Source organism: Thioalkalivibrio thiocyanoxidans ARh2 (assembly GCF_000385215.1).
Lineage (GTDB): Bacteria > Pseudomonadota > Gammaproteobacteria > Ectothiorhodospirales > Ectothiorhodospiraceae > Thioalkalivibrio > Thioalkalivibrio thiocyanoxidans.
This window is the reverse complement of sequence record NZ_ARQK01000051.1, coordinates 1-57,101: the sequence shown is the minus strand read 5'-3', so window position 1 is coordinate 57,101 and position 57,101 is coordinate 1. Positions and strand designations below refer to the sequence as shown.

Annotated in this window: 54 protein-coding genes (1 of these 54 running past the window's edge); 12 read left to right on the top strand and 42 right to left on the bottom strand. The window is 66.3% G+C overall.

Annotation, left to right across the window (positions count from 1 at the left end):
• The 15 genes from G372_RS0107645 to G372_RS0107575 form a co-directional block, all read right to left on the bottom strand.
• Positions 1-390 carry the beginning of a uroporphyrinogen-III synthase gene (locus G372_RS0107645; RefSeq protein ID WP_019623608.1) on the bottom strand. The gene continues 465 nt to the left of window position 1, outside the view, so only the first 390 of its 855 coding nucleotides appear in the window; the start codon lies at positions 388-390; its stop codon lies off the left edge, out of view.
• A complete protein-coding gene (gene cysG / locus G372_RS0107640; RefSeq protein ID WP_019623609.1) occupies positions 387-1,853 on the bottom strand; it encodes a siroheme synthase CysG in 1,467 nt (488 codons plus the stop codon). The genes G372_RS0107645 and cysG overlap by 4 nt, the downstream gene beginning before the upstream one ends.
• Before the next feature lie 2 nt (positions 1,854-1,855).
• Entirely contained in the window at positions 1,856-4,546 is a 2,691-nt protein-coding gene (locus G372_RS0107635) for a nitrate reductase (protein ID WP_019623610.1), read from the bottom strand.
• Between the two features lies 1 nt (position 4,547).
• A complete protein-coding gene (nirD, locus tag G372_RS0107630; protein ID WP_019623611.1) occupies positions 4,548-4,919 on the bottom strand; it encodes a nitrite reductase small subunit NirD in 372 nt (123 codons plus the stop codon).
• Positions 4,916-7,396, bottom strand: coding sequence for a nitrite reductase large subunit NirB (gene nirB, locus G372_RS0107625; protein ID WP_019623612.1), 2,481 nt, complete (start codon positions 7,394-7,396; stop codon positions 4,916-4,918). The genes nirD and nirB overlap by 4 nt, the downstream gene beginning before the upstream one ends.
• Positions 7,396-8,196: an ABC transporter ATP-binding protein gene (locus tag G372_RS0107620; protein ID WP_019623613.1), complete on the bottom strand. Its 801-nt coding sequence runs from the start codon at positions 8,194-8,196 to the stop codon at positions 7,396-7,398. The genes nirB and G372_RS0107620 overlap by 1 nt, the downstream gene beginning before the upstream one ends.
• Positions 8,197-8,222: 26 nt before the next feature.
• A complete protein-coding gene (ntrB, locus tag G372_RS0107615) occupies positions 8,223-9,155 on the bottom strand; it encodes a nitrate ABC transporter permease (RefSeq protein ID WP_019623614.1) in 933 nt (310 codons plus the stop codon).
• Between the two features lie 47 nt (positions 9,156-9,202).
• Positions 9,203-10,507 carry a CmpA/NrtA family ABC transporter substrate-binding protein gene (locus tag G372_RS0107610; protein WP_019623615.1) on the bottom strand — a complete coding sequence of 435 codons (1,305 nt, stop codon included), beginning with the start codon at positions 10,505-10,507 and terminating at the stop codon, positions 9,203-9,205.
• A gap of 484 nt (positions 10,508-10,991) precedes the next feature.
• Positions 10,992-12,326: a nitrate regulatory protein gene (locus G372_RS0107605; protein WP_019623616.1), complete on the bottom strand. Its 1,335-nt coding sequence runs from the start codon at positions 12,324-12,326 to the stop codon at positions 10,992-10,994.
• 127 nt (positions 12,327-12,453) lie between these two features.
• Positions 12,454-12,810 carry a DsrE family protein gene (locus G372_RS0107600; protein ID WP_018174707.1) on the bottom strand — a complete coding sequence of 119 codons (357 nt, stop codon included), beginning with the start codon at positions 12,808-12,810 and terminating at the stop codon, positions 12,454-12,456.
• A gap of 91 nt (positions 12,811-12,901) precedes the next feature.
• Positions 12,902-13,144, bottom strand: coding sequence for a hypothetical protein (locus G372_RS0107595; protein ID WP_019623617.1), 243 nt, complete (start codon positions 13,142-13,144; stop codon positions 12,902-12,904).
• A 69-nt stretch (positions 13,145-13,213) separates the two neighbouring features.
• On the bottom strand, positions 13,214-13,852 hold the full coding sequence (locus G372_RS0107590; RefSeq protein ID WP_019623618.1) for a TIGR04282 family arsenosugar biosynthesis glycosyltransferase: 639 nt from the start codon (positions 13,850-13,852) through the stop codon (positions 13,214-13,216).
• Positions 13,845-14,549, bottom strand: a complete 705-nt coding sequence (locus tag G372_RS0107585; RefSeq protein ID WP_019623619.1) for a TIGR04283 family arsenosugar biosynthesis glycosyltransferase — start codon at positions 14,547-14,549, stop codon at positions 13,845-13,847. Before G372_RS0107585 ends, G372_RS0107590 begins: the two co-directional genes overlap by 8 nt.
• Positions 14,550-14,563: 14 nt before the next feature.
• On the bottom strand, positions 14,564-15,256 hold the full coding sequence (locus G372_RS0107580; RefSeq protein WP_018864933.1) for a TVP38/TMEM64 family protein: 693 nt from the start codon (positions 15,254-15,256) through the stop codon (positions 14,564-14,566).
• A gap of 6 nt (positions 15,257-15,262) precedes the next feature.
• Positions 15,263-16,627 (bottom strand): replication-associated recombination protein A, encoded by a 1,365-nt coding sequence (locus G372_RS0107575; protein WP_020008848.1) that lies wholly within the window; start codon positions 16,625-16,627, stop codon positions 15,263-15,265.
• Between the two features lie 133 nt (positions 16,628-16,760).
• Here G372_RS0107575 and G372_RS0107570 point away from each other — a divergent pair, with 133 nt between their 5' ends.
• From G372_RS0107570 to G372_RS0107560, 3 genes are all read left to right on the top strand, one after another.
• Positions 16,761-17,996: a GTPase family protein gene (locus G372_RS0107570; RefSeq protein ID WP_019623621.1), complete on the top strand. Its 1,236-nt coding sequence runs from the start codon at positions 16,761-16,763 to the stop codon at positions 17,994-17,996.
• On the top strand, positions 17,993-19,528 hold the full coding sequence (locus G372_RS0107565) for a GTPase family protein (protein ID WP_019623622.1): 1,536 nt from the start codon (positions 17,993-17,995) through the stop codon (positions 19,526-19,528). The genes G372_RS0107570 and G372_RS0107565 overlap by 4 nt, the downstream gene beginning before the upstream one ends.
• A gap of 70 nt (positions 19,529-19,598) precedes the next feature.
• A complete protein-coding gene (locus G372_RS0107560; RefSeq protein WP_019623623.1) occupies positions 19,599-20,165 on the top strand; it encodes an SRPBCC family protein in 567 nt (188 codons plus the stop codon).
• Between the two features lie 12 nt (positions 20,166-20,177).
• Here the strand turns inward: G372_RS0107560 and G372_RS0107555 are convergent, their stop codons facing one another.
• Genes G372_RS0107555 through G372_RS0107545 form a run of 3 tightly spaced genes read right to left on the bottom strand, consistent with a single transcriptional unit; the run spans position 20,178 to position 24,810 of the window.
• Positions 20,178-21,398, bottom strand: coding sequence for an acetoin utilization protein AcuC (locus G372_RS0107555; protein WP_019623624.1), 1,221 nt, complete (start codon positions 21,396-21,398; stop codon positions 20,178-20,180).
• Positions 21,395-23,953 (bottom strand): nitric oxide reductase activation protein NorD, encoded by a 2,559-nt coding sequence (locus G372_RS0107550; RefSeq protein ID WP_019623625.1) that lies wholly within the window; start codon positions 23,951-23,953, stop codon positions 21,395-21,397. The genes G372_RS0107555 and G372_RS0107550 overlap by 4 nt, the downstream gene beginning before the upstream one ends.
• Positions 23,950-24,810, bottom strand: coding sequence for a CbbQ/NirQ/NorQ/GpvN family protein (locus G372_RS0107545; protein ID WP_012982064.1), 861 nt, complete (start codon positions 24,808-24,810; stop codon positions 23,950-23,952). The genes G372_RS0107550 and G372_RS0107545 overlap by 4 nt, the downstream gene beginning before the upstream one ends.
• Before the next feature lie 245 nt (positions 24,811-25,055).
• Between G372_RS0107545 and G372_RS0107540 the strand changes: the two genes are divergently transcribed.
• Positions 25,056-25,373 carry a hypothetical protein gene (locus tag G372_RS0107540; protein ID WP_019623626.1) on the top strand — a complete coding sequence of 106 codons (318 nt, stop codon included), beginning with the start codon at positions 25,056-25,058 and terminating at the stop codon, positions 25,371-25,373.
• 93 nt (positions 25,374-25,466) lie between these two features.
• Here the strand turns inward: G372_RS0107540 and G372_RS0107535 are convergent, their stop codons facing one another.
• The 20 genes from G372_RS0107535 to G372_RS0107440 form a co-directional block, all read right to left on the bottom strand.
• Positions 25,467-25,853 carry a hypothetical protein gene (locus tag G372_RS0107535; protein WP_019623627.1) on the bottom strand — a complete coding sequence of 129 codons (387 nt, stop codon included), beginning with the start codon at positions 25,851-25,853 and terminating at the stop codon, positions 25,467-25,469.
• 52 nt (positions 25,854-25,905) lie between these two features.
• Complete coding sequence (locus tag G372_RS0107530; protein ID WP_019623628.1) at positions 25,906-26,952, bottom strand: lipoate--protein ligase family protein; 1,047 nt, start codon at positions 26,950-26,952, stop codon at positions 25,906-25,908.
• A gap of 3 nt (positions 26,953-26,955) precedes the next feature.
• Positions 26,956-27,375 carry a hypothetical protein gene (locus tag G372_RS0107525; RefSeq protein ID WP_018864924.1) on the bottom strand — a complete coding sequence of 140 codons (420 nt, stop codon included), beginning with the start codon at positions 27,373-27,375 and terminating at the stop codon, positions 26,956-26,958.
• Between the two features lie 142 nt (positions 27,376-27,517).
• Positions 27,518-28,489, bottom strand: coding sequence for a DUF302 domain-containing protein (locus G372_RS0107520; protein ID WP_019623629.1), 972 nt, complete (start codon positions 28,487-28,489; stop codon positions 27,518-27,520).
• 214 nt (positions 28,490-28,703) lie between these two features.
• Entirely contained in the window at positions 28,704-30,020 is a 1,317-nt protein-coding gene (locus G372_RS0107515; protein WP_019623630.1) for an OmpP1/FadL family transporter, read from the bottom strand.
• Between the two features lie 249 nt (positions 30,021-30,269).
• A complete protein-coding gene (locus G372_RS0107510) occupies positions 30,270-31,442 on the bottom strand; it encodes a radical SAM protein (RefSeq protein ID WP_018862489.1) in 1,173 nt (390 codons plus the stop codon).
• A 50-nt stretch (positions 31,443-31,492) separates the two neighbouring features.
• Complete coding sequence (locus G372_RS0107505) at positions 31,493-32,575, bottom strand: geranylgeranyl reductase family protein (RefSeq protein ID WP_018864920.1); 1,083 nt, start codon at positions 32,573-32,575, stop codon at positions 31,493-31,495.
• Between the two features lie 37 nt (positions 32,576-32,612).
• Positions 32,613-33,704: a lipoate--protein ligase family protein gene (locus G372_RS0107500; RefSeq protein WP_018864919.1), complete on the bottom strand. Its 1,092-nt coding sequence runs from the start codon at positions 33,702-33,704 to the stop codon at positions 32,613-32,615.
• Positions 33,697-34,878, bottom strand: coding sequence for a radical SAM protein (locus G372_RS0107495; protein WP_019623631.1), 1,182 nt, complete (start codon positions 34,876-34,878; stop codon positions 33,697-33,699). The genes G372_RS0107500 and G372_RS0107495 overlap by 8 nt, the downstream gene beginning before the upstream one ends.
• A 76-nt stretch (positions 34,879-34,954) precedes the next feature.
• Positions 34,955-35,392 (bottom strand): glycine cleavage system protein H, encoded by a 438-nt coding sequence (locus G372_RS0107490; RefSeq protein WP_081601199.1) that lies wholly within the window; start codon positions 35,390-35,392, stop codon positions 34,955-34,957.
• Positions 35,393-35,429: 37 nt separating this feature from the next.
• A complete protein-coding gene (locus tag G372_RS0107485; protein WP_018864916.1) occupies positions 35,430-35,837 on the bottom strand; it encodes a DsrE family protein in 408 nt (135 codons plus the stop codon).
• Between the two features lie 8 nt (positions 35,838-35,845).
• A complete protein-coding gene (locus G372_RS0107480; RefSeq protein WP_018864915.1) occupies positions 35,846-36,292 on the bottom strand; it encodes a biotin/lipoyl attachment domain-containing protein in 447 nt (148 codons plus the stop codon).
• 95 nt (positions 36,293-36,387) lie between these two features.
• Positions 36,388-37,299 (bottom strand): CoB--CoM heterodisulfide reductase iron-sulfur subunit B family protein, encoded by a 912-nt coding sequence (locus tag G372_RS0107475; RefSeq protein WP_018864914.1) that lies wholly within the window; start codon positions 37,297-37,299, stop codon positions 36,388-36,390.
• The gene (locus G372_RS0107470; protein WP_018864913.1) at positions 37,292-38,008 is read right to left on the bottom strand and encodes a 4Fe-4S dicluster domain-containing protein; all 717 of its coding nucleotides are present in this window, start codon (positions 38,006-38,008) and stop codon (positions 37,292-37,294) included. The genes G372_RS0107475 and G372_RS0107470 overlap by 8 nt, the downstream gene beginning before the upstream one ends.
• Before the next feature lie 49 nt (positions 38,009-38,057).
• Positions 38,058-38,930: a hypothetical protein gene (locus tag G372_RS0107465; protein WP_020008846.1), complete on the bottom strand. Its 873-nt coding sequence runs from the start codon at positions 38,928-38,930 to the stop codon at positions 38,058-38,060.
• The gene (locus G372_RS0107460) at positions 38,869-39,897 is read right to left on the bottom strand and encodes an FAD-dependent oxidoreductase (RefSeq protein ID WP_018864911.1); all 1,029 of its coding nucleotides are present in this window, start codon (positions 39,895-39,897) and stop codon (positions 38,869-38,871) included. The genes G372_RS0107465 and G372_RS0107460 overlap by 62 nt, the downstream gene beginning before the upstream one ends.
• A gap of 23 nt (positions 39,898-39,920) precedes the next feature.
• Positions 39,921-41,327: a heterodisulfide reductase-related iron-sulfur binding cluster gene (locus G372_RS0107455; RefSeq protein WP_018864910.1), complete on the bottom strand. Its 1,407-nt coding sequence runs from the start codon at positions 41,325-41,327 to the stop codon at positions 39,921-39,923.
• 45 nt (positions 41,328-41,372) lie between these two features.
• Positions 41,373-42,047 carry a 4Fe-4S dicluster domain-containing protein gene (locus G372_RS0107450; protein WP_017941141.1) on the bottom strand — a complete coding sequence of 225 codons (675 nt, stop codon included), beginning with the start codon at positions 42,045-42,047 and terminating at the stop codon, positions 41,373-41,375.
• Positions 42,048-42,234: 187 nt separating this feature from the next.
• On the bottom strand, positions 42,235-42,465 hold the full coding sequence (locus tag G372_RS0107445; protein ID WP_017941140.1) for a sulfurtransferase TusA family protein: 231 nt from the start codon (positions 42,463-42,465) through the stop codon (positions 42,235-42,237).
• Between the two features lie 140 nt (positions 42,466-42,605).
• Entirely contained in the window at positions 42,606-42,935 is a 330-nt protein-coding gene (locus G372_RS0107440; RefSeq protein ID WP_018864909.1) for a rhodanese-like domain-containing protein, read from the bottom strand.
• A 264-nt stretch (positions 42,936-43,199) separates the two neighbouring features.
• Here G372_RS0107440 and G372_RS0107435 point away from each other — a divergent pair, with 264 nt between their 5' ends.
• The 3 genes from G372_RS0107435 (at position 43,200) to soxB (ending at position 47,227) form a co-directional block, all read left to right on the top strand.
• The gene (locus G372_RS0107435) at positions 43,200-43,511 is read left to right on the top strand and encodes a hypothetical protein (RefSeq protein ID WP_018864908.1); all 312 of its coding nucleotides are present in this window, start codon (positions 43,200-43,202) and stop codon (positions 43,509-43,511) included.
• 58 nt (positions 43,512-43,569) lie between these two features.
• Entirely contained in the window at positions 43,570-45,012 is a 1,443-nt protein-coding gene (locus tag G372_RS0107430; RefSeq protein ID WP_019623633.1) for a M48 family metalloprotease, read from the top strand.
• Between the two features lie 406 nt (positions 45,013-45,418).
• Positions 45,419-47,227 carry a thiosulfohydrolase SoxB gene (soxB, locus tag G372_RS0107420; protein ID WP_026340319.1) on the top strand — a complete coding sequence of 603 codons (1,809 nt, stop codon included), beginning with the start codon at positions 45,419-45,421 and terminating at the stop codon, positions 47,225-47,227.
• Between the two features lie 112 nt (positions 47,228-47,339).
• Here the strand turns inward: soxB and G372_RS0107415 are convergent, their stop codons facing one another.
• On the bottom strand, positions 47,340-47,795 hold the full coding sequence (locus G372_RS0107415) for an RT0821/Lpp0805 family surface protein (RefSeq protein ID WP_018864904.1): 456 nt from the start codon (positions 47,793-47,795) through the stop codon (positions 47,340-47,342).
• Positions 47,796-48,072: 277 nt separating this feature from the next.
• Between G372_RS0107415 and G372_RS13950 the strand changes: the two genes are divergently transcribed.
• The 4 genes from G372_RS13950 (at position 48,073) to G372_RS0107400 (ending at position 51,961) form a co-directional block, all read left to right on the top strand.
• Positions 48,073-48,381 (top strand): hypothetical protein, encoded by a 309-nt coding sequence (locus G372_RS13950; protein WP_081618894.1) that lies wholly within the window; start codon positions 48,073-48,075, stop codon positions 48,379-48,381.
• A gap of 147 nt (positions 48,382-48,528) precedes the next feature.
• Entirely contained in the window at positions 48,529-49,068 is a 540-nt protein-coding gene (locus tag G372_RS0107410; protein WP_019623635.1) for a YjbF family lipoprotein, read from the top strand.
• Positions 49,069-49,085: 17 nt separating this feature from the next.
• Positions 49,086-49,850 carry a capsule biosynthesis GfcC family protein gene (locus tag G372_RS0107405; protein ID WP_019623636.1) on the top strand — a complete coding sequence of 255 codons (765 nt, stop codon included), beginning with the start codon at positions 49,086-49,088 and terminating at the stop codon, positions 49,848-49,850.
• 17 nt (positions 49,851-49,867) lie between these two features.
• Entirely contained in the window at positions 49,868-51,961 is a 2,094-nt protein-coding gene (locus tag G372_RS0107400) for a YjbH domain-containing protein (RefSeq protein WP_019623637.1), read from the top strand.
• A 686-nt stretch (positions 51,962-52,647) separates the two neighbouring features.
• Here G372_RS0107400 and G372_RS0107395 read toward each other — a convergent pair.
• The 3 genes from G372_RS0107395 to G372_RS0107385 are packed head-to-tail and all read right to left on the bottom strand — an operon-like array spanning position 52,648 to position 56,427.
• Complete coding sequence (locus G372_RS0107395) at positions 52,648-54,828, bottom strand: polysaccharide biosynthesis tyrosine autokinase (RefSeq protein ID WP_019623638.1); 2,181 nt, start codon at positions 54,826-54,828, stop codon at positions 52,648-52,650.
• Positions 54,829-54,850: 22 nt separating this feature from the next.
• Positions 54,851-55,294, bottom strand: a complete 444-nt coding sequence (locus tag G372_RS0107390) for a low molecular weight protein-tyrosine-phosphatase (protein WP_019623639.1) — start codon at positions 55,292-55,294, stop codon at positions 54,851-54,853.
• 2 nt (positions 55,295-55,296) lie between these two features.
• The gene (locus tag G372_RS0107385) at positions 55,297-56,427 is read right to left on the bottom strand and encodes a polysaccharide export protein (RefSeq protein ID WP_019623640.1); all 1,131 of its coding nucleotides are present in this window, start codon (positions 56,425-56,427) and stop codon (positions 55,297-55,299) included.
• A gap of 389 nt (positions 56,428-56,816) precedes the next feature.
• Here G372_RS0107385 and G372_RS13550 point away from each other — a divergent pair.
• The coding region (locus tag G372_RS13550) for a GDP-mannose 4,6-dehydratase (protein ID WP_038095738.1) at positions 56,817-57,101 on the top strand (285 nt) is incomplete at its 3' end.

Here is a 57,101-nt window from a genome sequence, read left to right as displayed (position 1 = left end):
CGCCGCGACCGCATCCGGCCGCACGCCGAAGGGCCTCATCGCCCGCCCGGGCTTGGGGCCGCGCACCAGGGTCGGCGTCCGCGCCACGGCCGCCAGCCAGGCGTCCTCGCGTCCGGCACGCCGGGCAAAGCCGGTCAGGCGGGTGAAGCCCTCGCCGGTCAGGAAGATCAGGCGGTCGAACGGCGCCTCGATGGCCTTGTCCAGCCAGGTCTCGATCGCCGTACGGTCGGGGCTGTCGTGGATCGCGATCAGGGGGCAGCGCCAGACCTCGGCCCCGCGCCGCTCCAGCAGGCCGGCGAAGACCTCCAGCGCCCGGCTCTCCGGCAGAGCCACGCGGCGACCCGCGAGGCCACTGGCCGCCACCTCCGGCAGGACGGATGCGGCCGTCACGCCGCGCTCGCTGCCGCGGCCCGCGCCCCTGCCCCCGACATCGGCATCGGCTGCGGAAACACTGTCGTGGTCCCGGAATCCGGCTGGAACCAGGCCAGACGTGCGTGGCAGGCCGCCACCTCGCCGATCACGATCAAACTGGGCGAACCCACCTGCTCACGCTCGGCACGTGCGGCCAGCGTATCCAGCGTGCCGTTGACCACGCGCTGGCGGGCGGTGGTGCCGTTCTCGATGATCGCCGCCGGAGTCTGCCCGGCGCGGCCGGCACCCTTCAGCCCCCGGCAGATCTCGCCCACCCCCTTGCGGCCCATGTAGAACACCAGGGTCTCGCGGGTACTGGTCAGCTGCGACCAGTCCACATCCAGCCGCCCTTCGCGGGTATGGCCGGTGATGAACCGCACCGACTGGGCATGGTCGCGGTGGGTCAGCGGTATGCCCGCATAGGCCGCGCAGCCGCTGGCCGCGGTAATGCCGGGGACGACCTGGTAGGCCACGCGGTCGCGCGCCAGCACGTCCAGCTCCTCGCCGCCACGGCCGAACACGAACGGGTCGCCGCCCTTCAGCCGCGCCACGCGCTTGCCCTCGCGCGCCAGCCGGGAGAGCAGTGCGCTGATCTCCTCCTGCGGCACGCAGTGGTGGTCGCGTTCCTTGCCGACATAGAAGCGTTCGGCCTCGCGCCGCGCCAGGTTCACCACCTCGGAGGACACCAGCCGGTCGTAGACGACCACATCCGCCTGCTGCAGCAGGCGCAGCGCGCGAAAGGTCAGCAGGTCGGGATCGCCCGGCCCGGCGCCGATCAGGTAGACCTCGCCCGGCGTGCTGGTTGCGGCATCCGCCAGTTCCTGTTCCAGGCGCGCCTCGGCCGCGTCCATGCGCCCGGCCAGGGCGAGCTCGGTGGCCGGCCCGGCAAAGGCCCGCTCCCAGAAGGCGCGGCGGGCATTCACGTGCTCGAAACGGGCACGCACCCGGTCGCGCAGCCGCCCGGCGAGATCGGCCAGCCGGCCATAGCCGGCCGGGATCAGGCTCTCGATCTTCGCGCGCAGCAGGCGCACCAGCACCGGGGCCCGGCCACCGGAGCCGATCGCGATGGTCAGCGGCCCGCGCTCCACGATCGCCGGCAGGATAAAGCTGCAGAGCTCGGGCTGGTCGGCCACGTTCACCGGGATCGAGCGCGCAACGCAATCCTCCGAAACCTGGCGGTTCACCGCCGCATCGTCGGTGGCAGCGATCACGACCGCCACACGATCCAGGCATTCGGTGTCATAGATACCCGGATCGCGGCTGATCGACCCCGGTTGCTCGCGCAGCAGGCGCTCGGCGGCCTCGCTGTACGTCGGGGCCCGCAGGCGCACCCGCGCCCCGGCCTCCAGCAGCAGCGCCGCCTTGCGCGTGGCCACCGGCCCGGCCCCGACGACCAGGGCCTCGCGGCCGTGCAACTGCATATAAATCGGCAGGTGTTCCATGCTTATCCCTCCCGCGCCACGGGGTCCGTGGGCGCCTCGGCTTCCTCGTTCAACAAGGTCTGGATCTCGGGTCGGCAGGAGCCACAGTTGGTCCCGGCCTCGAGGGCCGCACCCACGGCCTCGCAGCTGGCCAGCCCCTGCTCGCGGATCGCGGTGCGGATGCGCGTCTCGTCCACGCCGAAGCAGGCGCAGACCATGCGCCCGCGCGCGGCCTGGCCGTTCGGCGGTCGCCCGGTCAGCAACGCCATGCGCTCGGTATCGCTGATCGTCTCGGCCGCGAACAGGCCGGCCAGCCACTCGCGCTCGGGCAGGCCCCGGTCGGGGCCCGCGAACAGCATGCAGGCGAGCCGGCCCTCGTGGATCCGAGCGGCGCGGTAGCGCCCCCCGGCGGGGTCGGCGAACTCGAGCCATTCACCCGGCCCGTCCAGGCGTTCGCGCCACGCATCCATCGTGGGCGGTGCGCCCCGCCCGGCCAGTTCGGTGCGCAGGTGCCGGGGACCGCGGGCGGTGACCGCGTAGTCCGCCTCCGGCGCGGCGATCGGCTCGCGGCTCAGCACGAAGCCGTGCCAGTCCAGCGCCGCCGGGCGCACGGCCACGGCCGTGTGCTTGAACGCCGGCTGCCCGGAGACCGGGTCGACATGCGCGGGCACCAGCGCATCGACCCGGGCAAGCCGCGCGATCGGCCGGCTCCAGTGCATGGGCACGAACACGCTGCCCGGGCGCTGCTCGCGGCTCACCTGCACCCGTGCCAGCAAGCGACCGTGGCGACTGGTCACCTCGGCGAGGTCGCCGGCCTGCACCCGGAACAGCCCGGCATCCACCGGATGGATCTCGACGAACGGCTCCGGCTGATGCGCGCTCAGGCGCGGGGTGCGTGCGGTGCGGGTCATGCTGTGCCACTGGTCGCGGATGCGGCCGGTGTTCAGGCGCAGCGGATAGTCGGCATCGACCGGGTCGGTCGGGGCCTGCGGGGTCACGGCCGCGAGCCGCGCCCGGCCATTGGCGGTAAAGAAACGGCCATCGGCATAGAGGTGCTCGGCGCCCGTCCGGCTCCCCGCCGGCAGCGGCCACTGCACCGGCTCCAGGGCGTCGTACTCGGCGTCGGACAGCCCGGCCAGCGCGCCGATGTCGAAGTCGCGCGTGCCGTCGTTCTCGAAAGCGGACAGCGCCGCATGTTCGCGGAAGATCTCGGCGGGGCGGGCATAGGGAAAGGCTGCGGCGAACCCCAGCCGCTGCGCGACCCGGGCCAACGCCCACCAGTCGTGCCGGGCCTCGCCCGGGGGCGCGCGGAACGGGCGCTGGCGCGAGATGCGGCGCTCGGAGTTGGTCACCGTGCCGTCCTTCTCGCCCCAGGTGGTCGCTGGCAGCAGCACATCGGCCACCCGCATGGTCTCGGTCTCGCGCACGCAGTCGGAGACCACGACCAGCGGGCATTCGGCCAGGGCCTGCTCGAAGCGCGCGGCCTCGGGCAGGCTGAACAGCGGATTGGTGCCGATGATCCAGATCGCCTTCACCTGCCCCGACTCGACCGCGCGAAACAGGTCCAGCGCCTTCAGCCCCGGCTGGCGGGCGAGGTTCGGTGTGCCCCAGAAACGGCCGACCCGATCCAGGGCCGCGTCGTCGAAGCCCATATGGGCGGCCAGCTGGCTGGCCAACCCGCCGACCTCGCGCCCGCCCATCGCGTTCGGCTGGCCGGTCAGCGAGAACGGGCCCATGCCCGGGCGCCCGATGCGACCGGTGGCCAGGTGCACGTTGAGGATCGTCCCGGCCTTGTCCACGCCGCTGTCGGACTGGTTGATGCCCTGGCAGAAGGCCGTCACGGTGCGTTCGGTACGGGCAAACCACCGGAAGAACGTCGCCACCGCCTCCGGCTCCAGCTCGCAGGCCTCGGCGGTCGCGGCGATCGACGGGCTGGAGGCCCGCGCGGCCGCCAGGGCATCGGCAAATCCGTCGACGTGGCGCTCCAGGAAGCCGGGGTCCAGCGCATCCTCCCGGCGCAGGTGGTCCAGCAGGCCGTTGAACAGCCAGGCATCCGTGCCCGGCGCCAGCGGCAGGTGCAGGTCGGCCGCCTGGGCGGTGGCCGTGCGCCGCGGGTCGATCACCACCAGCTTCATCTCCGGGCGCGCCGCGCGGGCGGCCTGCAGGCGCTGGAACAGAACCGGGTGGGCCCAGGCCATGTTGGAGCCCGTGACCACGACCAGATCGGCCTGCTCGAGGTCGGTATAGCTTCCCGGCACGCCATCCTCGCCGAAGGCGCGGGTATGGGCGGCCACGGCCGTGGACATGCAGAGCCGGGAGTTGGTGTCGATATTGGCCGAGCCGACGAAGCCCTTCATCAGCTTGTTGGCCACATAGTAGTCCTCGGTCAGGATCTGCCCGGAGACGTACAGGGCGACCGCATCCGGCCCGTGCGCCGCGATGGTCTCGCGAAAGCCGTCCGCGACATGATCCAGCGCGGTCTCCCAGTCGACACGCCGCCCGCCGACCTTTGGGTGCAGCAGCCGGCCCTCGTCGTCGAGGGTCTCGGCCAGCGCCGCGCCCTTGGAGCACAGGCGCCCGGCATTGGCGGGATGGGCGGGGTCGCCGCGCACCGCGACCGGAAACTCGCCGCCCGGCGTCGCGGTCACCTCCACGCCGCAGCCCACCCCGCAATAGGGGCAGGTGGTGCGGGTCACCGGCTCGGCCGTGGCCATCTCAGCCCGCCTCGCGACAGGCGGACGGCACCGCCGCGGGATCGTCCGCGGCGTTGGCCGTGGCGCCGGAGAGGTCCAGCCATACCTGACCGTCGGTCACCCGGATCGGGAAGGCATGGGTGCAGCCACTGTCCGCCCCGGTGGCCTCGCCGGACTGCAGGTCGATCACCCAGTTGTGCAGCGGGCAGGTCACGCGCTCGCCGTGGACGATGCCCTGCGACAGCGGTCCGCCCTTGTGCGGGCACTGGTCGCGCAGGGCAAAGACGCGGTCATCCGCGGTGCGGAACACAGCGATGTCGCCGTTCGGGCCCGCCACCACGCGCGCACCCAGCGACGGGATGTCCTCGAGCGGACAGATCGCAAGCCAGCTCATGCCGACACCCCCTGGCGCGGGGCTGCGTCCACCGGCGTGATCGGGATGAACTCGTGCGCCGCATGCCCGGCGGCCCGCTCGGCCCAGGGGTCCACCTGCGCCACCTCCTGCGACTCCAGGAAGCGGGCGTACAGCGCGGCGCGGTTCCCGGCGTCGTCCACCAGGCGTTCCTTCACCCGGGTCAGCCCGACGCGCTCGATCCACGGGGCGGTGCGCTCCAGGTAGCGCGCGTCTTCGCGATAGAACTGCATGAAGGCCCCGGCGTACTCGAGCACCTCGGCCTCGGTCTCCACCTTGCAGAGGAAGTCGGTGGCACGGACCTTCACCCCGCCGTTGCCGCCCACGTGCAGCTCGTAGCCCGAGTCCACGCAGACCACGCCCAGGTCCTTGATCGTCGCCTCGGCGCAGTTACGCGGGCAGCCGGAGACCGCCATCTTGAACTTGTGCGGGGTCCAGGAGCCCCAGGTCATCCGCTCCAGCTGGATGCCAAGCCCGGTCGAGTCCTGGGTGCCGAAGCGGCACCACTCGGAGCCGACACAGGTCTTCACCGTGCGCAGGGCCTTGCCGTAGGCATGGCCGGAGACAAACCCGGCGGCACCAAGATCGCGCCACATCGCCGGCAGGTCGGCCTTCTGCACCCCCAGCAGGTCGATGCGCTGGCCGCCGGTGAACTTGACCGTGGGCACGCGGTAGCGCTCGGCCACCTCGGCGATCGCGCGCAGCTCGGCCGGGGTGGTCACGCCGCCCCAGATGCGCGGTACCACCGAATAGGTCCCGTCCTTCTGGATGTTGCCGTGGGCGCGCTCGTTGATGAAGCGCGACTGGGCATCGTCCTGGTAGTCCTTCGGCCAGGCCGCCAGCAGGTAGTAGTTGAGGGCCGGACGGCAGACATGGCAGCCGTTCGGGGTCTTCCAGTCGAGGGCCTCGAACACCGCGTCCATGGTCTTCAGCCCGTCGCGGGCAATGGCCGCGCGCACCTCGTCGTGGCTGTGGTCGGTGCAGGCGCAGACCGGCTTTTTCGCCGGGGCGTCGGAGTAGTCGCCGCCCAGCGTGGTCGCGAGCACGGACTCCACCAGCCCGGTGCAGGAGCCACAGGAGTTCGACGCCTTGGTGTGGGCGCGCACGTCCTCCAGCGTGAACAGCTTGTGCGCGCTGATCGCCTGGACGATCTCGCCCTTGCACACGCCGTTGCAGCCGCAGATCTCGGCCTCGTCGGGCATGGCCGCAACCCGCGAGGCCTCGTCGCCGTGGCCGGAGTCGCCGACATGCGCCTGGCCGAACAGCAGGTTCTCGCGGACGTCGGCCACCGGCGTGGCGTCCCGCATCAGCTGGAAGTACCAGGAGCCGTCCAGGGTATCGCCGTACAGCACCGCCCCCTGGATGCGGTTGTCCTTCAGCACCAGGCGCTTGTAGACGCCGCGCGCGGCATCCTTGAACACCAGGTCCTCGGTGGTCTCGTCGCCGGTGAAGTCGCCGGCGGAGAACAGGTCGATCCCGGTCACCTTCAGCTTGGTGGAGGTCATCGAGCCCTCGTAGCGCCCGATGCCGTACTCGGCCAGGTGGTTGGCGCAGACCTTCGCCTGCTCCCACAGGGGTGCGACCAGGCCGTAGGTGGCGCCGCGGTGCTGCACGCACTCGCCGACCGCGTAGATCGACGGGTCATAGGTCTGCATGGTGTCGTTCACCACCACGCCGCGCTCGCAGTGCAGCCCGGCGGACTCGGCCAGCGCGGTGTTCGGGCGGATGCCGACCGCCATCACCACCAGATCGGCTGCGATCTCGCTGCCGTCGGTGAAGCGCACGCCGGTGACGCGGTCCTCGCCCAGGATCGCCTCGGTCTGGTGCGCCATGCGAAAACGCATGCCGCGCTCCTCCAGCGAGCCGCGCAGCATCCCGGCGGCCTCGGCATCCAGCTGGCGCTCCATCAGGTGATCCATCAGGTGCACCACGGTGACCTCCATGCCCTGGCGCATCAGGCCGTTGGCGGCCTCCAGTCCCAGCAGCCCGCCGCCGATCACGACCGCATGCCGGTATGCGCGGCTGGCCGCGAGCATCGCGTCCACATCGTGGATGTCGCGGAAGGCGGCTACGCCCTCCAGTTCGTGCCCCGGCACCGGGATCATCACCGGGTCGGAGCCGGTCGCCAGCAGCAGGCGGTCATAGGGCGCCTCGGTGCCGTCCTCGGCGATCACCCGCCGGTTCACGCGGTCGATCCGCTCGATGCGCCTGCCCTTGTGCAGGGTGATGCCGCGCTCGGCATACCAGGCATCGTCGTTCAGCATGATCTCGTCGACGGTCTTCTCCGAGGCCAGCACCGGCGAGAGCATGATGCGGTTGTAGTTGCCCCAGGGCTCGGCACCGAACACGGTGATGTCGTACATGTCCGGCTTGAGCTTCAAAAGCTCCTCGACCGTGCGCATCCCGGCCATGCCGTTGCCGATCAGGACCAGCCGCGGCCTGTTGTTCGCGGTATCCATCAGGCGGCCTCCGATTCGGGATTCTTGTGGCGCTCGTGGAGGAAGCGCAGCACCTCGGCCCGGTAGTGGTTGTACTGGGGGTTGTCGGCCATCGCCAGGCGCTCGCGCGGCTTCGGCAGGTCGATCTCCAGGATCTCGCCGATGGTCGCGGCCGGGCCGTTGGTCATCATCACGATGCGATCGGACAGCAGCACCGCCTCGTCCACGTCGTGGGTGACCATCAGCACGGTATTGCCCAGCTCCGACTGGATGCGCATCACCTCGTCCTGGAGATGGGCCCGGGTCAGCGCGTCCAGCGCGCCGAAGGGTTCGTCCATCAGCAGGACCTTCGGCTCCATCGCCAGCGCCCGGGCGATGCCCACGCGCTGCTTCATGCCGCCGGAGATCTCGTCCGGGCGCTTGTCCAGCGCGTGGCTCATGCCGACCATGTCCAGCGTCTGCAGGATCCACTCGCGGCGCTCGGCGGCGGACTTGGTGCCCTTGAAGGTCTTGTCCACCGCCAGCGCCACGTTGTCGCGCACGGTCAGCCAGGGCAGCAGGGAGTGGTTTTGGAACACGACACTGCGATCCGGACCCGGCTTGCTGACCTCCTTGCCATCCAGGATCACCGCGCCGGTGCTGGTCTCCAGCAGCCCGGCGACGATGTTGAGCACCGTCGACTTGCCGCAGCCGGAGTGGCCGATGATGGAGATGAACTCGCCGCGGTCCACGTGCAGGTCGACGTCGCGCAGCACCTCGCTGGCCGAAGGGCCTTCGCCAAAGGTCTTGTGGACGTGTTCGATGGAGAGATAACTGGTCATGATGTTTCTCCTGTGAGGGGGCCGGCTCAGCCGGCCTGCGTGCCGCGGGTGACCCAGTTGCCGACGATCGCGACCAGGCGGTCGAGGAAGAACCCGACCAGGCCGACGTAGACCAGGGCCAGCACGATGTCGCTGAGCATGGAGGCGTTCCAGGCATCCCAGATGAAGAAGCCGATGCCGACCCCGCCGATCAGCATCTCGGCGGCGACGATCGCCAGCCAGGCGAGGCCGATGCCGATGCGCAGACCGGAGAAGACATACGGCGCGGCGGCCGGGAGCATGATCTTGGTGAAGTACTCGAAGCCGTTCAGGCGCAACACGCGGGCCACGTTGACGTAGTCCTGCGAGATGTTCCGGATGCCGACCGAGGTGTTGATGATGATCGGCCAGATCGCGGTGATGAAGATCACGAAGATGGCCGACGGGTTGCTGGCCTGGAACGCGGCCAGGGAGATCGGCAGCCAGGCCAGCGGCGGCACGGTGCGCAGCACCTGGAACAGCGGGTCCAGCCCGCGCATCGCCCAGGTGGACTGGCCAACCAGCACCCCGAGACCGATCCCGGCGACTACCGCCAGGGCGTAGCCGTAGGCCACCCGCTCGAGACTCGCGAGCAGTTGCCAGGCCATGCCCACATCGTTGCCGCCGTAGTCATAGAACGGATTGACGATCAGCTCCCAGGTGTCGGTAATCACCTGACTTGGGGCGGGCAACACGGCTCCCTGGGAAGACGACATCATCTCCCAGATGAGCAAAAAAACGGCGGTCACGATCATCGGCGGCAGGACCACCGTGGCGGCGTTGCGCAGGCGCCGCGACCAGACGCCGGGATCGGCGGGTGCCCCGCCGGACCGGGCCGGAGGCGCTGTCTGTCGGGCCACCGGGGCCGTGGAGGTTTCCCTCGCCGCCGGGCGTTCGCGCCCGGCGCCGAAGGTCATATTGCGATCGAGAATGGCACTCATCTTCGAATCCTCTTGAATCGTCTGTGCAGGGACGTCGGGCCGTCGCGTCAGGACGCGAGCGCCTTGATCTCCAGGCTGTCGAGATAGGCCTGCGGGTCTTCCGGGTCGAAGACCTTGCCGTCGAAGAACTCTTCCTTGCCGCGCGAGGTGGACTCGGGGATGTCGGCCGAGTCGATGCCGAGCGTGTCGGCCGCCTCGCGCCAGATGTCCTCGCGGTTGACCTCGTCCACCAACGCCTGCATGTCGAGATCCGGCGGCATATAGCCCCAGCGGATGTTTTCGGTGAGGAACCACAGATCGTGGCTCTTGAAGGGATAGGAGGCCTGGTCGCTCCAGAAGCGCATGCGGTCGGGGTGGTCCTCGACCACGCGGCCGGTGCCGTAGTCGAAGTGCCCCTGCATGCGGTCGATGATGTCGCCGTACGGGGCATGGATGTAGCGCCGGCGCGAGCAGATCTCGGCGACCTCCTCGATGTTCGCCGGGTCCTCGCAGTACATCTGCGCCTCCATCACCGCCATGGTCAGGGCGCGGGCCGCGTTCGGGTTGGCCTCCACCCAGTCCGCGCGCATGCCCAGCGCCTTCTCCGGGTGGTTGTGCCAGAGCTCGCCGGTGGTGTTCGCGGTGTAGCCAATGCCCTGGTTGATCAGCTGCATGTTCCAGGGCTCGCAGACACAGAAGGTGTCCATGGAGCCGACCCGCATGTTGGCGACCATCTGCGCCGGCGGCACGACGATGGTGGAGATGTCGCGGTTCGGGTCGATCCCGCCGGCCGCCATCCAATAGCGAATCCACAGGTCATGGGTGCCGCCGGGGAAGGTCATCGCCGCGCGGACCTCGTCGCCGCCGGCGCGCTTCTCCGCCAGCGCCTCCTTGAACTCCCCGGTATCCAGGCCGACCTTCAGATCGGCGTACTCATCGCCCACCGAGATGCACTGCCCGGCCAGGTTCAGCCGCGCGAGGATGCTCATCGGCGTACCGCGGCGATGGATCAGGTAGGGCATCGGCGTCAGGATGTGGGAGCCATCGATGCCGCCGCGGCGCGAGCCCAGTTCCAGGTTGTCGCGCACCGTGCCCCAGGAGGACTGCTTCAGCACCTGCACATCCGGCATGCCGTGATCGGCGAAGAAGCCCTTCTCCAGCGCGACGAAAAGCGGTGCGGCATCGGTCAAGGCAATAAAGCCCAGCTTCGCCTCGGTGGTCTCCGGCTTGCCGTTTCCGGCCTTCGCATAGCCCCAGGGCGCGGCCCCGGAAACGCCCAGCGCGGTCGCTCCAATCCCGGCGGCCATGCCGCCCAGGAAACGCCGGCGCGACAGGCCGGAGGTCTTTTTCGTGTCATTCGTGTAATCGGTCATTTCGGGTTCACTCCCCTCGTCAGATTTCCGCCCAGAAACGAAAAAAGGCGTCGCATCAGCCCGGCCGCGTTTGCAGCCGGGTGATGGACGCCTTTGTCCAGTCCCATCGGAGGCCCGGTCACCGGGTCTCCCTGTTGTCAGGCGACGAACCGCCGTTGGCTCGTCTTACCGATACTCTTGCAGGAGGTGTGCCAATTCGCCGTTACGAATCGACCCCGCGAGGCACAATCGCGCCATGGCACGGGAAAATCGGATGGTTTCGAACATCGGGTCGAACGTTTGCGGGAAGCCCGAAGTCCCGAAGCCGATCCCGGAGGCACCAACCTGGGGCGCGCTGGCGGTGCAGATGAACCGGGCTGGTGCACTACCTGTAGGAGCCGCCTTGGCGGCGAAGCCCCTGCCAGTGTCCGCCACTGGCAGGGGCTTCGCGGGCAAGCCCGCTCCCCCAGGGGCACCCCCACCGGCATCCCTTTCCCAAGGCTGGCTACAGGCCGCCCTTGCCCAGCAGGTCGGACATCGCGACGGTCGCCTCGGCGACCTCGGCCAGGCGCCGGTTCTGGTTCATCGCCGTCTGGCGCAGGAGCTTGTACGCCTGGTCCTCGCTGAGGCCGCGGTGCTGGATCAGCAGGGCCTTGGCGCGCTCGATGGTCTTGCGCTCGGCCAGGGCCTGACGTGCCGCATGCAGCTCGTCCTCCACCGACTGCAGCCGGGCCGCCTGGCGCTGCACCAGGTCCATCACCGAATGCCCGACGATCGGGACGTTGAGCACGGTCTCGCCATCCTCCTCGTGATCCAAGCCCTCCGGCGCGCCGAAGAACACGGCATACGGAACGCTGTCATGCAGCTCGGATTCCGCCAGCTGGGCGATGCGGTCACGCACCGCGCCCAGGTCCGCGCGATCCGCCGTGATGCGTGCCGAGCAACGCTCGTTCAGGTGCATCTCCAGCAGGTCCTCTATCTCCTTCATCGCGTCGATGCGCGCGGTTGTGCAGGCAAACCAGGTCTCGGCGCGGGCCGGGTCCGGCAGGGGATCGTCCCGGGAATCGCCCCGGGAATCGCCTTGGGTGCAGGCCTGACGACGCAGCCGCTCGACCTCCGCCGCGAAGCCCGCCCCCTGCAGTCCCTGCCAGGCCGCACAAGCCGACTCCGGCGCAAATTCCGAGAAGATCCGAAACGAGCGTTCCTGCGTATCGATCCGGTGCAGCAGGGACTGGCGCAGTTCGCCATCAAACGCGCCCCGGCCAAAGCCGGCGGCCCCGATCGCGCGTTCCTGGCCCGCCAGCTCCTTGCCCTGCATGAAGTTCAGCAGGGCCACCAGGGCCCGCGAGACCTCCGGGTCCGTGGCCGAATCGGCGGCCTCGAACACCACCGCCAGCAGCGACCGGATCAGCTCGCTGAAGCCGCGCATCGCCTCCATCGGCGAGAGCGTGCGTTCGCTGACCTCCGCCCGCAGGCTGGGCAGACCCGACAGGCCATGCAGCGCCAGCGCCATGCGCCCCAGCAGACGGTTGCGCGCGTAGGCACAGGCCCCGGGCTCCAGCCAGCCATCGAGGTGTTCGCGAAACACTTGGGCGGTAGTGTCGGATTGGGCCCGGTACTGTGCCAGCTCGTCCGCATAGCGCTGGCCACCGGAGCCGATCCAGAGGCTGGAGGCACCGCGTTCGCGCTGGAGCTGATGCACCAGCGCGCGGATGCGCCCGACCAGCTGCACCGCCTCCAGCAGACGCTCCAGGCTCACCACCTCGCACTTGCGCGAGGCGACCAGGAAATCGCCAATGGCCTCTTCGAAGGAAAAACTCGGGGATGTGTTCTGGGTCATGCTCGTCGTCCGTGGATCATTCCCGGAACAAACAAGCATGCGATGTGCCAGTTCGAGGGACTGGCACAGGAAGTGCGGGTAAAAACGGGCGGGGGATCACACCCCGCCCGCGGACCGGCCCGCTCGATCAGAAGCTCATGGAGCGGTCGAAATCGGCAACGGCCTGGACGTACTGACCCATGCCGGCCATCTCGGCGTTCGGCAGGAAGTTGTGCTCGCCGACGTCGCGGCCCTTGGCGCAGGCCTCGCAGGCCCAGAACGGGACGCCTTCCTCGACCAGCGAATCCACGATGTCCTTCATCGCCGGCATGTTGTGGCCGACGATCTTGTCGTAGACATTGCGGTTGGCGATGTTCACGGCCTCGCCCTGCAGCCAGACGGTCACGTCATGGCCCTGCTGCTTGGCCACGTTGGCGGCGATCATGCCGAGGGTGGCGCGGGTCGGGTCGTCGGTACCGGCGGTGACAGAAACAATAAAGCGCATGGGACTCTCCTTGGTCACGTCAAAGTGGCAGGCACCGTAGCGACCCAGGCCGGGACCGTCGAGTTCCCACAAGCCTCAAGGAGACGCCGATTCAAGGCGCGCCTTTCGACACAATGCTCATGCGATAGAGTTTGAAGGCCATCAGCAGCCAGGGGATGGCGTGCATGATCAGATCGAGGATATCGATCGGGCGGGTCAGCTCGCCCTGGAAGAGCCAGCGAATCTTCTCGACGATGTGCGGTTCGGGGACATACGGTGACAGCCCCAGGGTGGCCACGAACAGAACGAACAACCACAATGGGGCACGGTCGACCCAGGCAACAAAGGCTTTCATGGCGCGCATCCTACCCGAAGCCTGACCCGCCTTGCGACTGCCCGGCACCCAGGTCCGGGTGAACCACTCTCAGGACGTCGCGATACCGCGCAGGAGCGCTGGCGGGCAGTGCCCCAGATCGTCCGGACAGTCGATATCGACACGCGCCTCGAGCTCCGTCCATACAAGACCCTGCGCCCGGGCCCGCTCACGGGTCTGTTCCAGCACCCGATCGCTGCCCCACTCGACGGCCTCGAACAGCCCGGGGACGGGCCGCGCGGCGGCCAGCAGCACGTAACCACCATCCAGCGCCGGCACCAGTGCCACATCCTGCCCTCCGGCCAGCGCGTCACGTGCGGCGACCAGGTCCGCGACACCCAGCGTCGGGGCATCGGACCCCATCACCAGTGCCGGAAACGGCCCCGCCTCCAGTGCATGGCGCATGCGGGCCCCGAGGTCATCACCCACCTGGCTGTGCAGGGAACAGCCAAAGCGTTCGGCACAACGCTCGAGGAACGGATGATCGGTATCCGGGGTGCACCACAGCTCCACATGGTCCGGTGCCACCTGACGGGCCACGCCCAGCGCGTGCTCCAGCAGCCGCTCGTGCAGCCGTGCGGCACCCTTGGCACCCAGTGCGGGAATCAGCCGGGTCTTGGTCCGGCCCGGTTCGGGCGCGCGGGCAAAGACCAGCACGCGCAGCGCATCCGACGGCCGACGCTCAGGCATCGCCGCGATACAGTCGCGCCAGCCCGTCCGGGTTTGCACCCAGCCAGTAGGCCAGGCGCAACCGCCACATCAGCCAGATCGTGCGCCATGCGCCCTTCTGTTCCCAGCGCCGGGACGACGTGACCAGCCGGGTGCGCAGGCACCTTGGGCGCCCCACCGAGCGCTTCAGCCGCCGCGAGAGCTCGATGTCCTCCATCAGCGGCTGATCCGGCCAGCCGCCTACGGCATCGAACGCCGAGCGTGTAATGAATATGCCCTGATCCCCGGTCGCGATCCCGCTCAGACGCGAGCGCAGATTCATCATCGCGGCGATCAGCACGAATATCCCGCGACCGCCCGACAGGCGGACATCGAAACGTCCCCAGGCGCGATCGACCCGGGCCACCGCGGCGCGCAGGGCATGCACCGCCACCCCGGCTCCGTCCGGAAACGTGGTGTCGGCATGCAGGAACCAGAGTATCTCGCCGCGGGCGCGCTCGGCACCGACATTCATCTGCCGTGCGCGCCCCGGTGCACTGGACAGCACACTCACGCCGCGTTGCTCGGCCTGCTGGACACTCCCGTCCGAACTCCCCCCGTCGACCACGATCACCTCACAGTCGAGGATCTCGCCCAGCGGGTCCACCAAGGACGGGAGGGATTCGGCCTCGTTCAGCACCGGTATGATCACGGACAGGAAGGGGGACTCCCGCGACATGGTTGCCGTGGGACTCAGGCCGGCGACTCGACGGATTTCTGCCCCTGCCAGATCCGGCGCAGCAGCCGAGGCAGCAACAGCAGCAGGGCCAGCACGGCAAGAATCGCCAGCCCCAGCTGGACCCGGTTGTCCGCATCGCCCGCCACCATCTCTCGCGTGGCGTGCCCCAGCCAGGAATAGGCGAACAGGCTGGGGATCAGTGCGACCAGGGTCGTGACCGTGAACACGGTCAGCGGCATGCGCACCAGGCCCAGGGCGTAGTTGGTCGGGGCGAACGGGAATACCGGCACCAGACGCGTCAGTGCGACCACGCGCCAGCCCTCGGCCTCCACATCCTCGCGCAGCCGTGCACTGCGCGGACCCAGGCGCGGTTCCAGCCAGGGTTGCAGCAGGGTGCGCGCCAGCATGAACGCGATGATCGCGGCGATGGTTGCTGCCAGCAGGCTCAGGGCCCCACCGGTGAACGGCCCGAACAGCGCCCCTCCCAGCAGGATCCAGAAGGTACTGGGTAACGGAAACAACGCGAGGACGACGAACGCCAGCACAAACACCATGTAGGCGCCCGCCCCCCAGCTGGCGAGCCACGCCTCGACGTCCTGCAGCGGCAGCAGATCGGGCCACTCGGTGGTCAGTGCCACCCAGACCAGCGATCCTGCCAGCAGGATCGCGGCCAACAGCCACCAGCGTCCGGGATGATGTATCTGCATGGGTCCCTATTCTTTGTCGTCACCGCGCAGCCGCTCCAGCCGCTCGGCCAGCGCGCGCTCCGTGCCCTCGCGTTTCGCCCGATAGAAGCGCTGGTCCTCCAGCCCTTCGGGCAGATAGACCTGCCCGCGCGCGAAACCGTCCGGTTCGTCATGATCATAGCGATATCCCGCACCGAACCCCTCCTCGCGCATCAACTCCGTGGGGGCATTGCGAAGATGCAGGGGCACGCCGGGGCTGCCCGTCTCAAGGATGCTGGCGCGGACCTCGTTTAACGCGGTGTAGGCGCTGTTGCTCTTGGGGGCGGCGGCCAGCTCGATCGCCGCCTGGATCAGCGCGAGGTCGCCTTCCGGCCGTCCAAGCCGCTCCATCGTCTGCCAGGCCGCCAGCACCCGTGCACCCAGCCCTACGGCCGCCAGCCCGATGTCTTCGTAGGCCATGCGCAGCAGGCGCCGGCCGAGATAATCCGGGTCGCAGCCGGCATCCAGCATGCGCGTCAGCCAGTAGACGGCCGCGCCGGGATCGGATCCGCGCACCGACTTGTGCAGGGCAGAGATCTGGTCATAGAAGGCATCGCCCTGGCGGTCGAAGGCCAGGCTCTGCGCCCCCATCACCGCGCGCAGGGCATCGGCGGTGATCTCGCCGTCGCGCGCCAGATCCGAGGCGGTCTCCAGCCAGTTCAGCGCCCGCCGGGCGTCGCCGTCCGCCGCGCGGGCCAGCCGCTGGCGTTCGGTGGCCTCCAGCCGCAGGCCCCGCCCCCCGAGTCCGCGCTCGGTGTCGTCAAGCGCTCGTTCGATCAGCGCCTCGATCGCCTCGGCGCCGACGGACTCCATGCGATAGACGCGCGCCCGCGACAGCAGTGCGCTGTTGAGCGCGAACGAGGGGTTCTCGGTCGTGGCCCCGACGAAGGTCAGTGTCCCGTCCTCGATGTGCGGCAGCAGGGCATCCTGCTGGCCCTTGTTGAAGCGATGGATCTCGTCGATGAACAGCAGCGTGCTGACCCCGTTGCGCCGCCGGGCCTTGGCCGCGTCCACCACCGCGCGCACGTCCTTGACCCCGGCCAGCACCGCGGACAGCGTCACCAGACGCTGCGCCCCGGCCGCCGCTACCAGGCGGGCCAGCGTGGTCTTGCCGCAACCCGGCGGGCCCCACAGGATCATCGACGGGGTCTGCCCCTGCTCGATCGCCTGGCGCAGGGCGGCATCCGGCCCGACCAGGTGATCCTGGCCCACCATCTCGTCCAGCCGCGCCGGCCGCATGCGCTCGGCCAGCGGTGCGTTCGGGTCCGGGCCCTGTGCGACCGGTTCGGGCTCGGGGGGCAATCCGCCCGCATCCGGGCCGAACAAGTCGCCTTCGGAGATATCGCTCATCATTTCAGTGTACCGCGCCCGCCATTACCGAGGCATGGCAAACTGAGCAGTGAGCAGGCCCTCTGTTCGCAAGCCCTGCACGGTTGCGCCCTCTCCGCTGATCAAAGGTTTCCATGCCGCGAAACGGAATCACAGCATGAAGCTGCCCTGGCAATCCCTGCGCCTGCCGAAGGGCCTCGGCTGGCGCAAGATCATGCAGGCCGTCCTGCGGCCCGAGGCGGAGGCCCCCGATGCCGACGTCGTGGCCGAGCGGGCGCGCGAGCAGGCCCCCGTGCTGTGGCTGCTGGGCAAGGTGCAGTCGGGCAAGAGCACGCTGGTGCGCGCGATCACCGGCGACTCCGACGTGGCAATCGGGACCGGTTTCCAGAGCTGCACCCGGACGGCGCGCGCCTACGACTTCCCGGCCGAGGCCCCGGTGCTGCGCTTCCTGGACACGCGAGGTCTGGGCGAGGTCGCCTACGACCCCGACGAGGATCTCGCCGAGCTCGCGGGCCACGCGCACATGGTGGTCGCCGTGGCGCGCGCGATGGATCTGCAGCAGGAGCCCGTCCTGAATGCCCTGCGGGACATCCGCCGTCGGCATCCGAACTGGCCGGTCCTGCTGGTCCAGACCTGCCTGCACGACGGCTATCCCGACGGGCGCAATCATCCGCCCTACGCCGAACTGGACCGCAGCCCCGGGCTGGAGGAACTGGCCCGCGCGCGACGCACCCAGGCCGAGGCCTTTCGCAACCTGCCCGGGACCGGCCCGGTGCAGATCGTGCCCGTCGACATCACGCCCGAGGACGAGGGCTTCACCCCGACCCACTACGGCCTGGACGCCCTGCTCGACGCCCTCGAGAACCTGGCCCCCGAACGCATGGGGGTGATCCTGCAGGGGCTGCGCCAGTCCGCAGGCGGCGATGCCCGTCGGCTGCGCGCCCGATCGCACATCCTCGGCTACGCCAGCGTGGCCGCAACCACCGATGCCGTACCCCTGCTGGGCCTGTTCTCCGTGCCGGCGGTCCAGGGCAAACTGCTGCACAGCCTGGCCAGCATCTACGGGGTCACCTGGGACTCCCGCAGCCTGCGCGAGTTCTCCGCGGCCCTCGGGTCCAGCACTCTGCTCGGCCTGGGCCTCAGCCACGGGGCCCGGCAAATCGGCAAGCTGGTCCCGGTGTACGGCCAGACCGCGGGGGCCGCGGCGGCGGCCGCCACCAGCTTTGCCACCACCTATGCGCTGGGCTATGCCGCGCGCCACTACCTGGCCCGTCGACATGACGGGCGCGAGGCCACCGCCGGGGTAGAACAGGCCTACCGCGATGCCCTGCGCGAGGCCCTGAACCTCGCCCGGAACCGCCAGGCCGAACCCTCGGGGAGCGACACGCCATGAAGCGCCACTGGCTAACCCGCCTGAAGGTCACGGGAGTCGCCTTCGCCGCGGTCCTGCTGCTGTCGCCCTTTCTGGCGGCCTTCATCCTGGGTCTGCTCTGGCTCTACGAACACAATGCCCTGCTGATCTGGATCGCCGCGGCCGCGATCGCCGCCGGCAGCGTATGGGGCATGACGCTGTGGGCGCGCCATCGGATCAAGGTCCACACCCGCGAGCGGACGACCGAACCCGTGCGCGCCGCCGATGGCGACTGGGCCCCGCTCGAACACGCCGCCTGGGCCGAGGTGATGCGCCTGAGCGAGCAGGCCAGCGGCGACATCGTCACCGACTACGACCGCCTGCGGGCAGCAGGCGAAGAAACCCTGCGCACGGTGGCCGCGCACTATCACCCGGAACAGGAAGACCCCATCTGGGAGTTCACCGTGCCCGAGGCCCTGCTGCTCAGCGAGCGGGTCAGCGCCCGGCTGCGCAGGATCCTGCTGGAGGAAGTGCCGCTGTCGGATCGCGTGCGCATGGGCCAGCTCCTGCGTGTCTGGGGCTACCGACCCATGGTGGCGTCCGGGCTGTCCTACGGGCGCACAGCCTACAAGGCCTACCGCATCGCGCGCCTGGCCAATCCCCTGCATGCCCTGGCGGCGGAGCTGCGCGATCGTTTCTTCAACGAGCTCTCCGACACCGCACGCGAATACCTGCTACGACAGGTCGCGCGCATCTGGATCGAGGAGGTCGGACGCGCCGCGATCGAGCTCTACTCCGGCCGTCTCCAGCACGATACCGACGCCCTGGCCGAAATCGCGCAACAGGAAGTACAGGCGAGCGCCCCCTCGGAGGACCCGTTCCCGGGTCGACCGAAGATACTGGTCGCGGGCCAGCCACAGGCCGGCAAATCCACGCTGGTCAACGCACTGCTGGGAGAATACCGCGCAGCCACGGACGTACTGCCGCTGACCGCCGAGCAGGAGGGCTATCTGCTGACGCTCGCGGACGGCCAGGAACTGCTGCTGGTGGACACCCCGGGGCTCGGCGACCGCATGGACGTGGATACCCTGGTTGAAGCCGCCCAGACCGCGGATCTGGTGCTCTGGGTCGCACCGGCGCACCAGGCCGACCGCTCCCCGGACCACGAAGCCCTGCAGGCCGTACGGCGATTCTTTGAAGAGCGCCCGGAACGACGCCAGCCCCCCATTCGCATCGTGGCCAGCCACATCGATCGCCTGTCCCCGGCCCGTGAATGGGAGCCACCGTATGCCATCGATCCACCGGACGACCGACCCAAGGCGCACAATATCGCGGCCGCCCGCCAAGCGATCGCCGAGGATTTCGGCCTGCCCGAACAGGAGGTCATCCCCGCCCGACTCGATGGCCCGATGCCCTACAACATCGACGCCCTGACCACCGAACTGGAAGCGCTGATTCCGGCCATGCAGCAAACCCGCAGGACCCGTCTCCTTCGCTATCCTCCGGCGCACACCTGGCGCCGGCTCTGGCGGCAGGCGCACCAAGGCACCCGTCGCCTGCTTGGCCGCCTCTGAACCTCGCTGCCAATACAGGATCAATAGTCGACAAGCGGTCCACGAAGGTCCAAACCCGGAGGCGCAAGCGATGCGTGTCTTACTCACCCTCCTTCTGGCCGCTTCGGTCGGCTGGTGGACCCCGGGGGGAGCGGCACTCGCCGTGGAAGTGCTTGACCGGCATTTTGATACCGATGGTGACCGGTACGAACTGAGAGTGACCTTCCTCGTCGAGGCCCCGCCCGATGTTCTCTGGTCATATCTGACCGATTACGACGCGCTGAGCCGCTACTCGGAATCCATCCGCGAGAGCCGCCTCGTTTCCCGATCCGATGACGAAATCGAGGTCACAAGTGTCGTACACAGCTGCGTATTCGTGTTCTGCCGGACCATCCGCCGCCACGAACGGGTAACCGAGTACTACCCCGAGCGCATTGACGCCGAGGTCGACCCGGAGAACAGCAACGTTCGCGCCGGCTCGACCCGCTGGGAGCTGCAGCCCGAGGCCGGCGGCACCCGCCTGACGATCCAGATGCATGTGGAACCGGACTTCTGGGTCCCCGGCTTTATCGGCAAGACCCGCATCCAGCGCGCCACCCTGCGGGAGACGACCGAGCTGCTGCGCTACATCGAACGCGACTACCGCGCCAGCCGCTGACGCGCAGGCTCTCTACGAGCAACTGAACAATGGGTGCCCTGCCAGCAGCCGGTCAAGGCGATTTCGCAGTTCGTCGCGTACTGGACCGGCGCGATCCGCATCGAGACGGGAGGTAAAGAGGGACTCGTACCATTCCTCTTCTTCGTCCATGTCCCAGTCGACCTCGCGCAGCAGGGCCTGGCCGGCCTCGGGAATCGGGGCGGGGAGCTCGCGACCGGTCAGCAGGGCCCAGACCCCGGTCCAGCAGCGCGCCAGCGCCAGCGGGTGATAGCCGCCACCCCCCAGCACCAGGAGCCTCGGCGTGCCGTCGGCGTGGCGCGGGCTGGTCTCGATTACGTCGTCGATGCAGGCGAGGAAGCACTGGGTGGAGATGCCGAACTTGCCGAGCGGGTCCGGCAGCAGCGCATCGGTGCCGGCCTGGACCACGACCGCATCCGGCTGCCAGCGGTTGCGCACGGCCTCCCAGACGGCCGTAAAGGCGGCACGGAATTCCGTGTCGTTGGTCTCCTTCGGCAGCGGCAGGTTCACGGCGTTGCCCAGCGGTCCGGTGTCCTCGATGCGGCCGCCCTCGAAGGGGTAGCCGTATTCGGTGTCCATGTGCAGGGAGACGGTGAGCACGTCCGGGTCGTCGGTGAACGCGGCCTCGACCCCGTCGCCGTGGTGGGCGTCGATATCCAGATAGAGCACGCGCTGCCCGGCCTGACGCAGGCGCAGGATCGCCAGTGCCGGGTCATTGAAGTAGCAGAAGCCGCGGGCCTGGTCGGGGGCGGCGTGGTGCATGCCCCCGGCCGGGTTGAAGGCCATGCGCCCGTCCAGCACCACCTCGGCCCCCTGGATGGAGCCCCAGGTGGCGGTCGCCGGGGTGGCGAAGAAGCCGGCGAAGAACGGGTTCTCGAAGTTGCCGATGTTGTGGCGGTCGCGGTAGCGCTGGAACACCTTGCCGAGCGCCTCGGCGCGCTGCATCGCGGCCACGTACTCGCGGGTGTGGAACCACTCGAGTTCGGCCGGCTGTGCCTTGCGCGATACAGCCATTTCCTGCGGCGTGATCGCGTCATAGGCCTCGATCAGGTCGATGGTCAGCGAGACGCGCGGGATCCCGAGCGGGTGGTTGTCGCCGTAGCTGTGGCCGCGGTAGCGCGGGGCATGCAGCAGCGTGGCATGACGGCGGGCCGGCTCCGGGTGCCGGTCCGCGGCCCCGGTGGATGCGTCGATGGCTTCGGGGGTGGCACTCACTGTCGCAGCCTCAGGTAGATCTCGGGCAGACGGCGCGGCAGCTCGTCCACGTGGTCGATGATGGTGTAGTGACCGGGACCGAAGATCGCCGGCAGGTATTCCGAACCGGACGGGTCCAGGGTGATGCAGAACGGGTGCACGCCGGCGTCCACCGCCTCCTTCATCGCCATGCGCGTGTCCTCGTGCAAGTAGCGCTGGTCACCGCCGTCGTCGTAGTCGGCCGGGCGGCCGTCGGACAGGATCAACAGCAGCCGGCGCTGGGCCGAGCAACGGCGGAAGGCCTCCAGCGAATGGCGGATGCCCGCGCCCATGCGCGAGGCCAGGCGCCCGGAGACCCCGGCGATGCGGGCGCGGACGGTGTCGTTCAGGTCCTCGTTGAAGTCCTTCAGCCAGTAGTAGTTGACCTGGTCGCGCTGCTTGGAGGCGAAGCCGGAGATCGCGTAGGGGTCGCCGACCTTCTCGATAGCCTCGGCGAACAGCATCATCCCCTCGCGCACGCGGTCGACGATCTTGCCCTGCCCGCCCGGGTGGCGCGCCATGATCGAGGTGGACATGTCCGCCAGCATCATTACGCCGGTATCACGGTGCTGCACCGCACGGCGCCGGTAGATGAAGGCCTTCGGCGACAGCCCCGCCTTCTTGTCGGCGATGAAATCGATCACCGCCTCGGTGTCCAGCTCGTCGCCGTCCATCTGCTTGCGCTGCGGCGCCAGGCGCATCGGGCGCTGCATCTCGAGCCCGCGGGTCAGGCGTTTCAGGGTATCGGCGTTCTCCGACAGGATCGTGGCCGCGAGTTCCGGGTTTTCGTCGTCCAGCACCCGCTCGTAGAGGTTCACCCAGTCGGAGATGTAGCGCTGCTCGCGGTAGTCCCACTCGGGATACGGGATGCCATCCTTCTTCGGGGTGTAGGGCGCGGCGCGCTTGGCCACCTGCGCCGGCTGCGGGATGCCCGTGCCGATACGCCCGCCGGTGCCGGAGGTCTCCTGCTGCGGGGTCTGGATGTCGGCGTCCGGGTCCTTCTGCGCCTGCTCCGGGGCCTGCTGCGGCTGTTCCTCCTGCTTCTCGCGCTCGAACTGGTGCTCGTCGTGCGCCTCGTGGTCGCGGAAGTCGGCGAGGCTGCCATCGCGCTTCCGCTGCGGATACACCGGCAGCGACTGGTTCAGCGACAGCCCGGGCAGATAGGCCTCCGCGCGTTCCTCGATGGTGATCTCGGGAAAGGCGTCGTCGGCGAAGAGCTCCTCGCCGACCGCCCAGGCGGTGACGATATCCGCGTCCGGCTCCAGCACGCGCGCCAGACGCGGGTCCTGTGGCTCGTCGCGCAACAACGCCTGGTGGGCCCGCAGTGCAAAGTCGTAGTAGACGCTGGCCGCGCCCTCCGGGCGCCCGTGGACCTCGGCCAGCGCCACCAGGCGCGGCAGGAAGTTCGGGATGCGCGGGGCCAAGCGCGCGTTCACGCGCAGGTCCTCGGCCAGGTCGAACAGCACCTGGAAGCGGAACATGCGCGCCTCGAACTGTGCGAACAGCGGGCGCCAGGTGATGCGTGACTTGTCGTCCAGCGGCGGATGCTCGGCCCCGGCGCGTTCGAACAGGCGCTCGACGTCGGCGTGCGCATACGTATCGAAGGCGAGATGCGCGGCCGCGTGCTGGGTGGCGACCATCGCCTCCTCGCGCGAGTCCATCACCGCCGGCATAAACAGCCGCCGGCCGTCGGTCTCGAGCATCGGGCGACCCTCGCCCGGCTTCCAGCTGGAATCGGCCAGCGGGATGTCGGCGTCCAGCCAGGCCAGCAGCACCAGGCGCAGGAAGCGCCCGTGCATGCGCGGGCGAAAGCCCGGCAGCGCCTCCAGCAGCAGCTTCAGGCTCTCGTCGCTCTCCAGGCGAAAGTAGGCCTCGCCGCGCGAGCGCCCGGCCTTCAGCAGGTCCGCGCCGCGCCGCGCCCAGGACAGCAGGCCCTGGTCGCCGACCAGATTGCGGGCGATCGGCGCGCCCTCGAGATAGGCATCCAGCGTCAGGCCGCGTTCGTCGAACAGTGTCTCGGCCGGCTCGATCAGCGCGCGCAGGCCCTCGATGCCGCGTCCGGCGGAGAGCTTGTCGAACGGCGTCTCGAAGTAGGCACGGGCATCGGGCAGGCTGCGTTCGCACCAGCGCAGGCCGATCTCGGCCCACTCGCGCTCGCCGGCCTCGCCCCAGGCGTCATACACGCGATCGGCCTGGGCCATGAAGCCTTCCAGCGCATCGGCGGAGTTGACCCACTGCTTGAACCGGGCGGCCTGCTCCAGCCACAGGTCCACTGTCTGCATGTGCTCCGCGAGTCGTGCGGAATTGCGCATGAAGCTCTTGCCGGCCTCGCGGTCGTGGAAGAACAGCTCGCGCACGGTCTCGATCCAGCGCCGCGCGGTGGCGGCACCGAACGCGCGAATGGCCGGGAGGGCCTCCTTGGTGTCGCGGTGGGCGACGAAGCTGATGTCCTCCAGGTGCTGGAGGACCTCCTCAATCTCGACGAGGTCTTCGGCTTCCGTGTTCGCCCCGCCGCTGTTGCGGGCGTGATCGCTCACGCGGCTTCGGACTCGGGGAAGTGGGCGTCGAAGATCTCTTCCAGCGCCTGGATCAGCTCGGGGTCATCGGTGATCGGGGCGATCATCGCGGCGCGGCAAGCCACGCGCGGGCTCAGCCCTGCCTGCATCAGCTCGCCGGCATAGGCGAGCGCACGGGTAGAGGTCGCCTCTTCCAGTCCGTGGTCCTTGAGTGCACGTGCCTTGCGTCCTGCCGCGACCAGTTTTTCCACGCGATCGGCATCCAGGCCACCGGATTCCTTGGCCACGATCTCGCGCTCGACATCTTCGGCCGGGTAGTCGAAGTGGATACCGACAAAGCGCTGCTTGGTCGAGGGCTTCAGGTCCTTCAACACGGTCTGATATCCCGGGTTGTAGGAGATCACCAGCATGAAGTCCTCGTGCGCATCGATGATCTGGGACTTCTTGTCCAGCGGGAGCTGGCGGCGATGGTCGGTCAGCGGGTGAATCACCACGGTGGTGTCGGTACGCGCCTCGACGATCTCGTCGAGGTAGCAGATCGCGCCCTCCTTGACCGAGCGGGTCAGCGGTCCGTCCTGCCAGACGGTCTCCTCGCCCTCCAGCAGGAAGCGCCCGACCAGGTCGGAGCTGGTCAGGTCCTCGTGGCAGGAGACGGTGACCAGCGGCTGGCCCAGGGTATGCGCGACATGTTCGAGAAAACGGGTCTTGCCGCAGCCGGTCGGGCCCTTGAGCATCACCGGCAGGCGCTTCGAGTACGCGGCCTGGAAGATCTCGATCTCGTCGCCCTGGGCCTTGTAGAACGGGGCATCGCCCGCGTCGCCGGGCTTCTCGATCACGTCGCGTTCCACACCGCGGATACGGTTAATCAGGTTCTTCATGGGGTCTCCGATGCCGACCGCGGGGGCCGGGGCTGGTGTATGCGCGGGAGCGGCGTTACCCTCCGCCGGGCTGGCGGCATACCCCTCGGCATCCCGTCGTGTTCCCGCAGGCTTTGTTGTATCATTGGCTGTTTATATTCTATCGAACCTGCGCACTTCCATGAACCAAACGCCCTTCCCGGTGCGGGATCGGGCAGGTGAAGGCGCCCGCAAATCGGATTCAGCGCGTCAATAGAGGACCCGGTATGAAACTTGTCAAACTCGTCAAGCTGAACAACCTGCAGTACAACCCGAATCGCGACCCGGAGGTCTACCGGCGCCCGATCAACGAGGAATTCCGGGTGCAGGCCCTGCTGAACGGCTCCGGCACCGCCCAGTGCACGTTCTCGGTGGAAGGCGAAGCCCTGTGCGAGAGCAGCGTGTCCCTGCCGGGCACCTTCGACTGCAAATTCAGCTTTGACACCGCCGGCACCCGCATGGGCGACCTGGTGATCGAGGCCAACGGCGAGACCTACCACGAGAAGATCCGTATCGACGTGCTGGAGCACGCCTGGATCGGCTAAGGCCGCGCCAAGCCCCCGCGATCCGCACGAACGCCGGATCCGCGAAACAAAAAGGCCCCGTGGCAGACGCCCGGGGCCTTTTTGATGGGACGCTCAGCCCCAGTCGTACATGCGGATGAACTCGGGGAGCTTTTCGACCATCTCCTCTCGTTCGAAGAAGCGATCGGCCCGCGCCAGACGCATCTCGTCGCGGATGTCCTGGTCCCCGCCAAAACAGAACACGGGCAGGTTGATCTGGTACTCCATGCGCAGGATGCGAATCACGTCCAGCGGATCGAACACCTCGATCTCGTCCAGGTCCAGCAGCAGGAAACGATAAAGCAGCACCTCGTTCCAGGCACCCAGGTCCTCTAGGTCGGTCACCGGGTGCAGGTGCCAGTCATCAGGCAGTGCGGCGCCGATCTGCTCGATCATTGCCTGATCGCGGCTCATCAGGATCAGGCGTTTTTCCAGCCGGCGCTGAATGGTCGGTTCGGACATCGGTTCGCCTCGTAAAGCTGTTGGGGGATGGCCGGTTACACACGCACGGCGATCAGGCGGCGGCGATCCCCCGGTAGAGGCCGTCGATGCGCGCGCTGACCTCGTCGACAATCACCGTGTCGAGCTGGCCGTTGAGGCGCGAGCGCACGCGCAGGCGCTCCGGGGATTCGCCCACCAGGGTCTCGCGCAGCACACGATCCACGCTCGGATCCTCGCACCAGATCCGCGCAATGTGGGTTCCGGTGATATGCAGGCGCAGGCGGCCGCAATGGCCGCGCGTCTCGAATACGTGGTTCTCGCGATTCACGCGGATCCCGTCGCGGATGGCCGGCCCGCCCTGGCTGTCGGCCAGGTCGGCGAGCTCCTCGCGCCCGGCCGCCAGCCACTCGTCGTAGTCCGCGGCACTTGGACGGTAACGCCGCGCGGGGGTGCTGAAGCGGCGCTCCAGCACCTCGCTCAGGGCGGCCTCCAGACGTTCCGGGGTCGGCGCCGCCTCGGGACACTGTGCGGCACAATCGGTCATGCCCTCCTCCAGTGCGGGGCGCAGCCACTCACGGTAGCCGTCGCTGGGGGCATGCACGCAGGCGAGGAAGCGTTCCACCGGGAAGCGGCGCAGGAAGCTGGCACCAAACACGCAACCCTCGTTCAGCGTGGCCGCGCCGGTGCCCATGATCTTGCGTCCCTGCACCCAGACGTCCTGGCCGCGCGCCTCGACGCCTTCGAGCCCCAGCTCGCGCAGCACATCCATCGCGATGCCCAGACCCAGCGCGAACAGGTGGCGGTGGCCACGGGCGAGGACCTGGCGGGGCTGCACCAGGAAGAAGCAGGCCTGGTCGGCATCCACCCAGACAGAGCCGCCCCCGAGCGGGCGGCGCACCACGGGCACGCCATTGGCCTCGCAGGCGGCCAGGTCCAGATCCACGGCCGGGTCCTGGCTGGCGCCCACGGAGATGTGCGGCTCTTGGGAGTGCACCCACAGCACGCGCAACGGCGACTCCGGCGGCGTGCTGCTCGCCAGACCGGTATACAGGGTGTGGAGTTCTTCCGCGGAGCGGGCCCCGGCATCAATCCATTCCGGGGTGACCGTGGATGCGACCAAGAATCAGCCCTCGGGTTTGTCCTGCTCGGACGGGTTCTCGTCGTCCTTGCCGGGCTTGTAGAAGTAGCGGAAGTAGAAGTCGCTGCGCGAGAGGTCTTCGTACAGCTTGGCACGTTCCTCGACACCCCCGCGCATGATCTCGACCATGGCCATGGCCTGCTCGCCGTCGATGATATGGATCCCGCCGGTCAGTTCCTGGTCGGTATTCAAAAAATGCGCGGCCAGCTCTTCCGGCTCCTGGATGTACACCAGGAAGGACTGGCAGTCAGGGTCCTCGAGATCCAGGGGCTGCATCACGATCTTGCCCAGCCAGGCCAGGCGCGCGACCTGGTTGAACTGGTGGATATCGAGCTTCTTGCCCTTCTTGTACTTGTTGAGTTCGTTACGGATCTCGCCGATGTTGGCGATCTTCATCGATTTCATGGGGCGTGCATCCTGCCGCGAATGAACCGGGAGCATAAACAAGTCCAGCCCTCGGCCGTAAAAAAACCCCGGCGGACCGGGGTTCTTGAGCGTAATCCGGGGCTATTGCCCGCGTTCATTCGCCATCCCTGGCGTTATGCTTCTACCAGTCGAAGCCATCGTCTTCGGGCTCCTCAAAGCCGGCCACCTCGCGCAGGGTGTCTTCCAGCCTCCCCGGGACACGGCGCAGCTGCATGAAGCTGTGGTCACCGAGCATGCGCAGATCCGGCCAGTGCAGCGCCGCACGAAAACGCATGTGCAGCGCCTCGATATCGCCCCCCTCCACCAGGATCTCCTGCGGCACATAGGCGGTGTGGCGAAGCTCGCGCACGTCGATCGTCTCCAAGGTATGGAGGTCGGCGGCCTCGGCCTCGGCGCCGTCATCGGCACGGATCGCCACGCCGATCAGCGTAGCGTCCGTTCCCGGGATATCCAGCCGGTAAATCTCCGACACGCCCCCACGCCGCTCGCCCAGACCGGCATCCAGCTCCTCCAGGGCGGCGCTCCGCGAGCCGTGGCTACCCAGGTCATACGGGGCGTTGAAGCGCTCCATGCCGAAGGTATAGCGATAGCGCTGCAGTTCCCTCGGGGTCATCCCGTCTTCCGACCCAAAGTGCTGTTCATCACCCAGCACATCCGCCAGCCGCGCGCTGACATCGCTCACCGAGGCGTCGATGCGGTAGGCATGCCGGAAGTACTCGAGGTTGTTGTAGCTGACCTGAACCTCGCCGTTGGTCGCAGTCACGGCCACCCGGATGGGTGCGATGTACGCTGCCCGGTCCTGGGAGCCCGCCACCGCCAGCAGGTCGTCGTGGGTGACCACGATCACATGGCGATCGTCGCTGACCGGGTATTCGCCCAGGGTCTGGAAATCGGCTTCTTCGAGTCGCTCGCGGACCGCCTCCACCTCACCGCTGACATCGGAGCCGGACGTGGTGTAGGCCAGTACCAGCGGCCGATAGACATCGTCCGCCAGCGCCGTGGCGGCCGTGCCCAGGGTCAGCAGACACGCGCCGAAGAACGCGAGAACGGCAGGCACGCGGATAATTCCGCGCAATGCGTGGATTGCTCGCATGGGATCCTCCTTTGGATTTTGCTTGCTCGAGCACAGGCTCGATCAGTATGCCTTCCGACGAAAGGGCCCGGGCCCCACCCCCCGATGGGTCCCGGTGTCCGGCACCGTCCGCCCTCCCTGGCGGCACCGGCCCCTCATCCAGGGCCGGCAGCTCACCCCGAAGCCCGCGCCGGGCACCGGTGCGGCCTACTCACGGCCGCCCGGGCGCAATCGATCAGAAGCGGTACGCGTACCCGACCTCAAGCTCGTACTGCCGCATCTCGATCTCGATGTCCTGACCCGCCATACCCGTAATGTCCTGACCACGCACCCGTTGTGTCGGCGCATACATCGCCGCGAAGTTTATCTCGTGCTGGCCGAACTCGCGGGTGAAACCGGCAGTGAAGTGATCGGTCATTACGGCCGGAGCCAGGATATTCAACATCACATCCTCAGAGCTGATCGGGTTTTCACCACGGTTGTAGCCAACGCGCCAGGTCCAGCCGTTGCCCCCATCGATCTGGGCGCCGAACTTGAAGATATTCACGTCGTCCCAACCAAACCCCGGACCGCCATCCGAACCAAATCGGTTGCCCTGTAGAAAGTTCGCGCTGGGGTTCGCAATCGCATCGATTTCCGAGTACCGAATCTTCTGGTAATCAGCGGAAAGCGTAACGCGAGGACTCACATCAACCGAGAAACCGAGACCGTAAGTCGACGGGATATCGAATTCACCCCCATTGGCAAACAACCCGGAGTATCGGTCGAGGTCGCCAGCCCGAATCTTGGAACGATAACTCGCACCGACCCGCGCTCCCTCCGCCAGTTCCGCCTGAAAGCCAATCTGCGCACCGTATCCCCAACTCGAATCCGTACGGCCACTCGTCACATTCCCGGGGTCTTCAGACGCCATCTCATTATCGAACGCATCCAAACCCTCGGCGCTAAAACGCTGATAGCTGATGATCGGGCTGAATCCAACGCTCACGCGACCATCGGCGAACTTCTGGGCATAGGTCGGGATGATGGCAAGCTGCTCGAGGTTCACGCCGGCAGTGCCGCCACAAAAGGCTCCGCCCTGGTTCCCTTGGCCCATCATTGCGCATTGCTCGCGACCGTAAGCCGGGTAATCCGTATTCATGCCCCCGTTCCCGAGCAATGCGAGCCCCCAGGACCGGGTTTCATCGATCTGCTGGACGAATGCCAGAGAAGGGATAAAGAAGTTTTCACTGTCACTATCCACGCTCCCCGGATTCACCATCGGGACTGGTGCACCTGGGTTGCTGGGCATGCCCGCCTCGAATGACCGTTCCGGGCGGAAGTAGGCGACCGACGCATCGAAGCGGGTTTCCATCCCGGCGATACCGGCGGGGTTGATGCCGGGGGCGTAGGCGTCCTGGGAGATGGCCATGCCAACCCCGCCCATGCCCTTGGCCTTGGTGCCATAGCCGTGCGAGAAGTAGCCGTTGGTGGCATTGGCAACGCCGGCGGTGCCCATCGCAAGGCCGACCGCGACCGTCACCAGACTGCGGCGAATGATGCGTGCTTCCATGTTGTTCTCCTTTGGTGGTCTTCTTGTTTTATGGCCCCGGCACCCCGGTTACCTGCGGCCCCCTTGTCTGCCGCCGGTCCGGTTTTGTGGTGCAGTGACCGCTCGCGGGTGGACGACCCATCCCCCCGGGAGTTCTTTCGGCGGGGCCCCTGAAAAATCCCCGCTCGAAACCTGAATATTCAAAACGCCTAATCAACCCCCTGACGTGCGAAAGCCCCGGAGACCGGGGCTTTCGGCATACATCGAGTTTTATGCGGACTTCTCGTCCTCGGCCTCGTCGGCGTCGAAGTCGAAGGTGCCGACATCCTCCCCGGCCATCTGCCGCTGGACGAACCCGACGTCCGTCGAGTTGAGGGCAAACGGGAAGGACAGGATGTCCGTCGGGCTGGAATCGCCGTAGGGGCGGTTACAGGCCGAGACTTCCTCGTCCGACTTGCCGGGGCAGCCGGAGGTCTGGAACGGCTTACCGGAGGCGATCAGTTCGTCCACCTCGGACTGCGGCAGGCCGAAGTCCACCACCTGTCCGTCGGCGTTGAACTTCATGTCGTCGATACGGCCGCCGGCGTAGTCGATCACGAAGCGGCCCAGCTGCACGCGGCGCCACTGGTCACGTGGCACCGGGTTCCAGTCTTCCATCAGCGAGCCCTCTTCCGGGAAGAAGGCAAACATGTGGTTGTGGCCACCCAGGTCGCGGATGCGCTGGCAGACCTGCAGGATCTCTTCCTCGGTCTCGCCCATGCCGCAGATCAGGTGGGCACCGAACTTCTCCGGGCCGAAGATCTCGGCGGCCCACTCGATTGCCTGCCAGTATTTGTCCCAGGTGTGCGGGCTCTCGACCGACTTGCCGCGGGTGCGCTCGAAGATCTCCGGGGTCACCGCGTCCAGCGCGACGGTGAAGATGTCCGCGCCCTTGTCCCGCAGGAGCTGGAGGTCCTCGTAGCTCATGGTGGTCGGGTTGGACAGGATCGACACCGGGATGTGGTTGACCTCGGCGACCCACTTCTCCAGCAGCTCGACGGTGTCGGCGTCGGAGTTCGGGTGCGTGATCATGGAGATGCACATGCGCTCGAACTGACCGGCGTCGGAGTTGTTCTTGACGCGCTCGATCACCTCGTCGTACTTGGCGGTCGGCCAGTCCACGCGGATGAAGTTGCGGTCGGCGTAGTCACGCGATTCCTCGCGGTGGCGCGCCAGGCCGCAGTAGGAGCAGTTCGCGCGGCAGCCTTCCGGGTAGGTGACCAGCAGGTTCAGGCAGTGGGTGCAGGACGTGCGGTGCATGGTACCCGGCACCAGGCCCAGCGTGATCGCCGCCGCCGTGGACATCTGCACGTACTCCGGCGAACGCATGTCCGGGGTCTTGATGTGATAGTCGGGCCGGTAAAAGTTGATCGGCGCGACCATCTCCTCTGCACTTGCACTCATGGAATTCCTCCAGCGTTGTTCACCGGGTGCGGGGCACCCGCCAACCGGGCCTACGCGGCCTGGTCACCATCGTTGAAATACTCGGAAAATGCAATCCATCCGCGGCGCTGCGTGGCGTCTTCCTGCGCCCGCGGCGTTCGCCAGTGTTCGTTCAGGAACGCGCGGCGCTTGCAGGCGCGCTCCAGGGCCGGACCATACTGATCGCGCATCTCCTCATCGTAATCGTCGAAGGCCTCGGCGTCACCCTCGAGATGCGCAATCGCGGCCTCGCCCGCCGCCTCGCCGGACACCACGGCCGCGGCAATCCCGGCCCCGGTAATCGGATGGGTAAACCCGCCGGCATCGCCCACGAACAGGACATCGCCCCGGTACAGGGAATCGCGCAGGCCGCCGACCGGGATCGCGCCGCCCGTACGGTGGCGGATCTCCTCGCCCAGCAGCCCCTGCTCGACGAGCTGGGCATGCAGGGAATCCAGCGGCGTCTTCATGTCGTTGTCGATGCGCTTGTCGGCACCCAACCCCAGGTTCGCCCATTCCCCCTTGGGGAACAGCCAGGCGTACCCACCCGGGTAGTCGTCCGACAGCCAGACGTCGGTCGCGGTATAGGGCTTTTTCAGCGGCACCGTGTACTGGCGGGTCTGCACCACCGGCAACGCAGGCAGACCCAGGGATTCGGCTACCGGGGAATGCGGGCCGTCGGCCGCGATCAGCACCCGGTACTCGATCGCGCGTTCCTGCCCCTGGTGCTTCACGGTCGCCACATGCCGTTCGGCATCCACGCGTTGCAGCGGGGTCGAAGTCACCAGCTGTGCGCCATTGGCCTGCGCCGCCTGGATGATCGCGCGGTCGAACTCGCCGCGATCCACCATCAGCCCGGGGAAGTCGGAGTGCTCCACAGCCCCGGAGGGCAGGAAGCTCTGCATCGAGTCGATACGCTGCAACAGCACCCCCTCCGCCTGGGCATAGGCGCCCATCGGGTTGGGGATGAACTCCGCGCACTGCACCGGTTCCCCGAAGGCCTTGTTGCGCTCGACCGCCAGGACCGACAGCCCGGCCGCCGCGCACACGCGTGCCGCCGAGGCACCGCCCGGCCCCAGCCCGACCACCAGGACGTCGACCTTCTCGGGGAGCATTACGGCCGTCCCCCGACCAGTGGCGCCCACAGGACCGTCATCCCGCCGATTCCTCGGTCTCGGCCATCGCCAGGGCGGACTGGATCGCCGCAATGAAGTCATCCACGGTCAACTGCAGCATCTCGACGTCGCGCTCGGCAAAGAAGGCGCGCACGCGCTCTTCCATCTCGGCCTGCGGCGTGTCGCGCAGGGCCGCCTCGAGATCGGCGATGGTGCGCGCGGGCTTGACGAAGATGTCCCCGGTCAGCCAGAGCTGTTTCAGGCGCTTGCGCTCCGGGTCCAGCGCGACACCGACGCGCATCAGACCGCCGTCGGACTTGAAAATGCTCTCGAACATCGGGGCATCGGTGGCCGGGCGGTTGCGCTGGTAGACCCACTCTTCGGTATCGATCTCGGCCAGGGCCTCTTCGAAGGCCTTCTGCTCCTCGGGCAGCAGATCCGAGGGGGCCAGCTCGACCGCGAACTCCTCGGCGAAGGCCCTGGCAATCGCGTCCTTCACGTGGTTCAGATCCGGTCGCTCGCCCAGCAGGGTCGCCAGATTGACCACACGATCGCGAGCCGACTCGATCGCCTTGTTGGAGAGCTTCTCGGCCGGGATCCGCAGGATGCGCAGCATGTCCTCCACATCGAACTCGATCAGCAACGTGCCCTGGTACATGATCGAGTCGCCGTCGAATGCGCCTCCCGTGCCGGAGATCTTGCGCCCGTCGACCTCGATGTCGTTGCGCGGGCGGAATTGCGCATCCACGCCCAGCGTGCGGATCCCGGCAGCGGCGGCATTGCAGATGCGCTGGGCGATCTGCCCCATGTCCGCGGTCCCCAGGAAACGCTTGTCGAGGTACAGCTCCCAGCCGAGCTGGGTCGAATCAAAGTAGATCGCGCCGCCGCCGGTGATCCGGCGCTGGATCGCAATACCGTTTTCCTTGCAGTACTCGGTATTGATCTCCTGGTCCACGTTCTGATGAAAGCCCACCAGCGCACAGGGCTCGAACTGCAGGAAGCGCAGGGTGTGCGGCGATACGCCTTCCTGGTGGCACTCGAGCAGGGCCCGGTTGAAGGCCATGTTCTCGGCCGCCGGGCGCAGCCCGGTGTCCAGGACGCGCAGGGTCTTCTGGTCGCGCTCAGACATGGCAACCCCCTCCGGCCGCGGCGTTGCCCTCGGTCACGATTCGGATCCCGCCAAGGCCCTGGCGCGCCTTGCGTTCCTGCTCGCGACGCCGGGCCTCCTCTGCCACGATGGTGTCCAGATCGATTTCGACTCCGCTCTCCGCAGAGGTGCCGTCCTCCGCCATCACCTCGTCGCCGACGGCGATCGAGCAGCAGGCCGGCGTCACGCGGACCTTCTTGCCCAGGCGCGCGGCCAGTTCGACCACACCCTCGGCCGGGTGCGCAATACCGGACAGGCCGGCCATCACTGCATAGCTGTCGATCTGGCTCTTCGCCTCGCCCGGCGGACGCGCACAGCCGAGCAGCAGCGGGGTATCCCCCAGACGCTCGCGCGCATCATGGAAGAAGCGCCCGACCGCATGCACATCCGGGGTCTCGAACGGGCGACTGGCCGGGGCATAAAACGGCATCACGACCACCAGCACGACGGCATCCGGCAGGTGGCGCGCGAGCATCTCCAGCGCGTTCCACTCGCCCAGCAGCTTGCCGTAGTGCAGGCCGATCACGATGTGCGGGACCACCTTCATGTTGGTGTTCACCAGGCTCTCGAGCGTCTGCTCGAAGTCATCCACGCTGCGGCGCAGGTGGTAGACCTGCGTGATCGTGTCCTGGGCACCGATCACGTCCATCATCGCCGCATCAATGCCGGCCTGCTCCATCGACGTCGCGATGTTGTCGTCGACCAGCGCCGTGTGCAGCGCGATGCGAAATTCGGGGAATTCGTCCTTGATACGACGAATCGTGGAGTAGTACGGGTCGTACTCGACCTCGTTGCGGTGATTCGAGCCGCCCGTCAGGAGCATGCCCTGGGCGCCGGACTCGATCACATTGTTCACCTGGGCCCAGAGGTCTTCCGGCGTACGCACCGGGATCATCGGCTCCAGGATCTTGGCCTTGCAGTGATCACAGGCGAGCTTGCAGTCGCCCCCGGTGATCGACATCGCCGGCCAGGCGCTCTTGCCGCAATCAGCGAGTTCGCTTGTCTGGTACGACTTGAACGTCGGCGTATAGAAATGCACCGATCCGGGATCGGAGCCCCGCTGAATGCTGTGCTGGAGATCGTTCACCAACGCCGCATCGACAGGGATGTCTTCCAGGGGTTCGACCCGCTGGATTACCTCGTTCCAGGTCGTCATCAGCTTGCTCCGGATACCACAGAATCAAAAAAGGCCGCCGAACACTGGGGAACGGCGGCCGTAGGGAGACGCTGACTCAGCAGCCGCCGAAACCGTCCGCTTCCATCTTGGCCTCGAACGCGGCCAGGGCGTCGGAGCCGGTCTTCAGGTCGCCGACTTCGCCGTCCCAGTCTTCCGGCTTCAGCTTGATCAGCCAGCCTTCGCCGTAGGGATCTTCGTTGATCAGACCCGGGTTGGCGGCGACCTTGTCGTTGGTTTCGGTCACTTCACCGGTCACCGGGGTCTTCGCCGGACCCACCCACTTGCCGGATTCAACCGTGGTGCAGGACTTGTCCTTCTTCACGGTCTTGCCGACCTTCTTGGGGGTGAAGGACACGATGGTGCCGGCCAGCGAGCACGCGTAGGAGGTCAGGCCCACGGTCGCGGTACCGTCGCTTTCCTTGCGCACCCACACGTTGTTTTCAACGTTGTACATCAGATCTTCCGGAATATCACAACCCCGTACTGCGCCCATGTTTTCCTCCAAGCGTGAAAGTAATAATGCGGGAAAATTAAAACGTTATCGTTTTATCACTACGCAGAATCAGGTCCGCCAGCTCGCTCGCCCGATTCACTTCATCGACCTCGTCGATGAGATCCAAAGACGCGTCGATTCTATACCCCGGCAAAGCGGGCTGGCAAACGTGCAAACGCACGCCCGCGCGTTTTGCGTCCTGGATAAAATCCTTGATCAGCTTGCCATCTTCCATGGCCCTCAGGTCGTCGGCCACCCCCTTCTCCATCAGGCGAACCCCTTCCATGGTGAAGAAGATGTACACGTCCACGTCCATCGAGGCCATCACAGCCCCCAGATAGAACGGCGTCGCGCAACGCTGCGGTGTAGACGGGCCCGAGGTCATGATGAACACGACCGTCTGCTCGTCGTTGTCCAGATAATATTCGTTGTCCAGATCGGCCATCGTGCCCTCTATCGCAGCTTGCGTTGACACTCGATGTCTTCATCCTTCGCCCGCTTGCAGTAGCCCTCCTCGGCCTTGTCACCGGTCAGGAACTGCTCCAGCGCGGCGTCCGCGCCGTTGGTCGCCTCGACACGCGCGATCCATGCGTTATACGGGTCGGAGTTCAACAGCACCGGATTCTCCAGCACTTCTTCATTGCCCTCGACGATCTTGCAGTCGATGAAGTTCGGTATCGGACCGGCCCATTTGCCGCTCTCGATGGTGGCGACCGGCTTCCCGGGCGGCCGCCGGGTGCCGGGACGGCGCACGCGCACGTGAATAATCTTGCCCGCGATCGTCTGCGACAGATCCGTCATCCCCACGGTCAGGGTGTCATCGTCCTCGCGGCGCAACCAGATCTGGAACTCGTCGTCGTAGAACAGTTCGGGATGAAACTCGCAACCGTTGCAATCCATGTTTCGCCTCGTTCCCGGCATCGACACAAAAAACGGGCGCCAGGCGCCCGTTTTTCGAAGATACTACTGGGCCATGCGGGCCAGATACCCGGGGATCAGATGACCCCCTTCTCCTTCAGCAGCCCGATGGAATCACTCACGTTCTCGTGGATGCCCAGCTTGCGCGGAGACAGCCCCATCGCCAGACCCAGCAGCTGAGTGAAGTACAGCACCTTCACGTCGGTCTTGATGCCGAACTCGGTCTCGGCGCGGACCTGGTGCATCTCCAGACCGGAGTGGCAGGTCGGGCACTCGGTCGCGATCACCTCGGCACCGGAATCCTCCGCCGACTGCAGCAGGTTCAGCACCAACTGGGTCGAGGTATCGGAATCCGACAGGGTGTGCGCGCCGCCGCAGCAGGACGTCTTCAACGGATAGTCCACGTTCACCGCGCCGGCGGCACCCAGCAGGTCATCCATGAAGTGCGGCTGGTAGCTCGAATCCGAGCCCGGGCCGTTGTCCTTCTCGGGGAAGATCTGGCGCGGCCGGGTGTACATGCAGCCGTAGTAGTTGGCGATCTTGATGCCGTTCAGGCTCTTCGTCATCTTCTGCTTGATGCCCTCGGGCCCCAGCTCCTCCATCAGCCACTCGAGCAGATGCAGGGTGCGCACGTCACCGGTGTAGACCGGGTCGTCGGACTTGCGCGCCAGATCCTGGACGGTATTCATCGCGTCCTGGGAGGTGGCAGTCTCGTACTCGGCCTTCTTCAGGTTGTGGTAGCAGCCGTTGCACGGCGCCATCACGGTGTCCATGCCCATCTGCTCGGAGGCGATGGCCATGTTTCGGGCCGACAGGTACGTCTGCAGCATCGGATGGATGTTCTTCACCTCCATCGCACCGCAGCAGTTCCAGTCGCGCAGGTTCTCCATCTCGAGACCCAGCGCCTTGACCAGCACGCGCGTCGAGCGGTCGTACGGGCCGCCGGACCCCTCGAGGGCGCAACCCGGGTAGTAAGCAACCTTAGCCATGAGCGGCCTCCTTCTGTTCGCGCACGTAGTTCTTCAGCACGTCCCCGGTCTTGCCCCAGGACTTGGTGCGCGGCGTATGTACGGTGTTCATGCCCATCGCCATCAGGTGCTTCACCGGCAGGTGCTTCATCATGCGGAAGATGAACACCTTCAGCCATTCCTGGACCAGCGGCTGACCGGTCTTCTTGAAGAAGTTCTGCATCACCTTCCCGTCTTCGATGCGGCCGGTCTTGTAGATCTGATCGGCAAACTCTTCGTCGAAGATGGTCGACGGGGCCTTCTCGGTGATCCCTTCCTCTTCCATCCAGTGCGCAAGGGCCTTCATCACGCCTTCCGGCTTCACGTCCTTCGGGCAGATGTTGGTGCACTTGTTGCACGACACGCACTGCCAGATGATGTCCTTGTCCTTGACCAGCTCTTCTTTCATGCCCAGGCGGGTCAGGTAGATCCAGTAGCGCGGATTGAACTGCACGTTCTGCGCGTACATGGTGCAGGAGTTGGTACAGGACCCGCACTGCCAGCAGCGGTGCACATACTCGCCACCGGCATAGCCCTGGATCTTCGTCTCGAAATCGTCGTCGTAATCGCGAACGGTCCGCGGCGCGATCATCGTGTTCCAGTGTCCGGACACGTCCACGCCGTCGACCACCAGCTCGTCGTGCTGCTGGAGGCGTTCGTCCTCGATCAGTGCCTTTTCATGTATTGCCATGACGTCTCTCCGAAAACCTGTGCTACCAGGCTCAAGTTCGTTCCATTATTCAATGCAGCGACGCATCGTGACCTTTCAGGCGTCCTTCCGGGGAATCGATCCCCAGGAGCTTTACGCCTAGCTCCAGCGGGTCCTGCTTCGCCCCGAACTGGTTGTCGATCATGCCCAGACTCATCGACAGCGAACGCGCGTAGTCGGAGTAGGCCTGCACCCAAACCAGATCCGTGACAAACGGCAGGTCGCGGTAGAAGCCTTCCTCGGCCAGCGCATCGTAGAACCAGCGTCTGGCCCCTTCGATCGCCCCGACGGTCTCGCCAATCGGAATCGACCGCAGGGTGTCGTTCCCGCGAATAAACTCGCGCAACGCCCCAGTCGTTGTCCCCGTGTCCCACACCCAGCGCGTGGCCAGCGGGACCGTCTCGGGATCCGCGAAATGCAGGATCTCGGCACCGAAGTCCCAGAACCCGCGTCGCAGTTTCTTGTCGTCCCCGGCCAGATCGGCAAAGGCCGCCAGCCGCGAGTCCAGGTCCGCATCCGGGCGCACCAGAGCGCGCATCCCGTCCACGAGGGCCCCCTGGCGTTCACCCATCACACTCGCCAGCTTGCGGCGCACCGCAAACACCAGACCGGCGAGCGTACGCAGGTCCTCGGCATCCATGTCGTCGCCTTTCGCGACCACACCCGCAAACACTTCGTGCTTGGAGCGCAATGCCTCGATGAAGGTTTCCAGCCCGTCAACCCCGCCGGCCTCGGCGATGGCCTCGTTCAGGCTGTTCAGCTTCGTCGCGAGGATCTCCTGATCAAAGGTCACCTGCAGCGGCTCCGGGTTCACACCCGGAGCCGCTTCGTCGCTGACGACCTCAGCCGGCTTTCGAAACCAGCGCATGCAGGTCCGCGACCGCGCGACCACCGGCGGCGGCACCCTGAGTGATCGAGTCGTCGATCGTCTCAGGGCCGTAGGCCGCACCGCAGGAGTAGATTCCCTTGCGGGTGGTGCCACAGGTGTTGGTGTACTGCTCGGCCTTCTCGATGAAGCCGTGCTTCTCGAGCCCGACACCGAAGACCTGGGAGATTTCCGGGTTGTCGGCGTTCGGATCCATCCCGATGGCGTGCACGACGATGTCGAACGGGATCACGATCGGACGCTTGACCAGGGTGTCCTCGCCCTTGACCAGCAGCCGGCCGTCGCCGGAGGACGTGACTTCGGCGATACGCGCCTTGACGAACTTGGTTTTGAACTCTTCCTGGGACTTCCAGTAGAACTTGTCTTCGTACAGGCCGAAGGTCCGGATGTCCATGTAGTAGATGAACACGTCCGTTTCCGGCGAGATCTCCTTGATCTCCATGGCCAGGTTGGCGGAGACGGTGCAGCAGATCTTGGAGCACCACTCACGGCCGATCTGGCGATCGCGCGAGCCCACGCACAGCAGGATGCAGACCCGTTCCGGCACGCGGCCGTCGGACGGGCAGGCGATCTTGCCGGAGGCCACCATCTGTTCCATCTGGGTGGTGGTCAGCACGTCTTCGTACGTGCCAAAGCCCCACTCCGGCTTGTTGATGGAATCGAAATGGGTGAAGCCCGTGGCCAGCACGACGGCGCCAGCCTGGACCGATTCGCCGTTGGTCAGCGTGGCGGTAAAGTTACCGGCTTCGCCATCCAGCTTCTCGACCTTCGCACCCTTGTGCACGGTCGCATTGGAATCGTCTTCCACACGCTTGACCATGCGACCGATGGCGTCCTTCGCCCACTCGCCGGAGGGCACCAGCTTGGCGTAGCCCGACAGGATCGGCGCGCCACCCAGGACGTCTTCCTTTTCGACCATCACGGCCTTGAAACCGGCCGAGGTGACATTGGCGGCGGCGGCCAGCCCGGCCGGGCCGCCACCCACTACTAGAACAGTATCTTGCTGCATCAGACTTTGCCCCCGTAAGCGAGCTCAGGATTGTAGAGGTATTCGATATTGCCGGCCTCGACTTCCTTCAGGTATTCCTGGAAGGTCTTCTTGGCCTCGTCCCAGGAGATTCCCATCTTCTCGACCAGGTCTTCGCAGGGCGATGCGTGCCACTGCAGCTGGACGATCTTGAACGGATCCGCGCCGCAGGCCAGGGCCGCGAACTGGACTTCCGCCATGATCGGAATCTGGAAGTTCTGGTTGTGGGCCTTACCGATCCACTGGTTCTTGTCCATCGTGGTGACGCAGCCGGTATCGTTGGCCAGCATCACGTCGGCGTTGGCTTCCTCGCGGGCCACGCGGATCTTGCGATCCATCGTGAACGAGCGGGTGAACTCGCGCTCGGAGATGATGTGGCGGAAGCCGAAGCCGCAGCAGTCGTACCAGGTGGAGTAGTCGATCACCTGCGCACCCAGGGCCTGGGCAGTGGAGGTGATGATCGCGGTGCGGTTGCCACCCAGCACGGACGGGTCATACACCGCATCCTCGTGGACCATCTTGTAGTAATGGCAGGCCACGTGGGAGGTGGTGCGGATGTTGGACACGTCGATGGTCTGCAGCTCGGAAGCGATGCGGTTGCGCATCACGTGCACCCACTCGGAGTAGTGGATGATCTCTTCCGGAATGACCAGCTTGCCGTCGACCAGGCGACCCAGCTTGCCGAGGATCTTGGTGACCTTCTCGCGCAGCTCGGCAGACTCGACCAGATACTTGCGGATCTCCTTGTAGTTGCCGAAGGAGGTGCCGCAGTGGACGAGCGGGTAGAAATGACCCAGCTCGTGTCCGTGCTGCTTGCCGGAGACGTAGGCCTGGTGGAAGTTGCGCAGGAACACCGCGGCCAGCGACTCGACGTTCCCGATGCCGGAGCCGTGGTAGTTCCACGCGGTGCAGGAGGTCTGGTCGGTCTCGTCGAGGTAGTCCTTGCCCGGCTCGAAGCCGAACTTGTTCATGAACCACAGCAGCGAGGTCGGGTAACCCGGGATGTTGCCGCACTGACCGCACGACTTGTGGTGCCACAGCTGCTTGGTCGGGACCTTCTTTTCCCAGCCGAACAGGGTATTCACCGTCGCCGGCTCGTGTTCGTCATTGATGCGATGGATGATGATCTGGCCATCCTTCTCGAGCTCGTACATGTGCTCGCGGATGTCATCCATACGGTCGCCGAGGTCGATGGTGCGGCGGTCGACATGCTTGCGCACCCAGTCGGTCGCCTTGATCGCGTCTTCCTTCGACAGGTCGGTCGCCTGGAAGAAGGAGCCGTGACCGGCGATACCCTGGCCGTCGGTGTTGTGGAAGCCGGGCTTCATGGTGCCGGCGCCGGCACCCTCGCCGTTCTGGTTGTGATTGCCTGGGGTCTGTTCACTCATAACGCTTCTCCTGATGTCCTGGAGTGGAGTCGGAAACGGGACGACTTACTCGTCGTCTTCCTCTTCCTGCTCCTCGAGCCAGTCTTCGTAGTCCTCGCGCTTCTCGTCGATGAAGTCTTCGATCACGTCGAAGAGGTTCTCGTCCATCAGCTCGAGGGACTTGAGCACCCCGGTCATTTCCCAGATGGTGTACATCTCGACCGAGGTCTTCAGGGACACTTCCCAGGCGGTCTCGACCGTCTGCAGCGTCTTCACCGGAATCGCCTTGCGCAGGATGCGCAGGTCGCCTTCCACCTTCTGGATATTGGGACCCCAGTCGGGGAAGTGGTCGGGCTGGATCATGTCGGGCGACAGCTGGTTGCCCGTGGTGATCAGCTTCAGCATCACGCGACCGAACGGGCGCAGCACGTCCTTCGCGGATTGCATTTCGTGCTTGATGGCCACCTCGCGCATGATCGCGACGAGGCCACCAGGGGAATTCTTGAACGGGCAGCGAGCGGCACAGGTCATGCACTGAGCGCAGGCCCAGATCTTTTCCTGCATCGCGTCGTAGATCTGCTCGACGTTTTCGGTCCACAGCAGCTGGACGATCTCGCGCGGGGAGTAGTCATAGAACTGAGCGGAGGGGCACGTCGCCGTGCAGATGCCGCAGTTCAGACAGCCGTTGAGTTCGTGGTCGTAGCGAAAATCTCCGCGGATGTCGTCGAAGATTTGCTGCATCTCAGCGTATGTCGCCATATGTCACCTCTTCGCTGTTGGCGATGCAGGTTTCTTGAGAACCTTGCTCAGCCAGCCTAGACCGCGTCCAGGCACCTATCCAGTTACCGCATGGCAACCGTCGTTTTTCAGGAATCGGGGCGGTCGACCCTTCCGGATCGCCGCCCCGTTTCAGGCACTTAGAGACGCCTTAGGCTTTCTTCACGAGGAAGTAGAACTTGCCGCCCTCTTCCTTGTGTTCCATCAGCTCGTTGCCGGTCTGCTTGGCGAAGGCCTGGAAGTCCTTCACGGCACCCGGATCGGTGGCGATGATGTGCAGAACCTGACCGGCGTCCATGGCCGCCAGGGCCTTCTTGGCGCGCAGGATCGGCAGCGGGCAGTTCAGGCCGGAAGCGTCGAGTTCTTGGTCAAAGTTGGCCATGGTGTGTCTCCTTTAGTGCGTTACCAAAATCAGTTGGGTGCTGAGGTACCAATCGGGGTGGTTTGGGGACCACGACGATCGAACCCTTGCCAGCCGAATCCACCCTTATAGGGGAAACGGGATCGGAATACAACCGAATTCTAATCCGGGGTGACGACCGACTTGCCGGACTGCGCCCACCCCACGATACCGCCACGCAGGCTGTTGGCGGTTTCCAGGCCCTGCTGTGCGAGGAACGCACAGGCCTGCGCGGAACGGGCCCCACTCTGGCAATACAGGACCAGCGGCGTGTCGCTTCCCAGAAACTCGTCCTTGCGCAGGGGGAGGACCGTAAGTGGCACCAGCTCTGCGCCGGGAATCACGCCACGGGCCGTTTCGCCCGGGGAGCGCACATCGACAAGCCGGAAGTCCTTGCCTTCCGCTCGCCACTGCTCGAGTTCGTCGGCCGTGATCTCCGAGAATCCGTACATGTGTGCCACTCCAAGTGTGCTGAACCGCGCCTGCCTCGCTCACGGATCCCGCCAACAGGCACCGGTCGCGAAGGATGGGCGCGGAGAATAGCGAAACGGGCCACAAATGCAAACTTGCCGGACGCGTGACAGGTGGTTTGTTCTCTCGCGGATGGAAGTCGTGCTATCGTTCCGAGTTGAAGCAAATACTGATGGACGCGCCCGGCTCTCGGGCGGGCGCGTGCAGACGGTCAACCCCCAGATTCATTCGCGGAGGACTTTGCGGTGGACAAGAGCGAATTCCAGGTCGACGGCCACTACGCCGTAACCCTGAAGGAAGAAAACGGCAAGCTGCGCCCGGCCAACATCTACGTGCACAGCATGGAAGACGACTACATGATCGTGCGCCGCACCTCCGGCGGCGATGTCGGCCTGCTGTTCAAGCTGAAGTACGACGACGTGGTCAAGATCGTGCGCACCCACAAGGTGCTGGATCGCAAGAAGTTCATGGTCCCGGAAGCCATGCTCAAGCCGAAGCTCTGGGAAACCCGTGACAGCATGCGTACGTATTCTTCGGCTCCGGGCCTCGGCAAATAACCGAACCCACGTTGCCCATAACCTTCGGAGGCCGGCCCCAACGGCCGGCCTCCGTCGCATGAAGACTTCGCTTTTCGCACTGTTTTCAACCCTGCTCCTGGTATTCACGCTGGGAGCTCCGACAGTTTCGGCCTCCGGAACCGCACTACCCGATCTGGGCGATGCGTCCGGCGGCATACTGACCCCGGCCGAGGAGCGCGAACTCGGCCGCTCCCTGCTGCGCGAGATTCGCCGGTCCCTGCCGCTGGTGACGGACCCGGAAGTATCCTTCTATGTCGACTCGCTGGGCCGGCAGCTGCTCGCGAATGCACCCGACGCGGATGGCCCGTTCTATTTCCTGACGATCGACAACGGCCAGGTCAACGCCTTTGCCATGCCCGGCGGCATCATCGGGGTGCATTCCGGGCTGATGCTCGAGGTCCGCGACGAGGCCGAACTGGCCGCCGTCATGGCCCACGAAATCGCGCACGTGACCCAGCGCCACCTGGCCCGCATGTTCGCGCGCGGGCGCGAGGTGAACTTCACCACCGGCCTTGCGATCCTCGCCGGCGTACTGGCATCGATGGCCGACCCGACCCTGGGATCCGCCATCATCACCGGTGGCGTCGCGGGCGGCATTCAGCAGCAGATCAACTATACGCGCGCCAACGAGGCCGAGGCCGACCGCGCGGGCATGCGCATCCTCGCCAGCGCGGACTTCGACCCCAATGCCATGGCGGACTTCTTCGAGCGCCTGCAGGAACTCTCGCGCGGCGTCGGTGACGCGGTCCCCGAGTACCTGCGCACCCACCCGGTCACGCTCGATCGCATTACCGACGCCCGCAACCGCGCAGCCGGGATGCCGGCGGTGGATACACGCAACCGCGGGCCCGAGTTCCAATGGATGCAGTCCCGAGCCCGCGCCCTGAAGGATCCGCGCCGCGCGATCGAGATTCACCGCGGGGCGTCCGACCCGGCACCGCATCAGATCTACGGCGCCATGGTCGCGCACCTGGAGCGCGGGGAACTGGAACGCGCCGCCGAACGGCTGGAGGAGATCCCCGTCGAGGAGGCCCCCGGCATGACCCTGGACCTTGCCCGTGCCTCACTGGAACGCGAACGCGGGGACCACGAAGCGGCATTGGACATCCTTAACGACCTGGATGCGGTCTACCCCGGACACCCGGTGATCCGCGAGCTGCTCGCCCGCGTGCACCGAGACCTGGGCAACCCGGACCGTGCCATCCGCATCGTCAACGAAATGATTCGCCACGAACACGCGCCCAACCCCGAGCTGCTGCGACTGAAGGCAGACATCGCCGACGCGGCCAGCTATATTGCGATCAGCCGCGAGGCCATGGCCGAGTACTTCTTCCACCGGGCGCAGTACGAAGAGTCCGTGCGTCAGTTCGAGGCCGCCATCGACGCACGCGATGCCAGCGAGCGCGATATCCAGCGGATCGAGGACAAGCGCGACACGGCCAAGCAGACGGCGCGGGAGGTCCGCGAACAACGCCGCTAGCCCGAATGTTTCATGCAGTCGCGCGTTGCCGGCCGTACAGGGATTTCTCGAAGAGTCGTCCGCCCCCGGCTGCTGCAAGGTCGAACACGAAAGCTACCTGTTCGGATGCGGACAAGCGCCAACGAAGAGCACGACACTTATGAGGTGCTCGGGCCACGGAAGCTCCCTGCCTCCCGCGACACGGAGGAACACGCTCGGGAGTACTGGCACACGCAGACGCCCTCCGGGGCCAGTGGGCCATCATTCGTGAAGTCGCACCGAGCCGGGCAAAGCGGCAACTTGATCAGGCCATTGCCGAGCAGCACCAAGTTTCGGATTCGGGGAATGTTCCCCATCGACGCAGCGTCTGTGTTGCTGCTTCGAGCCCCATAACCAGAATAAACCACAGAAGAGAGGTAGGACCCTCATGCATATCTCACGGCGAGAATTCATGCAGCTGCTGGCGGCCGCCAGCGTGGCCGGCTTCCCCCTGGCGGGCTGCGCCCCGGCCGCCAATGGCAAGTACGGCACCTCGGGAGACCCGTACGAGATGCTGGATCGCTTCGGCAACGTGCACCTGCTGCACTACACCGACAGCCATGCCCAGCTGAAGCCGATCTACTTCCGCGAACCGAACGTAAATATCGGCGTGGCCGACATGCGCAACCGTCCGCCCCACATCGTCGGCGAGCACTTCCTCAAGCACTACGACATCCCGCGCGACAGCATCTTTGCGCATGCCTACACCAACCTGAACTTCATGGAGGCCGCCGAACAGTACGGCCGTGTCGGGGGCTTCGCCCAACTGAAGACACTGGTCGACAAGCTGCGTGACTCGCGCCCGGGCGCCCTGCTGCTGGATGGCGGTGACACCTGGGGCGGCGGGTCCGGCACCGCGCTGTGGACCAACGCCCAGGACATGGTCGATGCACAGAAACTGCTTGGCATCGACATCATGACGGGCCACTGGGAGTTCACCTACGGCGACGAGCGCGTGCAGGAAGTCATCGACAACGACTTCGCCGATGCGGGCATCGACTTTGTCGCGCAGAACGTCACCGACGTGGACTGGGGCGATCGCGTGTTCAAGCCCTACGTGATCCGCGAAATGAACGGCGTCAACGTCGCCGTGATCGGGCAGGCCTTCCCCTACACCCCGATCGCCAATCCGCGCTGGATGATCGAGCAATGGTCCTTCGGCATCCGCCCGGACGACATGCAGCAGCAGGTCAATGCCGCGCGCGAGGAAGGCGCCGAGATCGTCGTCGCGCTGTCGCACAACGGCATGGACGTGGATATCAAGATGGCCGGCATGGTCGAGGGCCTGGACGCCATCATGGGCGGCCACACCCATGATGCCGTACCCCAGCCGCTGCCGGTGGAACGCCCCGATGGCGGCACCTGCCTGGTCACCAATGCCGGTTCCAACGCCAAGTTCGTCGGCGTGCTCGACTTCGACTTCCGCGACGGCAAGATCCAGGACTGGGAATACCGCCTCGTGCCGGTGTTCGCCAACCTGCTGGACGAAGATCCGGAGATGGCGTCCTTCATCGACAACATGCGCAACCAGGACGTCACCTGGAACGGCGAAACCTTCAACATGGAGGAGAAGCTTTCCGAGGAACTGGCGGTCGCCGAGGACCTGCTGTTCCGTCGCGGCAACTTCAACGGCACCTTCGATCAGCTGATCTGCGATGCGCTGATGGAGGTCCATGATGCCCAGATCGCGTTCTCGCCGGGCTTCCGCTGGGGCACGACGGTCCTCCCCGGCATGCCGATCACCTTCGAGCACGTGATGGACCAGACCGGCCTGACCTACCCGGAGACCACCCGCAACGCGATGACTGGCGCACAGATCAAGGACATCCTTGAAGACGTCGCCGACAACCTGTTTAACGCCGACCCGTTCTACCAGCAGGGCGGCGACATGGTGCGCGTGGGCGGCCTCCGGTATGCGATCAACCCGGAAGGCGAGATCGGCAACCGCATCTCCGAGATGGAACTCGACGGTCGCAAGATCGACCCGGACAAGGAATACGTGGTAGCGGGCTGGGCCAGCGTCCAGCGCGAACCGGCCGGGGGCACGGGCACGATGATCTGGGACAGCGTCGCCGAGTACCTGCGTGACCAGACCGATGGTGTGCGCATCACCGACCTGAACGAACCGAAGGTCAAGAACATCGGCGATGACAACCTCGGCTACGTGCCCACAACCGAGGTCATGTACCGCGGCTGACGACCGTCCGCCACGCATTTCCGGTGCACCGGAACCCAAAGCCCCGCTTTACGCGGGGCTTTTCTTGTCGGGCACCAGTCAAACGATTGGCAAGGTGGTCGAACAGCCCAGGCTACTGATTCACCCAGCGCCCCTGGTCGTCGCGACAGGCCGTGCCGGTTACGGTCTCCGGCTGCCCGTTCATTGTGGCCTCGACCTCGTATTCCCGGCAGTCACGACCGTCCGACCGGTACGTGCGAGTGGGCGTGGCCCGATACTCGTAACCCGTGTTGGGGTTCTGCCAGGTCGAAGCACGCTGATCGGGGTTGTGTTCCAGCGTGTGCGACACCTGCTGCCTGTCCACCTGATCCATCGTGCGACCCACGGACCCGCCAATCGCCGCTCCGGCGAGGGTCCCGGCGATAATGGCGGCGGTGCGTCCCCGGCCGCCTCCGATCTGCGAACCGATCACCCCACCGGCCGCGCCACCAATCACCGCCCCGGTCTGCTCCTTGGTGGGCGGGGTCTGGCACCCGGCGAGCAGAAAGACCACGCTCGCCACCGCCGCTAACACCACTGCCTTCTTCATCTCTGCCTCCGTTGCGCGGCCACGTGACCGCGCTGCTCAACTACAGTGATCAGGCTAGCGAGCGAGACCTGAACACTGCGTGAAGAAAGCAGACAGAAGGAACCCCGCCGGCCGAATGTGACCTCCAGGCCGCAAAACTTCCAATCCGTTCAAAACACGTGCGAGAAACCTCGTACTGACCTCTCAGAATTGGTTGGCCCCCCTGTTCCCTCGGGGCCCTCCTTCCTAGACTGTCCACCGGGTAACAGACACCCCCAGTGAAGCGAGGAATGTGACTATGATCAAGAAGATATTTGCCACGGCAATTGTTGCCAGTCTTTTCGTATCCGGCCCGGTAATGGCGCAGTCGGCTGGTGCGGGCGGCTCTGCTGGTGCCGGCGCGGGCGCCAGCGCCAGTGCCCCGCAGGGGAACCCCAGTTCGCCGGCAGCCGGCGGCTCGGCCTCCGGCGGCATCTCCGCGGCGGCCCGATCAGAACCGGGCGCCGTCTCCCGTACCGCGACCCGTTCCGGCCGTCTCGTGGGCCTGATTGCCTCCACCGGCACGACCCCGGGCACCGGTACCACCCCGGCGACGGGCACTCGGTAGCGAAAGCCCATGCGAACCAATTCGCACTTCCTTCGTGAAGGCCGCCTCCGGGCGGCTTTCGCATGTCTGGGGCTTGGGGTTTTCGTGAGCGTGGTCACGGGCTGTGGCAGCGGGGGTCCCACGCCGCTTGGGGCATCACTACAGGGCATGGTCTCGGGCGGCCCGGACGTAAGCTCCCATGCGGAAGAGATCCCGTATGCCTCGCTGGCGGTGGAGACCCAGGATCACCAGGGACTGGTGATCCTGGGGGCCACCTCCAATGAGCACACCTACTGGCCGAGCGCCGAGGGCCTCTCGCTGCAACTGCGTGACGGCGGCTTGTTTGCCACATCCGGCCTTGAACAGGACTTGCTGGGGACACACCACCCCGGTGCGGACTCGCCCCCCTGGCGCCAGACAACCCCCGACACCTATCGCGTCGAGCGCCATGTGCGCGGACCCACCGGCACGGTCGTACGGCATGTCGGCGAAGGCACGCTGGAATGCGGGACTCGCACGTCGCGGGACTTGCCGCTGGCGACCCTGGAACTCGAGCGCTGCCGCGAACGCATCGACTGGGAAGGCGCCGGAACGACTCGCGCCGATTTCTGGCGTGACCCCGAAACACTCGACCTGTGGGCCTACGACGGCCAGGCCTGGCCGGACGGTCCCTCGATCGCCTGGCAGGTGGCCCGACCCTGGTGGTAGCCATCTCAGGAGGTCTAATGCGCAACCATTCTCACTCCCTTTGGCTGGCCGCGGGTCTGCTGGCCCTTGCCCCATACGTTGGCTCGGCCGAACAAGAGCCCGCCGAGGAATCCCTTGCCGATAGCTGGGTGACCTGGCAGGACGAACTGTCAGAGCCCATCGACTGGGCCTACGGCTTCGCATTGCGGAGCCGCGATGTGCGCCCCATCGAGCACGAACGCAGGCGGATTCTGGCCGAGATCGAACTGATCGGACAAACGATGGATGTCGGCGGCCGGCCCGAAGTGGCTCAGGCGCTGGATACCTGGAGCCAGACGGTCGATGCCATGGACGCATCACCGCAGGTTCGCAGTGCGGAACGCCTCGACCTGCCCTGGCTGCTCGCCAATCTGCGTCATGCACCAGCGCAGACAGACATCGAGCACATGGGGTACTGCACCCCACCCGACTGGGTGGAGTTGTGGTCGCTGGACGGTGTCGACCGTCATGAATGGACTCCCGGCATGACCTTGCAGGATGTGCTGGACAAGCCCTCGCGCGCCGCATTGCGCGGCACCGACACCGCCGCCGTGGTTACACCACTGGGGGAGGTCCACGTATTCGGGGTCGCGCCCTGGAACCGCGAGGACACCACGATCGCTCCCGGGACCCGCGTGATGGCGCATCTACATGTTCGCGACCTGGGCAGCTCGGTGGAGGGCGATCTCCTCAACCAGCGCCTGCCCCGCTTTCTCGCAACCCGACTGCCGGGTGACAACTGCACAATTCGGGAACTGCCATGAATGCTACACCTCTGCGCATGCGCCGCCGCACCCTGGTGGCCGCGGTGCTCCTCGGCCTGGGCCTGCCCACCGCGCAGGCCGAGGAGTTCGGGCTGGGCCAGGGCCAGCGGGATACCGGCGGCATTGGTCTGATGCAAACCCCAACGGCCCGCACCGGAGATGCGGGCCACTTTGCCGCGGGCTGGAACCGCACGTTTCCCTATCGCCGCTGGAGCGTCTTCGTCCAGCCGCTTGACTGGATGGAGCTCGGATTTCGCTACGTACAAATCGAGAACCGCCCCTTCCTTGCAGCCGGTGACGATGACCGGCACAACATCGACAAGGGTGCCGACCTGAAACTCCGCCTGGTCGAGGAAAGTCGCTTCATCCCGGAGGTCGCACTCGGCTTTCAGGACCTCGGCGGCACTACCCTGTTTGGTGGTGAGTACCTCGTTGCGAACAAGCGCTGGAACAATTTCGACTTTTCTCTGGGGATTGGCTGGGGATACCTGGGCAATCACGGCGATATCGAATCACCGCTTGGCTGGATTGACGACAGTTTTGACGAACGACCCCGCTCGGCCGGTGGCGGCCAGGGCGGCGAGATCGCGACGCATCAGATGTTCCGTGGCCCGGCGGCTTTGTTCGGCGGGGTCGAATACCAGACGCCCTGGGACCGGCTGCTGCTGCAGGTCGAATACGAGGGCAACACCTATCAGAACGAGCCGCAGGACAACTTCCAGGAGCAGGATTCGCGCTTCAATTTCGGCGCACGGCTGCGCCTGACCAACAATGTCGAACTGCATACCGGCTGGCAGCGTGGCAATACCGCGATGGTCGGGCTGCATTTCACGACGAATCTCGCGCGGCTCTCACAGCCCAAGGCCGACGATCCGGCCCCGGTCGACCCCGCCCATGTGGAACGCCGCGACTGGGACGCGGTGGCCGCCGACCTCAATACCAATGCCGGGATCTACGTGACCGAGATTCGCCAGGTCGGCGACACCATCGAGGTGACGGGCGAACCCAACCGCTTCCGCAACCTGAAGCAGTCCGAGGGGCGGGCCAACCGCCTGCTCGAGGCCCAGGCCGATGCCGGCATCCACACCTTCCAGTACCGCTGGCAGACACTGGGGCTCGAGCTGCGCGAGAGCCTGCACGACCGCGAGGCCTTCGGCCGCGCCTTGGCCTCGGCCGATCACGAGACCGACTACCGCCACAGCGTGCGGGTGCGCGACATCGAACCCAGCGCGAACGAGGATCGAGGCGAGGTCCTCTACGAGGCCGAACCCCGGCGCTTCGAATGGGGAGCGGGTCCGTCCCTGGAACAGAACTTTGGCGGCCCCGACGGCTATCTGTACCGGCTCTCCGCCTATCTCGATGCCAGCTATCACCTCGCCCAGGGCACCTGGATCTCGTCCATGCTCACGACGACCCTGGCAGACAACCTCGAGAACTACGAATACATCGCGGATTCGGATTTGCCGCGCGTGCGCACGCACATCGGCGACTACCTAGCCGAGACCAACGTCGGTATTTCCAACCTCCAGGCCACCCATACCAAGCGTCTGGGCAAGAACTGGTACGCAATGGGCTATGGCGGCCTTCTGGAGACGATGTACGCCGGCGTGGGTGGCGAACTGCTGTATCGTCCGTTCAACAGTCGCTGGGCCATCGGCGTGGATGCCAACTGGGTGCGCCAGCGCGAGTTCAACCAGCAGTTCGGCCTGCGCGACTATGAACAGGTGACCGGGCACGTCACCACCTATGTCGACACCGGGATACAGGACATCCATGCCAGGGTGAGCGTGGGCCGCTATCTGGCCGGTGACTTCGGGACCACCCTCGACTTCTCGCGCGAGTTTGCCAACGGCGTGCGGGTCGGGGCCTGGTCGACCTTCACCGATGCGGGCGAGGACTTCGGCGAAGGCAGCTTCGACAAGGGCCTGTACCTGTCGGTCCCCTACGACTCCTTCTTCTCCACCTCCAGCCGCAACCGGGCCAACATCGCCTGGCAGCCGCTGACCCGCGACGGTGGTGCGCGCCTTAACCGGCGTCATCAGCTGTTCGACATCACCGAAGAACGTCAGGTCGGCCGCTACTGGGACGAGCCCGACGCCACCTGGCGTTAATCCCCCGGTGTCCGGGGCATCGCGTCCCGGACACCCCTTCCCTCCGATTGACGAGACGCCGAGTCAGGCGCGTGTGCGTTCGCACTCGCGCCCCCCGGCTTCCTCCTCCCCCTTGCCACCTCCGACGCAGTCGGGACAATCCCGGCACACCTGCGCATACGCGCCGGTCGCGAATCCATGACAGGACAGCCCGGCACCAGCCGCCCCTCCCAGGGAACACCAGGACTGCCGATGGCGACATACTCGTTACGCTCTCTCGCCTCGGCGCTCCACCACCCTCCGCAGGCAGACGCGTGCGTGTTGATCGTCCGACGGCCTCAGTCAGACCCGCCTGTTCGGTCTCCTGCCTGGCGAGGCGCTGATTGAATCGCACGGCCGCGCTCCAGTCGCCTTTGCGTACGAACAGGCCGCGGTGACGACTGTACCGTCATTCTGCCCAAGGGAGCCGCAACGCCGTGTCCGGGGGCACGCGCCTCCCTGCCCCGAACCCGACAGGCAACAGATACCACCACGCTCGCTGCACTAGCCCGCCGCGCCTGCGGCCATCGCGACCACGAACACTCATGGCTCGCGATCCGCGCCGCATCCCCGATGGGTGGTGTTCGACGAACCAAAAAAAGCCCCGGCAATCGCCGGGGCCACGAGGGGAATCAATCGGGGCCGCCGCTTCGCGGCCCCGCGATCCGCTACTTGTAGGAGTAGTGGTAATAGCCGTAGCCGTAGCTGGTCGAGGCCTTGTACTCGATCGAGTTCAGGATACAGCCACGCACCTCGACCCCCGCCGCGTCGAGACGACGCCGTGCCGACTCGATCTCGCGCAGCGGGTTCAGCTGGAAGCGCACCACCATCAAGGTGGTCGAGCACTGGCGCGCCACCACGGCCGCATCGGTCACCGCCAGGATTGGCGGCGTGTCGATCAGCACCAGGTCGTAGTCCCGGCTGAGCTGTTCCAGCAGACGGCTGAAACGATCGCTCATCAGCAATTCCGACGGGTTCGGCGGAGCACTGCCACGGGCGATGTAATCCAGCCCCTGGATCTCTGTGCGGCGCAACACTCCCTCCAGGGGTTCCTGGCCCGCGAGGAACTCCGAGAGCCCCCCGTCGCTGCGCTCCCCGAAGGCATGGTGGACATGTCCCTTGCGCAGGTCGGCGTCGATGATCAGCACGCGCTGCCCCGCCTGCGCACAGACGGTCGCCAGGTTAACCGAGACAAAGCTCTTGCCCACATTCGGGCTCGGACCGGTAATCACCAGGCGGTTGTTTTCGGCCTCGAGCATCGCGAAGTGCAGGCTGCTGCGCAGGCCACGCAGTGCCTCGATGGAATCGTCGGCCGGATCGATCGAGGCCAGCACGCCCCCCGGGACATCGTAGCCGCGGGGCTGGTTGCGCCGTTTCACGCGGCGCAGCAGGTTCTCCTGCGCCCTGGAACGCGGCACGCTCGCATACACCGGCAGGTCGATCCCCTCGATCTCCTCCTGCGATTCCACCCCGCGGTTGAACATCCCGCGCACCAGCACCAGCGCGATCGCCAGGCCACCGCCAAATACCGTGGACAGCATCACGATCAGGTTGCGCTGCGGTTCGACCGCGGAAAGGCCCGCCTGAGCGTCATCCAGGATGCGGACATTGCCCACCGTGCTGGCACGGGCGATATCCATCTCCTGCATGCGATTGAGCAGCTGGACATAGATGTCCTGGTTGACCTCGACGTCCCGATTGAGACGCAGGATCTGCTGCTGGGTCTCCGGCAGCGCGCTGACCTCCTGGTTCAGCCGGTCGCGCTCCTCCTGCAGCTTCTGGCGCTTGTCGATCAGGGCCGCATAGGTCGGATGGCTGGGTGTGTACCGCCGGGAGATCTCGGCCTCCTCGAACTCCAGCTCGTTGAGCTGACGCTCCAGGTTGACCAGACGGTCGAGCACGGCACGCGTCTCCTGCGAGAGATCCACGCTGTCGCGCTCCGTACGGTACTCGTTCAGCGCATCCTCGGCCGTTTGCAGTTGCTCCTGCACATCCGGCACCTTCTCCTCGAGGAACTCGAGACTCTTCTCGGCCTCGGCGGCCTTGCGCTGAACGTTCTGCGTCAAGTAGATCTGGCTGATGGTGTTCAGCACACGCTGGGCCTGCTGCGGATCGGGATCGGTCAGCGTCAGGCTGAACACGCCACTCTCGCGCCCCTGCTGGCCCGCTTCGAACTGCGTACGCAGGGTATTGATTGCGGCCAGACGCGAGCGTCGCTGGATATCGAAGCGCGCACCGGCGCCGGCGTCCATTTCGGCCAGGCGCAGGCGCACATCTCCATCGAAGAACTCCACGTCCTCGCCAACACGCCCCTCGCCCAGTTCATTGTCGCCGTTGAACAGGCGGTAGCGATCATCGTCCAGCACTTCCAGCGTGAAGGTCCGCCCCTCGTAGGCGCGAGCCACCTGGAACTCGCCCACGTTGAGCGACTCGCCCGCCCAGACACTGGACCGGGCAAACGCGGGGCGCTCCATGCCCCGGCGAACAAGGTAGTCGCCCACCACCGGCATGCGGTGCGGGCGTACCACCAGATCCAGCGCCTCCTGGTCGACCGTGCGCCCGAGCACCATGCGTGAACGCAGGATCTGCAGCTCGGCCTCGACCCGGGGCTCCTGCCCCAGCATCTCGCGCATGTTCGACAAGGGGCTGCTAAAGCGTCCCATGTCCTCCACCTGCACCAGCGCATCCGCCTGGTAGATCGGGGTGGACAACGTCGAATAAGCCGCACCCGCGGCAGCAAACAGCGCAGTGATAAAAATGATCAGCCACTTGTGATCCAGCAACTGGCCGAGCAGTCGGCCGATATCCAGTTCGCCTTCCGGCACCCCGGGGGAATGGTTCTTTGTCATCGGGATATACCTGTGTCGGAGATCATCGGTTCAGCCGCGAAGCCCAGGCATCGGCGGCCTCCACGAGCAAGGCATGAGCCTGGGCGAAAACCTCGGGGCTCTTGCCGTAGGGATCGGGAATGTCGCGGCCCCGGCCGCCTTCCAGCCAGTGGCCAAAGCGCATCGTCTTGCCGAGCACCTCGGGGTGCTGTCCACCCACCGCCTGGCGCTGGCCCTCGCTCATCACCAGCACCAGATCGGCGTGATGCAACCAGTCCGGCTCAACCTGCCGGGCCGTGTGGGCGGACAGATCCAGCCCCTCGGCCTCGGCCAGGCGCCGTGCCTCCGGGTGAGCACCTTCCCCGACCACGGCCCCAAGGCCCGCGGATTCCACCGTGCGATCGGGCAAGCGCTCACGCAGTAGCGCCTCGCCTACGGGACTGCGGCAGATGTTGCCGGTACAAACCACGAGAATCCGGTTAAACATAACTAGAGGTCATCCGACAGGCGGCGCACATCGCGCGTGGTACGGGAGGATTGATAAACGGCACTGACCGTGGGCAGAAGCTGGCTGATCACGCGGTTCCAGCGACCCAGCGACGTCGTCGTGACATAGACGATGTCCAGTGGCTCCAGCTCGAATTCGGCCCCCAGCATCAGTGCAGTGGAATTACGCGCATCCAGCTGGTAGACGGTCGCGAGCTTGTCGCTGTCCGGTGGTGCACGGCGGATCACAAAGATGCCGCTGGCGTCCGCACGGGTTTCGTTAAAGCCCCCGGCCTGACTGAGCGCATCCATCAGCGTCAGCTGACCACGGCCCAGCGCCAGCCGCTGTGGCTCGCCCACTTCGCCCATCACATAGACCTGCTGGCCGGCGGTATCCGGGACATGCAGAACGTCGCCATCGCGCAGGAGCCGGTTTTGCGACATGTCGCCGTAGCGCAGCATGTCGTACAGCGAGATAACGATTTCCTCGCCCTCCCGGGTCAGGATCACCTCGTGCCAGTTGGCATCGTCCGCAAGCCCGCCCGCATGATGGATCGCATCGAGCACGGTCAGCGGCACATTGGTGACCGGCTGTACACCCGGCTCGCGCACCGAGCCCGTCACCTGCACCTTCTGCGAGTTGAAGGCGGCCACGCGCACCTCGACCTGGGGTTCATTCACAAAGGTCGCGAGATCGCGGGCGATCCGGTCGCGTACCTGCGACACCGTGTACCCCTCGACTTCCACGCGACCGATGTAGGGATAAAAGATCGTCCCGTCCGGATGCACGGTATTCCCCGATTCCACCGCCGAACGCTCGCTCCCGGCCGGGATCGTCAACTCGGGGTGTTCGTACACGATCACCGCCAGCACGTCACCACGCCCGATGCGGTAGTCGTACTCGTCGACGTCCTGCGCCATTTCGTCGCTCACGCGCCGAAGGTCCGGCGGTACGGACCGCGTCTCCTGGGCCCGAATCAGGCCAAAAGTAATGGGCTCGATGTCGACCAGTTCATCGATCGGGGCGCTGTCGGTGCGCTCGGCGATATGCCCACCGGGCGCAAAGGCACACCCAGCCAGAACCGCCAGCATGGCCAGCAACAGGACCCAGCGTATGGGGCGAATCACGTTCATGGATCTTCCTCTTTATGCGCATGTCCGCAACGCCCCCTGGCGCCAACGGTCGCGTCATGCCTTGCGATACATCGTGGCGAGCCCCGCCGGCTCCGCCTCAAGCGGGCTGACCTTGTCACGAATGGCCAGCATCTTCGTCGAACTGGCGCAAAATATCGGCACGCGACCCCTTGCGAACAACGCCCCGATCCGAAACTTACGGGGCTGATCACAGCTTCGGAGGATCGACCTCACGTTTCCCGGAACCGGCGTTGCGGGGCCATCCAAGCCGATGCTTGAATCCATCGCGTTCACCCTATGAACGAGCGCCCGGATCTCCATCACACCGCCTTCGGGCGGCCGATGCCCGGGCACAACGGCCCCATTCAGTCCGACGAGGAAACGGCGACATGAAAGTCCTGATCACCGGCGCGGCAGGTTTTATCGGTTCGCATCTGGCCCTGCGCCTGCTGGAGCGTGGCGACACCGTGATCGGTGTCGACAACCTGAACGACTACTACGACCCGAGCCTGAAACGAGCCCGGCTGGATCGCATCCGTGCCCTGCCAGCCGCCCGCCAGCGCTTTGTATTCGAGCAGAAGGACATCGCCGACCGCGCCGCGATGGACCGGGTGTTTCGCGAGCACCGCCCGGAGCGGGTGGTGAACCTGGCGGCCCAGGCCGGGGTGCGCTAT

Bases quoted from the DNA above. Each gene is read 5' to 3' on its own strand.
- G372_RS13950 (WP_081618894.1), top strand. From the start codon at position 48,073: ATGATCAAGAAGATATTTGCCACGGCAATTGTTGCCAGTCTTTTCGTA.
- G372_RS0107430 (WP_019623633.1), top strand. From the start codon at position 43,570: ATGAAGACTTCGCTTTTCGCACTGTTTTCAACCCTGCTCCTGGTATTC.
- G372_RS0107600 (WP_018174707.1), bottom strand. From the start codon at position 12,810: ATGCGCTTTATTGTTTCTGTCACCGCCGGTACCGACGACCCGACCCGC.
- G372_RS0107565 (WP_019623622.1), top strand. From the start codon at position 17,993: ATGAAGCGCCACTGGCTAACCCGCCTGAAGGTCACGGGAGTCGCCTTC.
- cysG (WP_019623609.1), bottom strand. From the start codon at position 1,853: ATGGAACACCTGCCGATTTATATGCAGTTGCACGGCCGCGAGGCCCTG.
- G372_RS0107450 (WP_017941141.1), bottom strand. From the start codon at position 42,047: ATGCAGCAAATCTTCGACGACATCCGCGGAGATTTTCGCTACGACCAC.
- G372_RS0107585 (WP_019623619.1), bottom strand. From the start codon at position 14,549: ATGTCGCGGGAGTCCCCCTTCCTGTCCGTGATCATACCGGTGCTGAAC.
- G372_RS0107525 (WP_018864924.1), bottom strand. From the start codon at position 27,375: ATGAAATCGATGAAGATCGCCAACATCGGCGAGATCCGTAACGAACTC.
- G372_RS0107520 (WP_019623629.1), bottom strand. From the start codon at position 28,489: ATGCGAGCAATCCACGCATTGCGCGGAATTATCCGCGTGCCTGCCGTT.
- G372_RS0107405 (WP_019623636.1), top strand. From the start codon at position 49,086: ATGCGCAACCATTCTCACTCCCTTTGGCTGGCCGCGGGTCTGCTGGCC.
- G372_RS0107495 (WP_019623631.1), bottom strand. From the start codon at position 34,878: ATGACGACCTGGAACGAGGTAATCCAGCGGGTCGAACCCCTGGAAGAC.
- G372_RS0107470 (WP_018864913.1), bottom strand. From the start codon at position 38,008: ATGGCAATACATGAAAAGGCACTGATCGAGGACGAACGCCTCCAGCAG.
- G372_RS0107480 (WP_018864915.1), bottom strand. From the start codon at position 36,292: ATGGATTGCAACGGTTGCGAGTTTCATCCCGAACTGTTCTACGACGAC.
- G372_RS0107515 (WP_019623630.1), bottom strand. From the start codon at position 30,020: ATGGAAGCACGCATCATTCGCCGCAGTCTGGTGACGGTCGCGGTCGGC.
- G372_RS0107605 (WP_019623616.1), bottom strand. From the start codon at position 12,326: ATGACCCAGAACACATCCCCGAGTTTTTCCTTCGAAGAGGCCATTGGC.
- G372_RS0107610 (WP_019623615.1), bottom strand. From the start codon at position 10,507: ATGACCGATTACACGAATGACACGAAAAAGACCTCCGGCCTGTCGCGC.
- G372_RS0107575 (WP_020008848.1), bottom strand. From the start codon at position 16,627: ATGATGAGCGATATCTCCGAAGGCGACTTGTTCGGCCCGGATGCGGGC.
- soxB (WP_026340319.1), top strand. From the start codon at position 45,419: ATGCATATCTCACGGCGAGAATTCATGCAGCTGCTGGCGGCCGCCAGC.
- G372_RS0107540 (WP_019623626.1), top strand. From the start codon at position 25,056: ATGAAACTTGTCAAACTCGTCAAGCTGAACAACCTGCAGTACAACCCG.
- G372_RS0107635 (WP_019623610.1), bottom strand. From the start codon at position 4,546: ATGGCCACGGCCGAGCCGGTGACCCGCACCACCTGCCCCTATTGCGGG.
- G372_RS0107560 (WP_019623623.1), top strand. From the start codon at position 19,599: ATGCGTGTCTTACTCACCCTCCTTCTGGCCGCTTCGGTCGGCTGGTGG.
- G372_RS0107490 (WP_081601199.1), bottom strand. From the start codon at position 35,392: ATGGGCGCAGTACGGGGTTGTGATATTCCGGAAGATCTGATGTACAAC.
- G372_RS0107410 (WP_019623635.1), top strand. From the start codon at position 48,529: ATGGTCTCGGGCGGCCCGGACGTAAGCTCCCATGCGGAAGAGATCCCG.
- nirD (WP_019623611.1), bottom strand. From the start codon at position 4,919: ATGAGCTGGCTTGCGATCTGTCCGCTCGAGGACATCCCGTCGCTGGGT.
- G372_RS0107580 (WP_018864933.1), bottom strand. From the start codon at position 15,256: ATGCAGATACATCATCCCGGACGCTGGTGGCTGTTGGCCGCGATCCTG.
- G372_RS0107545 (WP_012982064.1), bottom strand. From the start codon at position 24,810: ATGAAGAACCTGATTAACCGTATCCGCGGTGTGGAACGCGACGTGATC.
- G372_RS0107390 (WP_019623639.1), bottom strand. From the start codon at position 55,294: ATGTTTAACCGGATTCTCGTGGTTTGTACCGGCAACATCTGCCGCAGT.
- G372_RS0107595 (WP_019623617.1), bottom strand. From the start codon at position 13,144: ATGAAAGCCTTTGTTGCCTGGGTCGACCGTGCCCCATTGTGGTTGTTC.
- G372_RS0107385 (WP_019623640.1), bottom strand. From the start codon at position 56,427: ATGAACGTGATTCGCCCCATACGCTGGGTCCTGTTGCTGGCCATGCTG.
- G372_RS0107590 (WP_019623618.1), bottom strand. From the start codon at position 13,852: ATGCCTGAGCGTCGGCCGTCGGATGCGCTGCGCGTGCTGGTCTTTGCC.
- G372_RS0107505 (WP_018864920.1), bottom strand. From the start codon at position 32,575: ATGCTCCCCGAGAAGGTCGACGTCCTGGTGGTCGGGCTGGGGCCGGGC.
- G372_RS0107395 (WP_019623638.1), bottom strand. From the start codon at position 54,828: ATGACAAAGAACCATTCCCCCGGGGTGCCGGAAGGCGAACTGGATATC.
- G372_RS0107475 (WP_018864914.1), bottom strand. From the start codon at position 37,299: ATGGCTAAGGTTGCTTACTACCCGGGTTGCGCCCTCGAGGGGTCCGGC.
- G372_RS0107400 (WP_019623637.1), top strand. From the start codon at position 49,868: ATGCGCCGCCGCACCCTGGTGGCCGCGGTGCTCCTCGGCCTGGGCCTG.
- ntrB (WP_019623614.1), bottom strand. From the start codon at position 9,155: ATGAGTGCCATTCTCGATCGCAATATGACCTTCGGCGCCGGGCGCGAA.
- G372_RS0107485 (WP_018864916.1), bottom strand. From the start codon at position 35,837: ATGGCCGATCTGGACAACGAATATTATCTGGACAACGACGAGCAGACG.
- G372_RS0107570 (WP_019623621.1), top strand. From the start codon at position 16,761: ATGAAGCTGCCCTGGCAATCCCTGCGCCTGCCGAAGGGCCTCGGCTGG.
- G372_RS0107500 (WP_018864919.1), bottom strand. From the start codon at position 33,704: ATGTCTGAGCGCGACCAGAAGACCCTGCGCGTCCTGGACACCGGGCTG.
- G372_RS0107620 (WP_019623613.1), bottom strand. From the start codon at position 8,196: ATGACCAGTTATCTCTCCATCGAACACGTCCACAAGACCTTTGGCGAA.
- G372_RS0107455 (WP_018864910.1), bottom strand. From the start codon at position 41,327: ATGAGTGAACAGACCCCAGGCAATCACAACCAGAACGGCGAGGGTGCC.
- nirB (WP_019623612.1), bottom strand. From the start codon at position 7,396: ATGGATACCGCGAACAACAGGCCGCGGCTGGTCCTGATCGGCAACGGC.
- G372_RS0107445 (WP_017941140.1), bottom strand. From the start codon at position 42,465: ATGGCCAACTTTGACCAAGAACTCGACGCTTCCGGCCTGAACTGCCCG.
- G372_RS0107415 (WP_018864904.1), bottom strand. From the start codon at position 47,795: ATGAAGAAGGCAGTGGTGTTAGCGGCGGTGGCGAGCGTGGTCTTTCTG.
- G372_RS0107440 (WP_018864909.1), bottom strand. From the start codon at position 42,935: ATGTACGGATTCTCGGAGATCACGGCCGACGAACTCGAGCAGTGGCGA.
- G372_RS0107535 (WP_019623627.1), bottom strand. From the start codon at position 25,853: ATGTCCGAACCGACCATTCAGCGCCGGCTGGAAAAACGCCTGATCCTG.
- G372_RS0107510 (WP_018862489.1), bottom strand. From the start codon at position 31,442: ATGAGTGCAAGTGCAGAGGAGATGGTCGCGCCGATCAACTTTTACCGG.